Source organism: Achromobacter sp. Root83, from assembly GCF_001428845.1.
Taxonomy (GTDB): Bacteria; Pseudomonadota; Gammaproteobacteria; order Burkholderiales; family Burkholderiaceae_B; genus Achromobacter.
The window spans coordinates 459,178-515,090 of sequence record NZ_LMIU01000022.1; the positions used below are offsets into that span (position 1 = coordinate 459,178).

General features: G+C 66.4%; 56 protein-coding genes and 1 tRNA gene (1 of these 57 running past the window's edge). 21 read left to right on the top strand and 36 right to left on the bottom strand.

All coding sequences use genetic code 11. From position 1 onward, the window contains the following. Positions 1–157: 157 nt before the first annotated feature. The 10 genes from ASE30_RS17855 to ASE30_RS17900 all read right to left on the bottom strand — a co-directional run bounded on the left by ASE30_RS17855 (position 158) and on the right by ASE30_RS17900 (position 8,760). Positions 158–1,294, bottom strand: coding sequence for a hypothetical protein (locus ASE30_RS17855; RefSeq protein ID WP_057285608.1), 1,137 nt, complete (start codon positions 1,292–1,294; stop codon positions 158–160). Further along, positions 1,291–2,430, bottom strand: coding sequence for a hypothetical protein (locus ASE30_RS17860; protein WP_057285609.1), 1,140 nt, complete (start codon positions 2,428–2,430; stop codon positions 1,291–1,293). Before ASE30_RS17860 ends, ASE30_RS17855 begins: the two co-directional genes overlap by 4 nt. A gap of 16 nt (positions 2,431–2,446) precedes the next feature. After that, positions 2,447–2,785, bottom strand: coding sequence for an SMR family transporter (locus tag ASE30_RS17865; RefSeq protein WP_057285610.1), 339 nt, complete (start codon positions 2,783–2,785; stop codon positions 2,447–2,449). Positions 2,786–2,787: 2 nt separating this feature from the next. Continuing rightward, positions 2,788–3,669, bottom strand: coding sequence for a decaprenyl-phosphate phosphoribosyltransferase (locus ASE30_RS17870; RefSeq protein ID WP_057285611.1), 882 nt, complete (start codon positions 3,667–3,669; stop codon positions 2,788–2,790). Beyond that, complete coding sequence (locus tag ASE30_RS17875) at positions 3,666–4,289, bottom strand: HAD-IB family hydrolase (RefSeq protein ID WP_057285612.1); 624 nt, start codon at positions 4,287–4,289, stop codon at positions 3,666–3,668. Before ASE30_RS17875 ends, ASE30_RS17870 begins: the two co-directional genes overlap by 4 nt. Before the next feature lie 258 nt (positions 4,290–4,547). Further along, positions 4,548–4,961, bottom strand: a complete 414-nt coding sequence (locus ASE30_RS17880) for a carboxymuconolactone decarboxylase family protein (protein WP_057285613.1) — start codon at positions 4,959–4,961, stop codon at positions 4,548–4,550. Positions 4,962–5,138: 177 nt separating this feature from the next. Beyond that, positions 5,139–5,594 carry a hypothetical protein gene (locus tag ASE30_RS17885; RefSeq protein WP_057285614.1) on the bottom strand — a complete coding sequence of 152 codons (456 nt, stop codon included), beginning with the start codon at positions 5,592–5,594 and terminating at the stop codon, positions 5,139–5,141. 11 nt (positions 5,595–5,605) lie between these two features. Next, a complete protein-coding gene (locus tag ASE30_RS17890) occupies positions 5,606–7,207 on the bottom strand; it encodes a hypothetical protein (RefSeq protein WP_057285615.1) in 1,602 nt (533 codons plus the stop codon). 1 nt (position 7,208) lies between these two features. Continuing rightward, complete coding sequence (locus tag ASE30_RS17895) at positions 7,209–8,138, bottom strand: hypothetical protein (RefSeq protein ID WP_235515292.1); 930 nt, start codon at positions 8,136–8,138, stop codon at positions 7,209–7,211. Between the two features lie 151 nt (positions 8,139–8,289). After that, on the bottom strand, positions 8,290–8,760 hold the full coding sequence (locus tag ASE30_RS17900; protein ID WP_057285616.1) for a hypothetical protein: 471 nt from the start codon (positions 8,758–8,760) through the stop codon (positions 8,290–8,292). Positions 8,761–8,937: 177 nt separating this feature from the next. Between ASE30_RS17900 and ASE30_RS17905 the strand changes: the two genes are divergently transcribed. From ASE30_RS17905 to ASE30_RS17925, 5 genes are all read left to right on the top strand, one after another. Beyond that, entirely contained in the window at positions 8,938–9,525 is a 588-nt protein-coding gene (locus ASE30_RS17905) for a hypothetical protein (protein ID WP_057285617.1), read from the top strand. A gap of 110 nt (positions 9,526–9,635) precedes the next feature. Continuing rightward, entirely contained in the window at positions 9,636–10,301 is a 666-nt protein-coding gene (locus tag ASE30_RS17910; protein ID WP_057285618.1) for an RNA polymerase sigma factor, read from the top strand. Positions 10,302–10,303: 2 nt separating this feature from the next. Further along, positions 10,304–10,912 (top strand): anti-sigma factor, encoded by a 609-nt coding sequence (locus ASE30_RS17915; protein WP_057285619.1) that lies wholly within the window; start codon positions 10,304–10,306, stop codon positions 10,910–10,912. Then, positions 10,909–12,348, top strand: a complete 1,440-nt coding sequence (locus tag ASE30_RS17920) for a caspase family protein (protein ID WP_057285927.1) — start codon at positions 10,909–10,911, stop codon at positions 12,346–12,348. Before ASE30_RS17915 ends, ASE30_RS17920 begins: the two co-directional genes overlap by 4 nt. Positions 12,349–12,433: 85 nt before the next feature. After that, a complete protein-coding gene (locus ASE30_RS17925; RefSeq protein ID WP_057285620.1) occupies positions 12,434–12,823 on the top strand; it encodes a hypothetical protein in 390 nt (129 codons plus the stop codon). 13 nt (positions 12,824–12,836) lie between these two features. Here the strand turns inward: ASE30_RS17925 and ASE30_RS17930 are convergent, their stop codons facing one another. The 6 genes from ASE30_RS17930 to ASE30_RS17955 all read right to left on the bottom strand — a co-directional run bounded on the left by ASE30_RS17930 (position 12,837) and on the right by ASE30_RS17955 (position 18,666). Next, positions 12,837–14,042, bottom strand: coding sequence for an acetyl-CoA C-acyltransferase (locus ASE30_RS17930; protein WP_057285621.1), 1,206 nt, complete (start codon positions 14,040–14,042; stop codon positions 12,837–12,839). A gap of 16 nt (positions 14,043–14,058) precedes the next feature. Continuing rightward, complete coding sequence (locus tag ASE30_RS17935; RefSeq protein ID WP_057285622.1) at positions 14,059–15,636, bottom strand: aldehyde dehydrogenase family protein; 1,578 nt, start codon at positions 15,634–15,636, stop codon at positions 14,059–14,061. A gap of 22 nt (positions 15,637–15,658) precedes the next feature. Next, on the bottom strand, positions 15,659–16,783 hold the full coding sequence (locus ASE30_RS17940; protein WP_057285623.1) for a zinc-dependent alcohol dehydrogenase family protein: 1,125 nt from the start codon (positions 16,781–16,783) through the stop codon (positions 15,659–15,661). A 70-nt stretch (positions 16,784–16,853) separates the two neighbouring features. Then, a complete protein-coding gene (locus tag ASE30_RS17945) occupies positions 16,854–17,309 on the bottom strand; it encodes a thioesterase family protein (protein ID WP_082601625.1) in 456 nt (151 codons plus the stop codon). Further along, on the bottom strand, positions 17,306–18,181 hold the full coding sequence (locus ASE30_RS17950; RefSeq protein WP_057285929.1) for an SDR family NAD(P)-dependent oxidoreductase: 876 nt from the start codon (positions 18,179–18,181) through the stop codon (positions 17,306–17,308). The genes ASE30_RS17945 and ASE30_RS17950 overlap by 4 nt, the downstream gene beginning before the upstream one ends. Before the next feature lie 5 nt (positions 18,182–18,186). After that, a complete protein-coding gene (locus ASE30_RS17955) occupies positions 18,187–18,666 on the bottom strand; it encodes a MaoC family dehydratase (protein ID WP_057285624.1) in 480 nt (159 codons plus the stop codon). A gap of 212 nt (positions 18,667–18,878) precedes the next feature. Here ASE30_RS17955 and ASE30_RS17960 point away from each other — a divergent pair, with 212 nt between their 5' ends. Continuing rightward, complete coding sequence (locus ASE30_RS17960) at positions 18,879–19,520, top strand: TetR/AcrR family transcriptional regulator (RefSeq protein ID WP_057285625.1); 642 nt, start codon at positions 18,879–18,881, stop codon at positions 19,518–19,520. Positions 19,521–19,595: 75 nt separating this feature from the next. On the opposite strand, the gene ASE30_RS17965 is transcribed toward ASE30_RS17960, so the two are convergent. Beyond that, on the bottom strand, positions 19,596–21,221 hold the full coding sequence (locus ASE30_RS17965) for an AMP-binding protein (RefSeq protein ID WP_057285626.1): 1,626 nt from the start codon (positions 21,219–21,221) through the stop codon (positions 19,596–19,598). Between the two features lie 229 nt (positions 21,222–21,450). Here ASE30_RS17965 and ASE30_RS17970 point away from each other — a divergent pair, with 229 nt between their 5' ends. Further along, on the top strand, positions 21,451–22,197 hold the full coding sequence (locus tag ASE30_RS17970) for an enoyl-CoA hydratase/isomerase family protein (protein ID WP_057285627.1): 747 nt from the start codon (positions 21,451–21,453) through the stop codon (positions 22,195–22,197). 143 nt (positions 22,198–22,340) lie between these two features. Continuing rightward, positions 22,341–23,549, top strand: a complete 1,209-nt coding sequence (locus tag ASE30_RS17975) for an ABC transporter substrate-binding protein (protein ID WP_057285628.1) — start codon at positions 22,341–22,343, stop codon at positions 23,547–23,549. Positions 23,550–23,774: 225 nt separating this feature from the next. On the opposite strand, the gene ASE30_RS17980 is transcribed toward ASE30_RS17975, so the two are convergent. The 3 genes from ASE30_RS17980 to ASE30_RS17990 all read right to left on the bottom strand — a co-directional run bounded on the left by ASE30_RS17980 (position 23,775) and on the right by ASE30_RS17990 (position 26,374). Next, positions 23,775–23,851 (bottom strand) — tRNA-Pro (locus tag ASE30_RS17980). 211 nt (positions 23,852–24,062) lie between these two features. Next, the gene (gene ispB, locus ASE30_RS17985; RefSeq protein WP_057285629.1) at positions 24,063–25,028 is read right to left on the bottom strand and encodes an octaprenyl diphosphate synthase; all 966 of its coding nucleotides are present in this window, start codon (positions 25,026–25,028) and stop codon (positions 24,063–24,065) included. A gap of 176 nt (positions 25,029–25,204) precedes the next feature. Beyond that, on the bottom strand, positions 25,205–26,374 hold the full coding sequence (locus ASE30_RS17990; RefSeq protein WP_057285630.1) for a fumarylacetoacetate hydrolase family protein: 1,170 nt from the start codon (positions 26,372–26,374) through the stop codon (positions 25,205–25,207). Between the two features lie 122 nt (positions 26,375–26,496). On the opposite strand from ASE30_RS17990, the gene ASE30_RS17995 reads away from it, so the two are divergent. The 5 genes from ASE30_RS17995 to proB all read left to right on the top strand — a co-directional run bounded on the left by ASE30_RS17995 (position 26,497) and on the right by proB (position 30,679). Then, a complete protein-coding gene (locus tag ASE30_RS17995; protein WP_057285631.1) occupies positions 26,497–27,255 on the top strand; it encodes an IclR family transcriptional regulator in 759 nt (252 codons plus the stop codon). Between the two features lie 266 nt (positions 27,256–27,521). Further along, entirely contained in the window at positions 27,522–27,833 is a 312-nt protein-coding gene (gene rplU / locus ASE30_RS18000; RefSeq protein ID WP_057285632.1) for a 50S ribosomal protein L21, read from the top strand. Positions 27,834–27,867: 34 nt separating this feature from the next. Next, positions 27,868–28,128, top strand: a complete 261-nt coding sequence (gene rpmA, locus ASE30_RS18005) for a 50S ribosomal protein L27 (protein WP_057285633.1) — start codon at positions 27,868–27,870, stop codon at positions 28,126–28,128. A gap of 222 nt (positions 28,129–28,350) precedes the next feature. After that, a complete protein-coding gene (obgE, locus tag ASE30_RS18010) occupies positions 28,351–29,487 on the top strand; it encodes a GTPase ObgE (protein ID WP_057285634.1) in 1,137 nt (378 codons plus the stop codon). 55 nt (positions 29,488–29,542) lie between these two features. Then, entirely contained in the window at positions 29,543–30,679 is a 1,137-nt protein-coding gene (gene proB / locus ASE30_RS18015) for a glutamate 5-kinase (RefSeq protein ID WP_057285635.1), read from the top strand. Here the strand turns inward: proB and ASE30_RS18020 are convergent. Then, entirely contained in the window at positions 30,676–31,371 is a 696-nt protein-coding gene (locus ASE30_RS18020) for a response regulator transcription factor (protein WP_057285636.1), read from the bottom strand. The genes proB and ASE30_RS18020 overlap by 4 nt on opposite strands. A 78-nt stretch (positions 31,372–31,449) precedes the next feature. Here ASE30_RS18020 and ASE30_RS18025 point away from each other — a divergent pair, with 78 nt between their 5' ends. Further along, positions 31,450–31,899: a helix-turn-helix transcriptional regulator gene (locus tag ASE30_RS18025; protein WP_200964445.1), complete on the top strand. Its 450-nt coding sequence runs from the start codon at positions 31,450–31,452 to the stop codon at positions 31,897–31,899. 120 nt (positions 31,900–32,019) lie between these two features. On the opposite strand, the gene ASE30_RS18030 is transcribed toward ASE30_RS18025, so the two are convergent. Then, the gene (locus ASE30_RS18030) at positions 32,020–32,583 is read right to left on the bottom strand and encodes a hypothetical protein (RefSeq protein ID WP_057285637.1); all 564 of its coding nucleotides are present in this window, start codon (positions 32,581–32,583) and stop codon (positions 32,020–32,022) included. Positions 32,584–33,022: 439 nt separating this feature from the next. On the opposite strand from ASE30_RS18030, the gene thiC reads away from it, so the two are divergent. Further along, positions 33,023–34,936 carry a phosphomethylpyrimidine synthase ThiC gene (thiC, locus tag ASE30_RS18035; RefSeq protein ID WP_057285638.1) on the top strand — a complete coding sequence of 638 codons (1,914 nt, stop codon included), beginning with the start codon at positions 33,023–33,025 and terminating at the stop codon, positions 34,934–34,936. A gap of 1,279 nt (positions 34,937–36,215) precedes the next feature. Here the strand turns inward: thiC and ASE30_RS18040 are convergent. The 7 genes from ASE30_RS18040 to gpmA all read right to left on the bottom strand — a co-directional run bounded on the left by ASE30_RS18040 (position 36,216) and on the right by gpmA (position 44,349). Next, entirely contained in the window at positions 36,216–37,628 is a 1,413-nt protein-coding gene (locus ASE30_RS18040) for an FAD-binding oxidoreductase (protein WP_057285639.1), read from the bottom strand. Further along, the gene (locus ASE30_RS18045) at positions 37,625–38,344 is read right to left on the bottom strand and encodes a FadR/GntR family transcriptional regulator (RefSeq protein WP_057285640.1); all 720 of its coding nucleotides are present in this window, start codon (positions 38,342–38,344) and stop codon (positions 37,625–37,627) included. The genes ASE30_RS18040 and ASE30_RS18045 overlap by 4 nt, the downstream gene beginning before the upstream one ends. 94 nt (positions 38,345–38,438) lie before the next feature. Beyond that, on the bottom strand, positions 38,439–39,629 hold the full coding sequence (locus tag ASE30_RS18050) for a diguanylate cyclase (RefSeq protein WP_057285641.1): 1,191 nt from the start codon (positions 39,627–39,629) through the stop codon (positions 38,439–38,441). Between the two features lie 104 nt (positions 39,630–39,733). Next, entirely contained in the window at positions 39,734–40,492 is a 759-nt protein-coding gene (locus tag ASE30_RS18055) for a molybdopterin-synthase adenylyltransferase MoeB (RefSeq protein WP_057285642.1), read from the bottom strand. Next, positions 40,489–41,934, bottom strand: coding sequence for a S41 family peptidase (locus ASE30_RS18060; RefSeq protein ID WP_057285643.1), 1,446 nt, complete (start codon positions 41,932–41,934; stop codon positions 40,489–40,491). Before ASE30_RS18060 ends, ASE30_RS18055 begins: the two co-directional genes overlap by 4 nt. Before the next feature lie 65 nt (positions 41,935–41,999). Next, on the bottom strand, positions 42,000–43,589 hold the full coding sequence (locus tag ASE30_RS18065) for a murein hydrolase activator EnvC (RefSeq protein ID WP_057285644.1): 1,590 nt from the start codon (positions 43,587–43,589) through the stop codon (positions 42,000–42,002). Between the two features lie 7 nt (positions 43,590–43,596). Next, positions 43,597–44,349, bottom strand: a complete 753-nt coding sequence (gene gpmA / locus ASE30_RS18070; RefSeq protein WP_057285645.1) for a 2,3-diphosphoglycerate-dependent phosphoglycerate mutase — start codon at positions 44,347–44,349, stop codon at positions 43,597–43,599. Positions 44,350–44,534: 185 nt separating this feature from the next. Between gpmA and ASE30_RS18075 the strand changes: the two genes are divergently transcribed. From ASE30_RS18075 to ASE30_RS18095, 5 genes are all read left to right on the top strand, one after another. Next, entirely contained in the window at positions 44,535–44,957 is a 423-nt protein-coding gene (locus tag ASE30_RS18075; RefSeq protein ID WP_057285646.1) for a rhodanese-like domain-containing protein, read from the top strand. A 51-nt stretch (positions 44,958–45,008) separates the two neighbouring features. Next, a complete protein-coding gene (gene grxC, locus ASE30_RS18080) occupies positions 45,009–45,266 on the top strand; it encodes a glutaredoxin 3 (protein ID WP_057285647.1) in 258 nt (85 codons plus the stop codon). Between the two features lie 37 nt (positions 45,267–45,303). Beyond that, entirely contained in the window at positions 45,304–45,831 is a 528-nt protein-coding gene (secB, locus tag ASE30_RS18085; protein ID WP_057285648.1) for a protein-export chaperone SecB, read from the top strand. Between the two features lie 17 nt (positions 45,832–45,848). Beyond that, positions 45,849–46,928 (top strand): NAD(P)H-dependent glycerol-3-phosphate dehydrogenase, encoded by a 1,080-nt coding sequence (locus tag ASE30_RS18090; RefSeq protein ID WP_057285649.1) that lies wholly within the window; start codon positions 45,849–45,851, stop codon positions 46,926–46,928. A 64-nt stretch (positions 46,929–46,992) separates the two neighbouring features. Beyond that, positions 46,993–47,985 carry a tripartite tricarboxylate transporter substrate binding protein gene (locus ASE30_RS18095; protein ID WP_057285650.1) on the top strand — a complete coding sequence of 331 codons (993 nt, stop codon included), beginning with the start codon at positions 46,993–46,995 and terminating at the stop codon, positions 47,983–47,985. Between the two features lie 55 nt (positions 47,986–48,040). Here ASE30_RS18095 and ASE30_RS18100 read toward each other — a convergent pair whose 3' ends face one another. Together ASE30_RS18100 and ASE30_RS18105 are read right to left on the bottom strand one after the other, a co-directional pair. Then, a complete protein-coding gene (locus ASE30_RS18100; protein WP_057285651.1) occupies positions 48,041–48,511 on the bottom strand; it encodes a tRNA (cytidine(34)-2'-O)-methyltransferase in 471 nt (156 codons plus the stop codon). A gap of 117 nt (positions 48,512–48,628) precedes the next feature. After that, positions 48,629–49,339 (bottom strand): ComF family protein, encoded by a 711-nt coding sequence (locus ASE30_RS18105; RefSeq protein ID WP_369819338.1) that lies wholly within the window; start codon positions 49,337–49,339, stop codon positions 48,629–48,631. Positions 49,340–49,429: 90 nt separating this feature from the next. On the opposite strand from ASE30_RS18105, the gene ASE30_RS18110 reads away from it, so the two are divergent. Further along, a complete protein-coding gene (locus ASE30_RS18110) occupies positions 49,430–50,365 on the top strand; it encodes a methyltransferase domain-containing protein (protein ID WP_057285653.1) in 936 nt (311 codons plus the stop codon). A gap of 24 nt (positions 50,366–50,389) precedes the next feature. On the opposite strand, the gene ASE30_RS18115 is transcribed toward ASE30_RS18110, so the two are convergent. From ASE30_RS18115 to ASE30_RS18135, 5 genes are all read right to left on the bottom strand, one after another. After that, positions 50,390–51,628, bottom strand: a complete 1,239-nt coding sequence (locus ASE30_RS18115) for a YbdK family carboxylate-amine ligase (RefSeq protein WP_057285654.1) — start codon at positions 51,626–51,628, stop codon at positions 50,390–50,392. Positions 51,629–51,956: 328 nt separating this feature from the next. After that, entirely contained in the window at positions 51,957–53,426 is a 1,470-nt protein-coding gene (locus ASE30_RS18120) for a TrkH family potassium uptake protein (RefSeq protein ID WP_057285655.1), read from the bottom strand. Between the two features lie 52 nt (positions 53,427–53,478). Continuing rightward, positions 53,479–54,858, bottom strand: coding sequence for a Trk system potassium transporter TrkA (trkA, locus tag ASE30_RS18125; RefSeq protein ID WP_057285656.1), 1,380 nt, complete (start codon positions 54,856–54,858; stop codon positions 53,479–53,481). Next, positions 54,855–55,547: a response regulator gene (locus tag ASE30_RS18130; RefSeq protein ID WP_057285657.1), complete on the bottom strand. Its 693-nt coding sequence runs from the start codon at positions 55,545–55,547 to the stop codon at positions 54,855–54,857. The genes trkA and ASE30_RS18130 overlap by 4 nt, the downstream gene beginning before the upstream one ends. 11 nt (positions 55,548–55,558) lie before the next feature. Then, a protein-coding gene (locus ASE30_RS18135; protein ID WP_057285658.1) for an ATP-binding protein crosses the window boundary here: on the bottom strand, positions 55,559–55,913 show its final stretch. The gene runs 1,961 nt beyond the window's last position; only the last 355 of its 2,316 coding nucleotides appear in the window; its start codon lies beyond the right edge, outside the window; the stop codon is at positions 55,559–55,561.

The window sequence follows — 55,913 nt, forward strand, 5'->3', positions numbered from 1 at the left end:
GGGAACGGGGGCGGACAGCACAAAGCAATGACGGCCAAGCCTGCATGATGACGTGTCTCTTGAATAGAAGTTATCGGGTCATCATACAAATTTTGCAAACGTGAGGATATGGGGTAAACCCGAGCCACACGCAAAAGAGGAGAGGCGCGCGGGTGCGCTACCCCCCCGCCCGGGCAGAGGGGGCAACGGTCATCCAGCCTGTCAGGGCCGTCGCCATCAAGAGCAGCAGCGAGGGGTACAGCATGCTCAGGTTGCGCGCCTCTCCCGCCGCCGCGAACAACAGGAACAAGGGCACATTGACGGCGAGAGCCGCCAGGACATGCAGTCGGAACGCGGCCGGCAAGCGGCCCCAACCGGCGGCGGCCAGGCCCGCGATCGCCAGCATCATCACCGCGCTCAGGCCTTTGGGCAGCGTTACGCCATACGTGTTTTCCGTGCGGAACCAGTTGCCCGGATCCAGGAAGTAAAAGAGGTTGGCGCCCGGCTGGAAGCTCACCGTGCCGCCCGGATTGCCGGCATAGCGCACGCGCATCGCCAGATACACGCAGCCGCAGATGAATGCCAGCAGGCCCACCACGGCCGCGGCCTGCAGCCGCGGCAGGCGGAGCCGCAGCAGCGGATACAGCGTCAACACGAAGAAAAGGAACGCCTCTTTGTTCCACGCACCGACCGCCGCGACGGCCGCCAGCAATCCCAGCCGAACCGCGGTCCGGACGGGCGATTCGATCGGAATGCGCCATGCCAGCAGCATCGCGCAGGCCATGAACAGCACTTCGAAGAAATCGTAGAAGTAGCCGCCCTCGGTCAGGAAGAACGGCAGCATCAGGGCCATGGCCAGCGGCGCGACGGTCGCGGCGGGCGCACTGGCCCCGGCCCGCAGGCACAGGGCGCGCATCGCGAACAGCGAGCCCAGCAGCGCCAGGAAGGCCAGGTAGTAGACGATGTGATAGCGCAGCGTGACGGACGGCTGCAATGCCTCGGAGGCCGGAAAGCGCATCGCCAGCCCCGAGCGGCTGTTCACGCGGCGCGGCTCCGCAAGGCGCTCGGATATCCGCTCCACGGTTGCCGCCGGCAGCAGGGACTGGACGCCGTTGGCGATGGCGGGCGCGAACTGCCGGTACACGTAGGGCCGATACGCCGTGCCGTCCACCATCGACGCCAGCGAACTCGGCCCATGGCCATCGTTCAAGCGCCATTTCGTGTAGAAGCCATTGAACGCCGCCGCGGCGACCGTCACGTACAGCAGCACCATCAGAAACCGGCGGTAGGCCGCGCTGGTGAAGAAACGCGTCATGAGGCTTGCACCGCGTTGGCGGGACTTGCGCTGGCCGGCAGCGCCAGCCATTTCGACAGCGACAGCGCCGTCAGGCACAGCAGCGACGGATACAGCATGCTCAGGTTGCGCAATTCGCCCGGCGAGCAGAACAGCACGAACAGCGGCATGTTGATGGCCAGCGCCACCCACGCGTGTTGCCGCAAGGCCTGCGGCAGACGCCCCCAGCCGTTGATGGCGAGGCCGACGAACGCCAATATGGTCACGATGCCGAAGCCGCGCGGCAACAGCACCCCATACGTGCTTTCCGTGCGCACCCAATTGCCGGGATCAACGTAAAAGCGCAGGTTGTCCAGCAACTGGTAGTCCACGGTCGAACCCGGATTTCCGGCGAATCGAATGCGCAGCGCCAGATACACGCAGCCGCAGACCACCAGCAGCCCCGCCACCAGGGCGGCCGCGGGCACGCGCGGCAGATTGCGCCGCAGCAGGGGATACAGGGCCGGTGTGAAAAAGAAGAAGGCTTCCTTGTTCCAGGTCGCCAGCCCGGCCACCACCAGCAGGGCCAGCAGGCGCAGCGGCGTTCGATGCGACGCGTTCATCGCCAATAGGACCGCGATCATCATGAACATCAGTTCGACGAAGTCGTAGAAATAGCCGCCCTCGGTCAGGAAAAAGGGCACCAGCAGCGCAAGCACGGCCGGCGCCGCCGTCGCGGCCACGGCGTCCGCGCCCGCTTGCAGGCACACGCGCCGCATGACGAACAGGGATGCCAACAGCGCGAAGAACGTAAGGTAGTAGACCAGGTGGTAGCGCAGCGTGACCGCGGGCATCATCGCTTCGGACCCCGGAAAGCGCATCGCCAGTCCCGACCGGCTGTTCACCCGCCGGGGCTCCGTCAGCCGTTCCGACACGCGCGCCACGGTCGCCTGCGGCAGCATCGCCTGGATGCCATTGGCCAGCGCGGGCACGAACTGCCGGTACACGTACGGGCGATGGCCCGTGCCTTCGACCAAATACGAAAGCCCCAGCGAGGGATGGCCGTCGTTCAGACGCCACTTCGTGTAGAAGCCGTTCATCACGGCGGCCGCAATCACGATATAGGCGCAGCACAGCAGAAACCAGCGATAGCCCGCGCTACTGAAAAAACGTGTCATGGAATGCCCGTAAGCCCTATTTCGAGATCAGGAAAACGCCGAGTGCGATAAGGGCCGCACCCGCCAGGCGCATGGCGGAGACGGATTCGGCGCCGACCAGCAGGCCGTAAAGAAACACCCCCGCGACCGCGAACGCGACCATCAGCGGATAGGCCAGCGTCAGATCCAGTTGGCGCAGCGCCAGCGCGTAGAAGCCAAAACCCAGCCCGTAGGCCCCAATCGCGGCCAGATAGGGCAGCGCTTGCGCCGTGAAGGGCAGCGCGACCGCCGCCGACGAATTGGCCCCCGCGGCCTTGAGCGCCACGCTGGCGGCCACGCTGCACGCCGCGCTGAGGACCAGCCATAGATATGCCATCGTCACGCTCCCACCAGCAGAACCACCACAATCACCCAGGCCAGCACCGCCATGCGTATCTGGTTGTCGGCCAGCAGATCGCGGCCCGGCTCTTCGCCCGACCCGCCCTTGTACAGCAGATACATGTAGCGGAAAACGCCAAAGGTCACGATGGGCAGGGTGATGACCAGATGCTGGGTGCCGTGCAACGCCGCGGTCTCGGCATCCACCGTGTACAGGCCGTACGCCAGCAGGGTTGCGCTGGCGGTGATGGCGACCAGGTTGTCCAGCAATTGCGGGGAATAGTGCCGCAGCACAATGCGCGTGCTGCCTTCCATGGCAAGCGTTCCGCCCGGCATCGCGACCATTTCGGCACGGCGCTTGGCGAACCCCAGGAACAGGGTCAGCATGAAACTGCACAGCAGCATCCAGCGCGAAGGAACAATGCCCACCGCGTAGGTGCCGCAGGCCAGCCGGATCATGAAGCCGGTGGCGATGCAGAACACATCGACCAGCACTTTGTGCTTCAGGCGCAACGTATAGGCGATGTTCAGAATCAGATAGCAGGCCACGGCCAGCGCCACCGCCCATAGCCCGGTGGCCAGCGGCAGGCCCAGCGCCCCGCAGAACAACACCGCGATCAGCGCGCGGGCCGCCGGCAGCCCGACCCGGCCGCTGGCGATCGCGCGATGGCGCTTCTTGGGATGGGCGGCGTCGGCGGCCCGGTCGTGATAGTCGTTCAGCACGTAGGCCGCGCTGGACGCCAGGCAAAACGCCACGAAGCCCACGCCCACGCTGAATACCAGGCGCGGATCCGACCAGCCATGGCTGAAGATCAGGCCGATCAGGACAAACCCGTTTTTCAGCCATTGCTGCGGACGCAGCAGCGAAAGGATGCCGTTCATGGCTTCACCGCCTGGCCGCGATACCACGCGTGCTGCGCGGCATCGATCATCCATTGATCGCCGCGGCTGTCGCCGTACGCGTGGAGTTCGTACTGGTCCTGGGAACCGAAGCGCTCGATCAGGCGGCGCATTTTTTCGGGGCCCCAGCAATTGGCGCCGTCGAAGCCGCCGGTGAGCCGTCCCTGGCCGTCCACCGCCATCCGCGTACAGATCAGGTCGTCGAAACCCAGGTAGCGCGAAACCTCTTCCAGATAGATGTCGGGCGACGCGCTCACCAGCACGCAATGGTCGCCGCGCTGCTGATGCCAGCGCAGCCGTTCCACCAGCGTGGGGCGCAAGGGAATGGTGTGTACCCACGCGCGCGCGACATGCGCCAGTTCGGCCCGCGACCGGCCCTTGAGCGCGGCGCGGCATAGCGCCATCTTGGCGTATTCATTGCTGCGCAGGCGCACGGCGAACCCGGTCAAGGCGGGCGCGGCCTGCAGCAACGCCCCAAGCAGCCTGGTCCATGAAAGATGGGCCAGGAACGGGACAAAGGTGTCGCGCTGCGTCAGCGTGCCGTCGAAGTCGAAGGCCGCGATCACACGCGCAGGGACAGGAAACTGGGATTGTGTAGCCATGCTGCTTTCGCGGCGAAATCGGGCAAGCCGGCCCGCCGCAAACGATGCTGGAAAAAAGCCGGCGCTAAAAACGCGAAAGCGTTTACTCGCACGCCGGCTCATCTGGACGTGGAGCTGAAGGCTCAACCCTACGTTTTATATCAAATATTGTTTATTTGTAACACAATTACAGCGGATTGATCAAACCTCTGGCGTTTGCTCCGGCACGGCGCAGCGTGGCCGCGAAGCGCCGCGCCCCCACCGGCGCGCTCGGTGTGATCATGGTTGCTGCGCCTTGAAGGCGCCCTCTTCTTCCAGCACCTGATTGGCCGCCTTGAAGGCGTCCAGGCCGGCGGGAATGCCGCAATATACGGTGGCCTGCAGCAGGATTTCCTTGATCTCTTCCACGGTCACGCCATTGTTCAGCGCACCCTTGACGTGCAGCTTGAGTTCGGCCGGACGGTTCAGTGCCGTCAGCATGGCCAGGTTCAGCATGCTGCGTGTCTTCTTTTCCAGGCCGGGACGGCCCCAGGTATAACCCCAGCACCACTCCGTGGTGATGTGCTGGAACGCCATCATGAAGTCATTGGCGCGGGCCAGCGAACCGTCTACGTACTCGCTGCCCAGCACCTCGCGGCGCAGGTCCAGGCCCTGGTCGAACAGGGCTTGGGATTCGGATTTGATGTCTGCCATGGGGTCCTCGTGGGATGTGGACGGGCCTTGAACAGCGGCCGCCGCCTGTCGGTCGTCCGATTGTCGGCTGGGGCTCTTCGGGCGGTCAACCGGTTGATTGTCAGACAATATGGCTGGCGCCGGCACGCAGTGCGTATCCGTCACCCGCGCACGCGGTACGTCCACCGCAGGAATTGCTTACAGCGAATACCGATAATCGCAATTCAGGGTGGCCTTGAGCGGGTTCGCGGTCTGTACGCCGGCGGCCGCGCGCGGCCGGGGCGCCGTCAGCTTGGCCTGGAAGGTTCCGACGACATCGCCGTCGGCGTTCTTCTTCACCGCCACGCTGGCGGGCAGCGCATAGAGCGTCAGCGCGACACCCTCTGCGGGCACCCGCAGCACGAACACCGACTGCGCAAAATCCGACACCACAAGGCTGCCCTCGTGGGCGTCGGCATTGAATGCCAGATCCGCGCCCGCATAGCTCAGCGTCACGTCCAGATCCTCCGAGGACGGCGACGGGATGACACCCTTCAAGCCCACCTTGCCGCTATCCGACACGCAGGACAGCTCGGCAGGGGCGGACCCGGCGTGGGCGGTGCCCAGAATCAGGCCGGCCAACAGCAGGCAGGAAAGGGATGCTTGTGCGGTCATAGTGGGTGTCCTTAGGCGTCGCCGTGATAACCATACCGGATGCCGTTCAACACCCGCGTGCGCACCATCTCATTGAAGGGGTAAGTGTAGGCCTGTCCCACCACCACCACGTGCGCGACGTTGGCCAGCACGCGGCGGCGCAACGCCTGGCCGATGGATTCGTCGTCCTGGCCTGGCCCGACGCGGGACATCTGCAGAAAGAGCTCGCTTTTCGTGATGCCGTTCTGCATGAAGGAAAACGCCGTCCACACGCAGACCAGGGTCATGATCAATGCCAGTCCGGCGGCGCGCGTCGCGGTGCGTCCCGGTGCCTGTCCGGCGGGCGTGCGCAACCAGACCAGCAGTTTGGCGATCAGGTACAGCAGCTTGGCGAAGTGGCCCACCGCGCCCAGCAGCGAACACAGCAGCGCCACGGGCGGCACGATCGCCGCGCGCGCGGCGTCCTCGCCCAGTTTGTGATGCTGGCCGCCGCGGGTAAAGTCCACGCTCCGCGCGGAAAAGCGGGGCAGCGCCTCGTCAACGGCGCGGTCCAGCATGCTGTCGTAAAGCCGCTTGAAGCCGGCCGCGTCGGTATAGTCGACAGCCACCGGCATGTTGGCCGGCACCATGAGCGTCTGGCGCAGCAGCTTCTGCACGCCGGGACGCGCCACGAAATCCTCGTACGACAGCCCCGGCGGGATAGCGTCGCCTTCGACATGCACGGTGCGGCTGCGCATGGTTTTCCAGTACTGCCGCGCAACCGCGTCGTTGAAGGCGGCCCGGTCATGAGGCTGCCAGTCGCCGGGCACGGGAATACGCTTGCGCACGTCCTGCACCACCCGGCCCTGATAGCGCGCGGGCACGTTCTCCGGCGTCCAGCCGCGCCGGGAAAGGTTTCTGCGATAGTCGCCCCAGGCGCGGTCCTGCTCGCGCGCCAGACCGATGTCGGACGCCACCGGCACGCCCGCATACTTCCTCCAGCGTTCCGCCACCGACTGCATCACGCTGGTGTAGACCTGGTGGTAGCCGCGGATGCCCGGCGCCGTCATGCGGACCTGCCGGTCATCGAAGGTGAACGTCTTCATCTGCCGCTGCAGGTCGGTGCGGATCACCTGGCGCTTCTTGGGCTCGACCTTCTCGTCCAGGTTGTCGATGTTGGACAAGAGCACCTGGAAGACCGCCAGAAACGCCTTCCCTTCCGGTCGCGCGTAGACCTCGTCGTCCACCAGGCCGTCCAGGTGCAAATCGCCCTGCACGAGCGCGCGCTGCAGCAGGCCGGAATTCGTGGCGATGCGGCGGAAATCTCCATCGCGCGTGTCCACCAGCACATTCACCATGAACTTGATCGCGCTGAACACGACGAACGCGGTGAGCCCGCAGGCCAAGGCGATCTTCCAGTACGACGGCCGGCCGCCGGCGCGCAGCCGCCGGGCCAGCAGGAGCTGCAGCACCACCAGCGCGGCGGCGATTCCCGACAGCGTGCGGCCGAAGAACTCCAGCTCTTCAATGTCGTGCGGCGTGGCGCGGCTGCCGACCACGTCCAGCAGGCGCGCGTTGAATCCCAGTTCGAAGCCGAGGTAGATCACCGTCAGCACGATCAGGAAAAGAATCTGGCGTATCTGGGCTTGCTTCACATCAATCTCTCAGGTCCAGCCGGGTCGACGTGATCTCTTCCTCGGGCAGGTCCAGCTTGGCTGGCGTGCGCGAGGCGCCGCCGGATTGGGGCGCGGCGTCCGCCGCTGCAGGGGTGCGCTGCGGCGGCGGCGCGATGCGCCCGTTCGCCTGACTGCCGGCGGCCGGCGGCCTGCTGGCCGTCCCCGGTACGCCCGACCCGGCCGGGCGAGCGGGCGTTCCGGGCTTGGCGGGCTTGCCCGCCTTGCCGCCCGCGGCTGGCGCCGGCGGCGGATAGACGCCGTGCACCCGCAGCGATTCCAGATAGCCCGGCGGATACAGCGCTTCGTCGGCGAACGGCTTGGCGCGCGGGTTCATGCCGGCCACCGTCTTCACGTCGCCACGGCGCATGCGGCCATCCTGCGTGTAGACAAAGCGCTCGACCCGGGCGCCCTTCGGAAAATCGAAAGTCATGGCGCTGCCGCCGTCCTGCACCAGCACAGCGGGCCGGTCGCGGCAGTTGCCGAGCTCCCAGGACAGCACATCGGCCCCTTCGATCGCCAGCACGGTGTAGCGATAGTCGCAATTGCGCCGCTGCGTCTCGATGACCACCACCGTGCGCGCGCCGATATTCTCGGTGCGGGCGATGCGGGCCGCGTCCACATTGTTCAAGGGGATCACGCGCTGGCTGCCCGACAGCTTGACCGAGAACCGGGTTCCTTCGCGGCGCAAGGTGCCTTCGCCGCCGCTCTGCAGCGCAAACTGCCCGATCTCGGTGCCGAACAGGGCGGCGGTGTCCACGCCATAGGTGTACCCGCCCCGGGAATTGGTCTTGACGGCGCAAGCGCTCAACCCTCCCAGGAGCAGCAGCGCGGCCAGCAGCCGCAGTGCCAGCGGGCGCAGGGAGGGCGGTCGGACGAAAAGCGGAGACAACAAAAGCAGGCGCATCGACATCGTGGTCACGGGAAATGCAGCCGCCACCGGCGCGAAAGCCCTTGGGCATTCCCCCGCCGGCAGGGGCTGGTTTCGTCAAAGCCCTGCAATGTATCTCAAAGTTACAACGCAGGAACAGGCTTGTTTCAATTCCGCCATGCCGCAAGCGGCCTTATTTAGCGGGTTTCGCTGCGCCCTGGCTCAGTTCCAACGCGTCTTTCAGCACCTGGCCGGCGCTGTGACGGATGGCCGACACGCAACGCGCGACGATGGCGCGCAGCAGTTCCGGGGCGGGAAGCTTGTCCGGCGCGGCCACGAAACTCTCGATCGACGCCGACACGCGTCCGGCCGTGGGGCCGCTGGCCGCCTGCACGCTCAGCTTGACGGCCTTGCAACCGTGGTTGACCGCGTTGACCACCTCCAACAGTTGCAGACGGGTCACGCCCAGCTCGTTCGCGTCGACAAAGCTGGGATAGACCAGGCGCATGAACTCCGGATCGGATTCCGACAGGCTGAAGAACATGGTGCCCAGATCGGGATGGCGGAACAGCACATCGCCATCATCGTCGACGCGGGCGACGAGGCCCAGTTCTTCCTGGACGACGCTTTGATAAAGGGCGGCAAGCGGGGTGAGGTTGGACATGCTGGAACGCTCCGTGTGGATGATGGCGGCGGGACAATCCGCGCCCTTGCCGACTGCTACGCCCCGGCCCGGAAAAGGTTCGGAAAATCTTCCGCGAAAAAAAATCGAACCTTTTCCGCCGCCAGGCGTAGCCATCCATGCAGGCACCCCGCCTACCCCATCCGAAAAGGAAAGACCATGCAAGGAAAAGAGCTGCGCGACGTGCTGACGCTGGCCAAAACCCACGGCAGCCGCTGGGCCTCCGTTGCCGTCACCCGGGTCAATCGCGGCGACGCGGTGGCCGCACTGCTGTTTCTGCTGGCCACCACCGTGTTCTCGGTGATCACCGTGCGCATGATGGGTTCGCAGGTCGGTATCAGCTTCTACGACCTGCTGCGCCTGCTCAACGGCGGCGACGTGCAGGGCGCGATGGCTGGCCAGGGCTCGGGCGCTGGCATCTACGCGCTGCTGTGGCTGCTGGCCGTGGCCGGTCCCCTGCTGCCCTCTCTGCTGCCGCAACGCGCCGCCAGGCTGGGCTACTTCGTGCCGCTGGCGCTATGGGGCATCACCCTGGCCGGCGTCATCTCCGAAGTGCGCGAATTCATGAACGCCAGCCGCCAACTGGCCGGCTTCATGGGCAATTCGCGCGGCAGCCGCAACATGGCGCAGGACGTGGCCTCGACCATCTGGAACAGCCTGAGCTTCGGGTTCGGCCTTTATCTGTCGCTTGCAATCGCGCTGGGCTTCGCCGTCCGCGGCGTCATGATCCTGCGCCGGCGCGCTTGATTTTCTGGCGATGCACGGCTAAGGTGCCGTCGCCCCCGTTCCGAGGGCGCCGGCACCTTTTCGCCGATGGGCAGACCTTCCACGTCCAGCCCGGCACCAGAATCTGAATCATGAATACGCTCGACCCCAAGCGCTACGTCATCAACAACGTCGACGCGCTCCTGCGCATCATGCATGCCGATCCGCGTTATGCGCTGGACTTCCGCAACAAGGCCGAGCAGCACATCACGCTCAAGCTGCGCAAGAAGTTCTTCAACACTTCGCCCGACGGCGTCATCGATGCCTTCAACAGCGCGTTGTTGAAATTCCTGCAGACGCGCACGTTCCGCGACGAGGGCTTCCTGCACGGCCAGCCCGCCGAAGGCTGGGCCGCGCACGAACTGGCGCTGAGCAAGCTTGGGGGCTATCTGTACCGCGGTTCTCTGCACGAGCTCATCCAGGCGCATCGCCGCACCCGTCACGAAGTGCAATGGAAGGCGCCGCCCGACGATGGCGCCGACGCCGCCAGCGCCTTCGACGAGGCCGAGGACCTGGGCGACCCCTCGCCCTTCGCCGACCCCGCCCGCGCCTACGAACACCTGTCGGTCGTCAAGCGCATGCGCGATTGCCTCAACAAACTCAGCGACACCCTGCGCGCCACGATGTTCCTGTATCTGGACGAGATGCCGATGGAACAGATCGCGAAACTGCAGGACCTGCACGTGCCCACCGTCAAGAGCCGATTGCACGCCGCGCGCAAGCTCGTGGCCGAATGCACGCGCAAAGGAATGGACTGACCATGCCTGAAGACAAAGTACTGTCCTACCTGTCCGGAGAACTGGACCCCGCCGCGCGCCGCGCCTTTGAAGCCGAACTGGCGCGCGACCCCGCGCTTCGGGCCGAGGTCGACGATTGGCGCTGGCTGGCCCAGGCGCGCCAACTGGCGCACAACGAGATCGGCCAGGCCGACCGCGATAGCGCGTTTCTGCGCGCGCTGGCCGCGAGCGCGCCCGCCACATCCGCGCCACGATCCGCCGGACGCCGCCTGTGGCAGTGGATCTGGCCCACGCCCTCCGGCCTGCTGATGCCGCTGGGCTGGGCGCTGGCCATCATGTTGTCCGTTGTGGTGGTGCTGCAAGCGCCGCGCGAGGACGTATTTTCCGATGGCGTGGCAACGCGCGGCGGCGGCGCCTGCCCCCGCCTCGCGGTGGATCTTCCCGACGGCGTCACGGCCCGGCAATTACGCAACACCCTGTCCCAGTACGCCGTGTCCATCGTCTCGGGACCGGACGAGGACGGCCGCTTCGTACTGGCGTCCACCCGCGAATCCTCGTTGCGCGACGCCGCCTCGGCGCTGGGCGCGCTATCCGCAACGCCCGCGCCGGCCGGCGCGTGCCCGCGGCCGTGAAGACGATCGTGACGGCGCCGGGCAGCCAGAAACGCTCGACACGCCGGCGCCTGCTGACCGCGGCGCTTGGCGCCGGCCTGCTGGCCCTGCACGCAAGCGGCGGCACCAACCCCGCGCCGGCGCCGGTCCCCGCCAAGCGGCGGTACGCGCTGGTCATCGGCAACGCACGCTATGCCGTTGCCGCCAACACCCTGGCCAATCCGGTGAACGACGCGCGTCTCGTGGGCGATTCGCTGCGCAAGCGCGACTTCGATGTCACCGTGCTGACCGACCTCACCACCGCGCAGATGGAAGCCGCGGTCGACGAGTTCGCGGCGCGCGCCACGGGCGCGGACCTGGCCATGCTCTACTTCGCCGGCCACGCCGTGGCGCTGGACGACGTGAACTATCTATTCGGCGTCGAACTGCCCTTGCCGCTGGGCGAGGTGCGCATCAGCACGGCGCAGCAAAGTTCGCTAAGCATGCGGCGCGTGTCGCAAACGCTGCGCCGCGCCCAGATCCGGGCGCGGCTGCTGGTACTGGACGCCTGCCGCACCAACCTGACGCGCGGCGCGTCCAGCGCCGGTCTGATCCACACCGTGCCCGCGGGCGGCGAGTTGATTGCGTTTTCGACACAACCCGGCGCCACGGCCGAAGACGGCTTCGGCCGCGACGGACCGCGCCACAGCCCCTACGCCTTCTACTTCGCGCAAGGACTGGACGCGATGCCCGCGTCCGCGCCCGTCGAGAACTTCTTCAAGCAGCTCACCGGCGACGTGCAGGTGGCCACCGCCCACAGGCAGATCCCCCACTACGCCAGCAGCCTCGTCGGCACGGTCACCTTCACCAGCCTGGCCGATGGCCAGACGCCCGCGGTGCCCGGCGGCCATGCCGCGCAGCCAGGGCGCGGCCCCTCTCCCACGCTGGGGCGCGACCTGATCAAGGACCGCATGAGCGCGTGGGAGTATGAGATCGAACGCGGCGCGCAGTACCTGGATGAACCCCGGCTGGAATCGCTCACCGCGCGCGCCCGGGCGGGCGACGTGGTGGCCATGACCACCTTGGGCCTGATTGCCGAAAACGGCGATCACGTCGAACAGAATTACAAGACCGCCGCGCTCTGGTATCAGCGCGCGGCCGACCAGGGCTTCGCGCCCGCGCAGACCTATCTGGGCGAACTCGCCGGCATGGGCCGGGGCGTGGCCAAGAACTACAACGTGGCCGAGCGGCTGTTTCGCGAGGCCGCCGAGGCCGGGCACCGCCGCGCCGCCCTGAATCTGCTGGACTTGAAGGTGCGCATGGGCCAGCCGCTAGACCCGCGCGAATGGGCGACGGTGCTGCAGGATGCGGCGCGCAACCCGCCGGGGTTTCCGCTGCCCGGCATGCCGCCCATCCAGGGCATGCCGGACATGCCCTGGATGCGGGCGCTGGGCGGGCGCTTGCCGGGCCAGCCCTGATTCCGGAGACGGCGCGGCGGCGGCCGCCCGGCGCGGCCCGGCGATCGGCTAGGATGGAGGCGTTGTCCATCGGAAGGAGCGCTCCATGCCATCACTGAGACACTACGCCTGCGCGGCAGCCTTGGCCGCTGCCCTGCCCTTCGCGGCGCACGCCGAAAGCATCACCCTGCAAGTCGCACAGGCCACCGCCGGCGCCGATCCGCACACCAACGCCCGGGTCGTGGACATCCAGCTCAAGCCGGAAAGCGGCAAGGCCCTGGCCGATTTCACCCGTGACCGCGTCGGCAAGCGCATTCAGCTACGGTCGGGCGGCGTCATGCTCTCCTCGGCCACCCTCATGAGCCCGCTGGAAGGTGACAGCCTGCGCATCACCGCCGGCCAGCACGGGTTCGCCGGAAAAACCGCCGAAGAGATCGCCCAAGGCATCATGAAGGATGGCGGGCTGACGGTGGACGACGAAAACACCGCCAAGTAGCGCCGCGCCCCGGTCAGTTCGCGATCTCGAACAGGCCGGCCGCGCCCATGCCGCCGCCGACGCACATCGTGACCACGGCATAGCGCACGCCGCGCCGGCGGCCCTCGATCAGTGCGTGGCCCGCCATCCGGGCGCCCGACATGCCGTACGGGTGCCCGATGGAGATCGCCCCGCCGTTGACGTTGAGCCGTTCGTCCGGAATGCCAAGCTGGTCGCGGCAGTAAAGCACCTGGCATGCGAAGGCTTCATTCAGTTCCCAAAGCCCGATGTCGTCTACCGTCAGCCCATGGTGCGCCAGCAGGCGCGGGACGGCAAGGACGGGCCCGATGCCCATCTCTTCCGGCCCGCAGCCGGCCACGGCCATGCCCCGATACGTGCCCAGCGGCGCAAGCCCGCGCCGACGCGCCGCGCTGGCCTCCATGATCACGCACGCCGACGCGCCGTCCGACAGTTGCGACGAGTTCCCCGCCGTGATGTGCTGCCCCGATTCCAGGCGCTGGCCGCCCTTGAACACGGGTTGCAGGCGCTCGAGGTTTTCCAACGTGGTTTCAGGCCGGTTGCCTTCGTCGCGGCTCAGCGTGATGGTCTTGATGGATTCCTCTCCGGTCGCGCGATCCGTCAGGCGCATCGCGACGGTCAGCGGCACGATTTCATCATCAAAGCGGCCGGCGGCCTGCGCGGCGGCGGTGCGCTGCTGCGACCGCAGCGCATAAGCGTCTTGCGCGGCCCGCTCGATGCCATAGCGGCTGGCGACGATCTCCGCTGTCTCCAGCATGCTCATGAAGATCTCGGGCTGTTCACGCATGAGATCGGCGTCGAACCAGCGGCTGCGGTTCATCGTGTCGTTCTGGACCAGCGAGATCGACTCCAGCCCGCCTGCCACCACGATATCCATGCCTTCCTGCGTGACCTGGCGGGCGCCTGCCGCGATGGCCATCAGTCCGGACGCGCATTGGCGGTCCAGCGTCATGGCAGCCACGTGCGCGGGCAGGCCCGCGCGCAACGCCGCCTGGCGCGCCACATTCATGTGCGTCGTGCCTTGCTGCAAGGCGGCGCCAAGAATCACATCCTCCACCTCGCCTGGCGCGATGCCGGCGCGCGCCACCGCGTGCGAGATCGCATGCCCGCCCAGCGTGGGCGCGGTCGTGTCGTTGAACGCGCCGCGGTACGCCCGGCCTATCGGCGTGCGGGCGGTCGAGACAATGACGGCTTCTCTCATGGTGATTCCTTGTTTGTCAGGGATGCCAGACGGTGTGGCTTTGTTCGCGCGCGAATTGCATGACGTAGTACGGGCCCAGTCCGCCCTTGCCGGTCATGCCCGACCCCTTCCATCCGCAGAACGTCTGGATGCCCGGCCAGGCGCCGGTGGTCGCGCCGCTCGCGCGGTTCACGTACAAGGCGCCCGCCTGGGCGCGGTTCAGAAACAGGTCGATCTCGTCCTCGTCGGCGGCGTAGCAGCCCGCCGTCAATCCGTAGTCCACCGCGTTGCCGTCATCGATCGCCGTCCGCAGGTCCGCGTACGGCTGCACCGCGACAAACGGCAGGAACAGTTCCTGCCGATGCAGCCGGTGCGACGCCGGCAAGCCGGCGGCAACGGCGGGTTGCGCGTAGTGGCCATAAGCCAGCTCACCCGCGCTCAAACGGCTGCCGCCCAGCGCCAGCCTGCCCGCCGCGCCCGCCTCTTCGCAGGCCGTGCGATAGCGCCGCCAGGCTCCCTCGTCGATCAGTGGGCCCATGAACACGCCGCGTTCGCGCGGATCGCCCACGGTGATCGCCCGCGCGGCCGCGCACAGCCGGTCAACAAAGGCATCGTGGACGCTGGCATGCGCATAGACCTTGGAGCCCGCCGAGCACTTCTGCCCTTGCAAGCCGAAGGCCGAACGCAGCACGCCCTGGACCGCGATGTCCAGATCCGCGCTTGCCGCGACGTAGGTCGGGTTCTTGCCGCCCATCTCGGCGATGACCGGTTTCGCGTGACGGCCCGCCCCCACCGCCTGCAGCAGGTCCATGCCCACTTCCAGGCTGCCGGTGAAGGCGTACCCATCGATGCCCGGATGATGCGCCAGCGCCGCGCCGGTCTGCGCGCCCCCGAACACCCCGTTCACGCAGCCGCCCGGCACGCCTGCGGCATCGCAGGCGCTGAGCAGCAAGGCGCCGGTCAGCGCGGCGCGCGGCGACGGCTTGTACACAACCGTGTTGCCCGCCAGCAGGGACGCGCAGATCATGTTGACGGAAAGCGCCAACGGAAAATTGAAGGGCGCGATGACGGCGAACACGCCGTAAGGCCGCAACACGTCATGCGTGCTTTCATTGGGAAATGCGCGGGCCAGCGGCTGGCGGTAGCCGTCGCTGCGTTCCGCCTGATCGCAGTAGTAGCGGATCAGGTCCACCGCCTCTTCGGCCTCGCCCAGCGCTTCCAGGCGCGATTTCCCGATTTCGATGATGGTGCCCATCGCAAAGTCGTACTTGCGTTCGGACAGCACCGTCGCCAGCCGGCGAAGCACCTCGATGCGGGCGGCCCAGCCTTGCGCGGCCCATGACGGCTGCGCGCGCCGGGCGCTGTTGATGGCCAGCTCGACGACGTCGCCCCCCGCAGCGGGAAAGCGCCCGATCAGCAAGCGGTGGTCGATAGGCGATAGCGCGTCCTGCAGGACATCGCCCCGCGCCGTGTGGCCGTCGAAGCGATGGAGCACATCCTGGCCCAGCATGCGCGACTGAAAATCGGGCAGCCGCCGGTCCAGCAGATCGTGCACCCCGGAGAAGTCGGTATGGATGTTCGAATAGGTAACGCGGGGCAGTTCGCGGTCGTTCACGGTCTATCCTCCCGGGCGGCGTTCAGAACAGCACGACCTGGCGGATGGCGGAGCCGTCGCGCGGGCGGTCAAAACCGGCATTGATGTCGTCGAGCGCCAGGCGGTGCGTCAGCAGCTTGTCCACCGGCAGGCGTCCGGACTGGAACAGCGAGACGAAATTGGGAATGTCCCGCTTGGGCACGCAGGTACCGATGTACGAGCCCTTCAGCGTGCGCTCTTCGGCCACCAGGCCCACGGCCTGCAGCGACAGATACCGGTCGGGCGGCGGCAACCCGCCCGTGACCGTCATGCCGCCGCGCGCCGTGGCGCGGTACGCCAGCTCCAGCGCCGGTATCGAACCCGCGAGTTCAAATACATACTCCGCCCCGCCGCCGGTCAGCTCGCGGACGTGGTCCGCGGCGTCCGGGTCGGAAGCATTGACGCAATGCGTCGCCCCCAGTTCGCGCGCCGTCCGCAGCTTGTCCTCGGACAGGTCCACCGCGACGATCTGGCGCGCCCCGGACACCTGGGCGCCCATCACCGAGCACAGTCCTACCCCGCCCAACCCCACGACCGCGACGGAGCTGCCGGGCGGAACGCGGGCGGTGTTGACCACGGCGCCCATGCCCGTCAGCACCGCGCACCCGAACAAGGCGGCGTGTTCGAACGGCAAGGAAGGATCGATCTTGACGCAGGATTCGCGCGACACCGTGGCGCACTCCGCGAACGCGGACACGCCCAGGTGGTGATTGACGGCGTGCGCGCCCAGATACAGCCTGCGGTCGCCGCGCAACAGGGTGCCCGCGCCGTTGGCCGCCGCGCCCGGCTCGCACAGGGCCGGACGGCCGCCCGCGCAAGGCAGGCAGCAGCCGCAGCTTGGCACAAAGACCATCACCACATGGTCGCCCACCGCCAGATCGCGCACGCCCTCTCCCAGGGCCTCGACCACGCCGGCGGCTTCGTGGCCCAGCACCATCGGCAGCGGCCGCGCGCGGTCGCCGTTGATTACGGACAGGTCGGAATGGCAAAGCCCCGCGGCCTTGATCCGCACGGTGACTTCGCCATGGCCCGGCGGCCGCAGGTCGATCTCGGCGATCTCCAGCGGGCGGGATTGCGCATACGGAACGGACGCGCCGGACTGGCGCAGAACAGCGGCTTTGATGCGCATGATGTCTCCTCTAGGGATGCGCGTGGATGCGGCAACGCCCGGGGTCTTCGGCCCGGGACGGCACAATCGCTCAGGGGGTGGCGCGCAGCAGCGGTTCGAGCGCGGCGCGCAAGGGCTGGGGCAGTTCGACCGGCCTGTTGCTTTCCCGGCCGACGTAGGCATGCGTGAAGCTGCCTTGCGCGGCGGCCTCGTCGTCCTGGCCGCGGAACAGGGCGTATTCGTAGGTCACGCTGGTGCGTCCCAGCCGCCCCACCCGCACCCCGATCACCACCGTGTCCGGAAACGCGACGGGCCGAAAATACGAGGTCTGGCTGTGCACCACCAGGCCGATCACATCGCTTGCGCGCAGATCCAGCACGCCCAGCTCGATCAGGGTCTGGTTGACCGCCGTATCGAAGTACTCGTTGTAGACCACGTTGTTCATATGGCCGTAGACATCGGTATCGCGCAGGCGCGTCGTCATGGGCAGCAGGCGGGGATAGTCGCGGCGGACAGTGGGCGCCGTGCGGGCGTTGGCTGCCGTCATGCGCCCTCCTGCGCCCGCTTGAGAATCCGGGCCACGTGCGCAAGCCCTTCCGCAGGCTCGACCAGCCTGGACAGGCTGGCGATGTCGTCGAAGTGCGCGGCGATGTTCTCCGGCGTGCGTTCGGCTTCAGGAAAATACAACCCCTCGCTTTCGACGATGGCCAGCCGCGCGTAGGTGCCCGCCCCCGCCAGCAGCGCCGTGCGGCTGGGCGCGGCGTCGCTGACCAGGAACAACGCGGCGGGCGTGACGTAAGCCGGGTCCAGCGCCTGCAAGGTTTCGGCATCGAACATCTCCGCCGTCATCCGCGTGGCGGCCGTCGGCACCAGCGCATTGACGTGGATACCATGGCGGGCGCCCTCCAGGTGCAGCACGTTCATCAGGCCGACCACGCCGGCCTTCGCCGCGCCATAGTTGGCCTGGCCGAAATTTCCGTACACGCCGGAGGTGGACGTGGTCATGAGGATGCGCCCGTAGCCCTGCTCGCGCATGACGGGCCACACGGCGCGCGCGCAATTCGCGGAGCCCAGCAGGTGCACGTCCACGACGGCGTTGAAGTCTTCGGCGCTCATCTTGGCGAAAGTCTTGTCGCGCAGGATGCCGGCGTTGTTGATCAGGATGTCGATGCGGCCCCATGCGTCCATCGCCCGGCCGGCCATGGCCGCGACATCGGCACTGTTGCACACGCTGCCGCCATCGGCGATTGCCTGGCCGCCGGCCGCGGCGATCTCGTCGGCCACGGCCTGGGCCGCGCCGCCAAAATCGTTCACGACCACCCGGCAGCCCCGGGCGGCCAGTTGCAGCGCGTGGCTGCGGCCCAGGCCCTGCCCGGCCCCCGTCACGACAGCGACGCGATCATCGAAGCGAATGCTCATGGTGCTCATCCTTGGAGAATGGTCATGGTGATCCAGTCGGCCACCAGAGCGGGGCGCGCCGCGCCCTCGATCTCCACGGTGACCGCATACCGGGTGGTGAATTCGCGCGCATTGCGGCGCGTGAACTCGCTGAGCGTGAATCGTCCGCGCACCCGCGCGCCGACCGGAACCGGCGTCAGGAAGCGGACTTTGTCGAAGCCGTAGTTGACGCCAATGGCGCCGTCGAAGGCGGGCAGCACGTCCTGGCTCAGGGCGGTCAACATCGACAGCGACAAAAACCCGTGCGCGATAGGGCCACCAAAGGCGCTTTCACGTGCTGCGCGTTCGGGATCCACATGAATGAACTGGTGATCGCCGGTGGCGTCGGCAAACAGGTTCACCTGCGCCTGCGCGATGGTGACCCAGGGCGAAACGCCGATTTCCTGGCCGACACGGTCGGCAAGCGCTTGCGGGGGACTGGCAATGCAGGAAACGTCGGAAGTCATGATGGCCGGGGAAGTGTGAGGTGGGCGGACCGAGCGGCAAAAAGAGGCGCTTGAAGTCGAAAACATACCGAGTAGTATAAACTTCGATTTTCGGATTTGTACAGGCCGCCGCGTGATCGAGTGGCGCCGCCGCAAACCGCCACCCATGCAGGCCAGGCTTACCGATTGGCTAAACTGGCGCTTTGCCGCCAGACAAGAATGGAGAATGCAGGATGAAGGGGGAACCTACGTTGACGGCTGCGCGCGATGACGGCATGGGCAATATCGAGATACTGACCGCGGCGGCCGAGTGCTTCATGGAACAAGGATTCCACGCATCCAGCATCGACGACGTCGCGCGGCGCCTCGGCGCCACCAAGGGCCGGGTCTATCACTACTACCGCTCCAAGACGGATCTGTTCTTCGACGTGCACCGCGAAGGCATGCGGCGCAACTTCGAGGCCGTGCGTCCGGTCATGAAAGAAAAAGGCCCGGCGGCCCAGCGCCTGGCGCTGATGCTCAAGCATCATGCGCTATCGATGATGGAGAACCTGGCCTTCGAAACCGTCGTGGTGCAAGGCGTGCACATGCACCGTCTGGGCGCGACGACCCCCGCCCAGCGGCAGACGCTGGCCGACCTCATGACCATCCGCGACGATTTCGAAGCTCTATTCAAGCGCGTCGCCTACGAAGGAGTGGAAGACGGCTCGCTCGCCATCGATGACGTGTCCGTCGCGGTCAAGGCAGCGCTGGGCGCGATCAACTGGCTTGCCGTGTGGTACCGGCCGCGCCTGGGCGAAACCCGCGACGACCGCGAGATTCTCGCCTCCAAGGTCGTGCACACCATCATCGCCGGACTGGGCAGCCGCGGCTGATACGCCGAAGGCGCACGTATCAACCGCAAGATGCGCGCCAGCCGCAGCGCCCGCATCACGCGGGCGCCCGGCGTCTCAGGCCAGCTTTTCGCGCCGCAGGCGTATTCCCGCGCGCTCACGGTCCCACGTGCCCTCGGCCAGGCCCTCGCTGCGCAGCACATGCTTCTGCAGCTTGCCGCTGGCGGTCTTGGGCAATTCATCAACCACCCGGACATAGCGCGGCACCATGTAATGGGGCACGCGCTCGGCCAGCCAGGCGATCAGCGTTTCCGGCTCGACGGCCGCGCCATCCACGGCCGTGACGACGGCCAGCACCTCGTCCTCGCCATGCTCGCTGGGCACCGCCACGGCCACCGCCTCGCGCACCGCGGGGTGCGCGCAGATCTCGCCCTCGAGCTCGAACGACGAGATGTTCTCCCCACGCCGGCGGATGACGTCCTTCAGGCGGTCGACAAAGTAGAAGACGCCCTCGGCGTCCCGCCGGAACGCGTCGCCCGTGTGGAACCAGCCATTGCGCATGGAGGCAGCGGTCGCCTCGGGATTGCGGTAGTAGCCGGAAAACAGCGCCCACGGGCGATGCGAGCGGATCAGCAGTTCGCCCACGTCGCCGTCCGGCACCGAACGGTCCTGCGCATCGCCCACGCGCAGCTCGAACCACGGCCGCGGCTTGCCGCAGCGGCCCGCCTCGGTCAGGCCCGGACCGGCGCTCAGGGGGCTGGCGATCTCGGTCATGTTGTAGACGGTGTACAGATCCACGCCGAACCGGGTCTTGAACGCCGGCGCGTCCTCGCCAAAGGGCACGATGAACACTTTGCGCAAGGGATGTTCCAGGTCGCGGGGCGACGCCGGCTGCTTGAGCAGGAAGTTGGCCATGACGCCCAGCAGCAGCACGACCGTGCTCTCGGTCTCGCGAATCGCGTCCCAGAATTCGGCGGTGCGGAACTCCGGCACCATCGCGATCGACCCGCCGTAGGCGAGCATCGCATAGACGTACAGGGTGCTGCCGCAATGGAAAATCGGTCCCGCGATCATGCAGCGGTCTTCCGCCGTGATGCAATCAAAGGCATCGGGGCCCATGGTGAATAGCTGCACATAGGACGTCACCACGCCCTTGGACAACCCGGTCGTGCCCGACGTGTACATGATCGACTGCGTGTCCCAGGGCTCGATCGGCGACTCCGTGGCCAGCAGATCGCCGGCGGCCGGCTCGCCGGGCGCGTCCTCCAGCTCGGCAAGCGCCACGCCGGCGGGAACGGAGGGCTCGGCGTCCGCCTCGCCGGTCAACAGCACCCGCGACAACGCGCCCGGCGCCAGCTCCCGCAGACGACCCGCCAATGCCCGGTGCGCCAGCATCAGGGACGCCTGCGCGTTTTCCAGCACATGCTCCAACGGCCTGCCCCGCAACGCGGTATTCAGCGGCACATAGACCGCGCCCAGATAGTTGATGGCGAACCAGCTCGTCAGCAATTCCGGCCCATTGCCCATCCAGCACAGCACCCGGTCGCCCTGACGCACGCCCTCGCGGCGCAGGGTGGCCGCGCGGCGGCGAACCTGGGCCAGCGTCTGCGCATAAGTCCAGGCGGGACCGTTATGAAACCGGACAAAGATTCTATCGGGTATCTTTTTGGCCTGGTTCTCAAGCAAATAGCGTAGTACGCATGCCTGACGGTCCGGCACTCCCGCCTGTGCTTCCTGATTCATCCAACGTCTCCTCGTTTGCTGTTTCGCGTTATTTTTAATGACTTTTCGACTGCCATCCAGGGTCGCCGGATGCGGATTTACCCGCACAAGCCGTCCTGTCCCGGGCTCAGGGCAAGCAATCGTCTTGCGATTTTTTCAACATACTTGGTAGTATATCCACGAATCGCCGCAGCAAGTGGAAGATTCCGGGACGGTTTCCCGGGCTCCGGCCGGCGGAAAAGGACGGCAGATGGACATGATTTCAATCGAGCGCCTCGATGCGGTCGCGATCGTGCGGTATGACCGTGGCGGCAAGGCGAATGCCCTGAACCTCGCGGCGATCGACGCCTTGACCGACGCCGCGCACCAGCTCGCCCGCGACGACCGCATCCATGCCGTGGTGTTGACCGGCACTCCGGACGTGTTCAGCGCCGGCATCGACTTGAAGGACCCGGGACTGTGGGGCCACGACGATCCCATGGCCACGCAGCGCGCCCTCGCTCGCGGCGAAACCCTGTGCCGCGCCTGGAGCGAGATGCCGCAACTCACGATCGCGGCCATCGACGGCCCGGCGGTAGGCGGCGGCGCCGTGCTGGCGCTGGCCTGCGACTGGCGTGTGCTGGGCGCCAACGCCTCTGTCCGACTGCCTGAGGTTCGCCTTGGCATGCCGCTGGCCTGGGGCGGCCTGCCAAGGCTGGCCAGCCTGGCGGGACCGGCGCGCGCCAAGCTGGCGCTATTCACCGACATGCGCCTGGACCCCGCGACGGCCCTGCAATGGGGACTGGCCGATGCCCTTGCCCCGGCTGGCGAGGCGCTGCGCGCGGCGCTTGAACTCGCCCGCGAGGCCGCTGCATGCCCCGCCCTGGCGCTGCGCCTGACCAAGCGCGCCATCGACGCACAGTTCGACGCCAGCCATCAGGCGCATGCCCAAACCGACCAATTTCTGCTGTGCCATATGTTGTCCATCGACCGCAGCCGGTCAGGCGTTCCCGCCTAACCGGCCGCACCAGCTGGCCGCGACTGGCTGCCGCGCTTGGCCGGCCGCGACTGGCTTGCCATACCCGACCCCCGTCCGGCCGAAACGCCGCCGCTGCACTTCCGATCCGCCTGAGAGCGGACGTAATCCTGGAGGAATGACAAATGAACCGCTTGCTTACCGCCCTGCTCCTTGCCGGGACGTTCACCTTGCCGGCCGCCCACGCGCAGACCGACAAACCCATCCGTATCGGCGTGCTGACCGACCTGTCGGGCATGAACGCCGACCTGTCGGGCCAGGGTTCGGTGGAAGCCGCCCGCATGGCGGTCGAGGACTTCGGCTCCACCGTGCTGGGCCGCAAGATCGAAGTCATCTCCGGTGATCACCAGAACAAGGCCGACGTCGGCTCCGCGACCGCGCGGCGCTGGATCGACCAGGACAACGTCAAAGCCATCGTCGACGTCCCCACCTCGTCCGTCGCGTTGGCCGTGCAGGAGATCACGCGCACCGCGAACATCGCCTTCCTGGCCTCGACGGCGGGCACCTCCGACCTGACCGGCAAGGCCTGCTCGGCGTCCACCGCCCAGTGGACCTACGACACCTATGCGCTGGCCAACGGCACCGGACGCGCGCTCACGGAATCCGGCATCAAGAAGTGGTACTTCCTGACCGCCGACTACGCCTTTGGCCACGCCCTCCAGGCCGATACCGAGAACGCCGTGAAAAACGCAGGCGGACAGACCCTGGGCGCGGTCAAGCATCCCCGTGCCTCGAATGACTTCTCTTCCTTCCTGCTGCAGGCGCAGTCATCGAAGGCCGAGATCGTGGCGCTGGCCAACTCCTCGGGCGACACCACCATGGCCATCAAACAGGCCAACGAGTTCGGCCTGATCAAAAGCGGCCAGAAACTCGCCGGCCTGCTGATGTTCATTACCGACGTCGATGGCGTCGGCCTGGACCAGGCGCAAGGCCTGGTGCTGACCACGGGCTTCTATTGGGACATGGACGACCGCACCCGGGACTGGACCAAGCGCTACGCCGAGCGCATGAAGGGCCGCGTGCCCACGATGGCGCAAGCCGGCGTCTATTCCGCCGTGCTGACGTTCCTGAAGGGCGTGCAGGAAAGCGGAAAGCTGGAAGGCGACGCCGTCATGAAGCAGATCCGCGGCATGAAGATCGACGACATGTTCGCGCGCAACGCCTATCTGCGCGAAGACGGTCGCCTGGTGCACGACATGTACCTGGTGGAAGTCAAAAAGCCGTCCGAATCCAAGGCGCGCTGGGACTACTTCAAGATCCTGCGCACGATCCCCGGCGACAACGCATTCCGGCCGCTGAACGCCGGCGGCTGCCCGCTGGTGGCGGCCAAGTAGCCCCCGCCGTCACACGAAGAACCCCGCGCAATCCCAGCCGGCCCCGCGAAAGCGGCGTCGGCTGTTTTGTTTGCATCAGGGAACCGGCCACCACTCGTGTGTGTCGCCCCTGGCCGGCCCTTCAACTCGCGGCAACGACCAGACGCAAAAAAGCCGGCGTCGCTTTCGCTATTCCGGCTATTGCCATGGTGTCGGGAACACCACCAAAATTTCGACCACATGGAGTGGTCGGGGCGAGAGGATTCGAACCTCCGACTCCTGCGTCCCGAACGCAGTACTCTACCAGGCTGAGCTACGCCCCGAGTCTTAGTTACTACCTTAGTTGCTACAACTACTACTTCGACTCTTACTACTACCAACCTGACGGCGCTCAGTGCTGCCAGATTCTGCTGCTGATTCTCTTCGCGGCTTTCTTCACTTTCACTATCGGCTCATCCGATCTCTCGGAACTGCCTTCAGTGATCATGTGTCAGTGATCAAGCTTTTTTCAGTGACTTTCCCGCCGCCTTTCGGCTAACGATCTCTATTCACCGCGAAAGCGCAGAATTCTAACAGAGAATTTTGAAAAGGGGAAATGGGGTAGATCGACAGGGCTTTGCGGGCGCGATCGGCCTCGGCCACGGCGGCCTGGCGGGCATGCTCCAGCGCGTCGGTGGCCTGAATGGCGGCGGCCACGGCGGCGAAGTCGGCGTCGCCCGTCTTGATGGCGTCGCGGATCAGTTGCTGCTGTGCCGGCGTGCCCACTTCCATGACGCGGATCAGCGGCAGGGTGGGCTTGCCTTCGCGCAGGTCGTCGCCCACGTTCTTGCCCAGGGCCGCGGCGTCGCCGCTGTAATCCAGCACGTCGTCGACCAGTTGGAACGCGGTGCCCACATGGCGGCCATAGGCGGCGGCGGCGGCTTCCTGTTCCGGGGTGGCGCCCGCCAGCACCGCGCCCACCTGGGCGGCGGCCTCGAACAGCTTGGCGGTCTTGTAGCGCACGACCTGCAGGTAGCGTTCTTGCGAGACGTCGGGGTCGTGCACGTTCAAGAGTTGCAGGACCTCGCCTTCGGCGATCACCGTGGTGGCTTCGGACAGGATGCTCATGATGCGCATCGAGTCGGCCTCGACCATCATCTCGAACGAGCGGGAATACAGGTAGTCGCCCACCAGCACGCTGGCGGCGTTGCCGAACACGGCATTGGCGGTTTCACGGCCGCGGCGCAGATCGGACTCGTCGACGACGTCGTCGTGCAGCAGCGTGGCCGTGTGGATGAATTCCACCACGGCGGCCAGCAACTGGTGATGCGTGCCCTCGTACCCGAGCGCGCGTGCCACCATCAGCACCATGGCCGGGCGCATGCGCTTGCCGCCCGCCCCAATGATGTAGTCGCCGATCGTGCGGATCAGGACGACATCGGAATTCAGCCGCTCGCGGATAACCGCATCGACGGCTTTCATATCGTCAGCAATGGGGGCAATGAGCGCGGGGAGATTCAAGACGTATCCGACAAGTGTGAAGCGAGCCGCGTGACGGCTCTTACCGCTGGGCCCGCCAGCGGAGGCGGGGGATTCGACCACGGATTATACGGGGAGTGCACGGGGAAATCCGGGCGCGGCCGGAATCGGCGGCGCCCGGTCTGGCGCGGCGTGCCCGCGCCGCCCTTCCGGCCGGATCAGCGCCCGCGCGGCAGCAGGCCGCGCGCGGCCAGATTGGCGTACAGCGCACGCACGCCGAATGTCCAGGGCGGGATTTCCGTGGCGAGCTGGACGTCGTTCACGAGCGCGCCCAGGCGCTCGGACGCGATCACGACGCGATCGCCCAGGCGGTGGGTGAAGCCGGTGCCGGGACCGTTGCGGTCCTGGCTGGGCGAAAACATGGTGCCCAGGAAGAGCATGAAGCCGTCGGGGTACTGATGATGCGCGCCGCAGGTCTGGCGCACCAGATCCAGCGGGTCCCGGCTGATTTCGCGCATGTGGCTCACGCCATCCAGTTCGAACCCGTCGGGGCCTTCGATGCGCAGCGACACGTCGGCCTGCCGCACGCTGTCCATATTGAAATCGCCGTCGAACAGCCGGATGAACGGGCCAATCGCGCAAGACCCGTTGTTGTCCTTGGCCTTGGTCAGCAGCAAGGCGCTGCGGCCCTCTATGTCGCGCAGGTTGACATCGTTGCCCAGGGTGGCGCCTACAACTTCGCCCCGGCTGTCGACCGCCAACACGATCTCGGGCTCCGGGTTGTTCCACTGGGATTCCGGGAGCACGCCGATCCGCTCGCCGAAGCCCACCGACGCCATGGGCGGCGTCTTGGAGAAGACCTCCGCGTCGGGGCCGATGCCCACTTCCAGGTATTGCGACCATTGGCCGCGTTCAAGCAGTTCCGCCTTCAGCTTGGCCGCTTCGGGCGAGCCCGGCCGCAGGCGCGACAGGTCGGAGCCGACCAGCGCCTGCATCCGCACGCGGATCTCGTCGGCGCGGGTAGCGTCGCCGCCGGCCTGCTCCTCGATCATGCGCTCCAGCAGGCTGATGGCGAAGGTGACGCCGGCCGCCTTGACGGGTTGCAGATCGCAGGGGGCTAACAGGCGCAGGCCGCCTTTGCCTTGCAAGGCCGCGGCCATCAAGCTCCGTGCATCGCCCAGCGATTCTCCTTCGGCGCGTGCCGCGAGCGCCACGCGGTCGGGACGGTCCAGCAGGTCCGATACCGTGGGGACGACGGCCGTGATGTCTATCACCTGACCTTCGCGCACCACGACGACGCTGGGCCCATCCGCCGGCGCCGGACGCCATACGCGCCCCACCAGCAGCGCCTTCGACAGATCGGAAGGCAATGTGTTGTCTTGGTTCATTGGTCTCCACCTTTAATGCCTTGTGTGCCGCATTCCAATACGGTGCAAAGCAGTCTAGGGGACTTCATTTATCATGTCCAACATAATGACTTGACGTCCAATATATTGGAATCTACGCCCACATGGCCAATGACTACGACGTTCCCGCCATCCGCCGCACTCACGACATCCTGCGGGTTCTGGCAAACCGCCGCGCCCCTGTCAAAGCCGCGGAACTGGCCCAAGCCTGCCAGCTCGCCAAGAGCACGCTGTATCTGTTGCTGGACTGCCTCGAGCAACGCCGCTGGATCGAACGCCGGGACGGCGGCTACATCGTCGGGCTGGAACTCATGGCCCTGGGCTTTGCCTATCTACGCCAAGATGGCCTGCAGGCCGCCTTCCAGCAAACGGCGAGCGCGTTCGTTGCGCGCAGCAACGAAGTCGTGCAATTGGCGGTGCTGGACGGGTTCGACGTGGTCTATCTTGCCCGCGAGGACGCGCGCCGTCCGGTCAGGCTGGTGTCGGACCTGGGCTTGCGCCTGCCCGCGCACGCCTGCGCGCTGGGCAAGGCGCTGCTCGCCAGCCTGTCGCCCGACGAGCTGCACGCCTGCCTGCCCGCCGCCCTGCCCCGCGTCACCGACCGCACGATCGCCGACATGGCCGCGCTCAACCGCGAGCTGGACGATGTGCGCCGTTCGGGCCTTGCCCAGGATCTGGAAGAAGTCGCCACCGGCCTGGTCTGCTACGCGGCCTACGTGGGCGTGACGGCGTTGGGCAAGCGGGTCGCGGTCAGCACTTCCATCCCCACCGACCGGCTGGACGACGCCCGCCGGCTCGAGTTGCAGGAGGGCATCCGCCGGGTGGCCCGCGACCTGGCGCTACGGGTCCTGCCGGCCGCCTGAAGCCTCCGCGCCACACCTAAGCCCTTAGCCTGCAACGGCTTTTTGACTTTCTGAAATCTCCGGGCTAATATCTCGGATTCGGTCAGCAATGCCCGAATTACGTCGGTTGTTTACGTTAACCCTCTGGGTTCAGAGTTTTCCACGTCTTGCCTTGCAGGCATCCACCTCCAGGCATCCAAAGACACCGGACTCTTCCAGTAGCGGCAATCCCGTCCAGCAGGGCGGGCAGCGTAAATGAACCCATTTACCTATTTAAGGAACACCCCATGTACGCGGTCGTAAAAACCGGTGGCAAGCAGTATCGCGTTGCCGCTGGCGAAAAACTCAAGATAGAACAGATACCGGCAGACATTGGGCAAGAAATCACCCTGGACCAAGTGCTGTCCGTGGGCGAAGGCGACCAACTGAAAGTTGGCACGCCCCTCGTCTCCGGCGCTGTGGTCAAGGCAACGGTTCTTGCGCAAGGCCGCCACGACAAGGTCAAGATCTTCAAGATGCGCCGTCGCAAGCACTATCAGAAGCATCAGGGCCACCGTCAGAACTACACCGAAATCCGCATCGAAGCCATCACGGCTTAAGAAGCGACTCGGTACCACTTAGCAGGAGCTAAACATGGCACAGAAAAAGGGCGGCGGCTCTACGCGGAACGGACGCGACTCAGAATCAAAGCGTCTGGGCGTCAAGACTTTTGGCGGTGAACTGATTCCCGCTGGTTCGATCATCGTGCGTCAGCGCGGTACTCGCTTCCACCCCGGCGTGAACGTCGGCATGGGCAAGGACCACACCCTGTTCGCGCTGGTCGACGGCAAGGTTCAATTCGGCTTCAAGGGCGCATTGAACAAGCAGACCGTTTCGATCATCGCTGCCGAGTAATCGGATAGCGAGCCTGCAGTTTGCGGGTCCGCGGACACCAAGTCCACGGACCAGCAAGCTCAGCAACGCGGTTCGCCGCGTTCTCGAACGGCAAAAGCCCTGTCGCATGCGGCAGGGCTTTTTTGTTTCAAGGCAGAATGGCCAGTAATCTGTAGCCACTGCCCTCCCGGCGGCGCCCGAAGCCTGCGGCGCGGCCCTCACTTATCTACACGCGCATACACCATGAAATTCGTAGACGAAGCCACCATTGAAGTGGTCGCCGGCAAAGGCGGCAATGGCGTGGCGAGCTTTCGCCGCGAAAAATTCATCCCCAAGGGCGGCCCGGACGGCGGCGACGGCGGACGCGGCGGCACCATCTATGCGGTGGCCGATCGCAACATCAATACGCTGATCGACTTCCGCTACGCGCGCCTGCACCGCGCCAAGGGCGGCGAGAACGGCCGCGGCTCCGACCAGTACGGCGCGGCCGCTCCGGACATCACCCTGCGCGTGCCGGTGGGCACGATCATCCATGACGCCGAAACCGGCGAAGTCCTGTTCGACCTGAACACGCACGAACAGAAAGTCGTGCTGGCGGCCGGCGGCCAGGGCGGCATGGGCAACATCCACTTCAAGTCCAGCTTGAACCGCGCGCCCCGCCAGTGGACGCCCGGCAAGGAAGGCGAACACCGCTACCTGCGCATGGAACTGAAGGTGCTGGCCGACGTGGGCCTGCTGGGCCTGCCCAACGCCGGCAAGTCCACGCTGATCACGCGCATCTCCAATGCGAAGCCGAAGATCGCGGACTACCCCTTCACCACGCTGCACCCCAACCTGGGCGTCGTGCGCACCTCGCCGTCGCGCAGCTTCGTGGTGGCCGATATTCCCGGTCTGATCGAAGGCGCCTCCGAAGGCGCCGGCCTGGGGCACCTGTTCCTGCGCCATCTGGCGCGCACCCGCGTGCTGCTGCATCTGGTGGACGTGTCCACGCCGGATCCGGATGCCGACCCTGTCGAGCAGGCCGTCATCGACGCGCGCGCCATCGTTGAAGAACTGCGCCGCTACGATCCCGAACTGGCCGCCAAGCCGCGCTGGCTGATCCTGAACAAGCTGGACATGGTGCCCGACCCCGAGGATACCCAGCGCCGCTTTCTGGAACTCTACGACTGGAAGGGGCCGGTCTTCGGCATTTCCGGCCTGTCGGGCGAGGGTACGCAAGACCTGCTCTACGCGCTGCAGGATTACCTGGACGCCGAACGCGAAAAGGAACACCTGTCGCAGGATCAGGCCGATGGCTCCTATGTGGCGCCAGACCCCCGCTTCGATGACACGCGCACGGATGCAGACAAGCCCGCCGCGCCGCGCGGCGGCGACGAATAAGCCATAATCGCAGTCCCTACGATTACGTCTTTTCCTGCCGCAGCCGGCCCCCATCATGTCTGCTGAATCACCTGCCGTTTCCGTCGTCACCAACGCCCAGCGCCTCGTTGCCAAAGTCGGCTCGTCGCTGGTCACCAACGAAGGCCGTGGCCTGGACCGCGCCGCCGTGGCGCACTGGGCCGCGCAGATCGCCGCGCTGCACAAGCAGGGCAAGCAGGTCGTGCTGGTTTCCAGCGGCGCCATCGCCGAGGGCATGGCCCGGCTGGGTTGGCGCAAGCGCCCGTCCGTCATGCACGAGCTGCAAGCCGCGGCGGCCGTGGGCCAGATGGGACTGTGCCAGGCCTATGAAGCGGCGTTCGCCGAGTACGGCCTGCGCACCGCGCAGATCCTGCTGACCCACGAAGACCTGGCCGACCGCCACCGCTACCTGAATGCGCGCAGCACGCTGTTCGCGCTGCTGCGCCTGGGCGTGGTTCCGATCGTGAATGAAAACGACACGGTGGTCACCGACGAAATCCGGCTGGGCGACAACGACACGCTGGGTGCGCTGGTCACCAACCTGATCGAAGCCGATACGCTGATCATCCTGACGGATCAGCGCGGCCTGTACGAATCCGATCCCCGCAAGAACCCCGACGCCAAGTTCATGTCGCACGCCCAGGCCGGCGATCCCGCCCTGGAAGCCATGGCGGGCGGCGCGGGCAGCGGCATCGGCACCGGCGGCATGCTCACGAAGGTACTGGCGGCCAAGCGCGCGGCGCACAGCGGCGCGCACACCGTCATCGCATCGGGCCACGAACGCAATGTGCTGACGCGGCTGGCTCAGGGCGAGTGCATCGGCAGCGAACTGCGCGCCGTCCTGCCGGTCTGGTCCGCACGCAAGCAATGGCTGGCCGACCATCTGCGGCTGCGCGGGCGCGTGGTGCTCGATGACGGCGCGGTGCAGGCGCTGCTGCGCGAAGGCAAGAGCCTGCTGCCCATCGGCGTCATGGAAGTGGAAGGCGAGTTCGGCCGCGGCGACGTGGTGGCCTGCGTGGATAGCGAAGGGCGTGAGTGCGCTCGCGGCCTGATCAATTATTCGTCGGTGGACACGCGCCGCATCCTGCGTCAGCCTTCGTCGCAGATCGCGCGCATCCTGGGCAGCATGACAGAACCCGAGCTCATGCACCGCGACAACCTGGTCGTGCTTTAGGACTTGTCCGGCCAGGGCTGCACCGTGGCGACGCCGTGCGGCATCAGGATGTACCCCCAGCCGCGCACCGCGAGCACCGGCAGTTCCATGTTGAAGCGCCGCGCCTTGCTGCGCAGCCGCGACACGACCACGTCCACGCGCCGCGCCCCGTCCAGGGGGTTACGCGCATCGCCAGGAAAGAAGCGCTCTCGGTGCAGGCATTGCCCCGGCGCATTGAGCAGCCGGACAAAAAACGCACGTTCGCGCGCGGTCAGGGGCAGGCGTTCACCGGCGGGGCCGGCCAGCACGCGTTCGGGCGTGTCGACGCGCCACAAGCCTGCGCCGCGTCGCGCGCGCCGGTACAGGCTGCGCAACAGGGCATCCCATTCCAATGATTCCATGCCGCCCGGCGCGCAGGCGTCGACACCGGCATCCAGGGCCGCGGCGCGTTCAACGGCGGTGACGCCGCACGCCTGCCAGACCAAGGCGGCGCCTGGTGCCGCGCGGCGCAGGGACGCGACCAGCTCGGGCATGCCCGCGCTTGCGCCGCGCAGCACCAGGGCGTCCGCGACCTGAGTCGACAATTGCTCCCGCAGTGCCATCGGGGAATCGAAGACACGAACCTGCCACCGCATCCGACGCAACGCAGCGGCGGGGTTGGTGCCCGTCATTTCGTCGAGTTGCACGACGAAGACGCTGCCACGTTCCTGCATTGCGCAGCCCTCCACACATATCACCTAGGTAATGTTTATAACTACCAAAGTGCCCGATCCGCAAGCTTCAATCGCCTTGTGAAAACATTCTCAGACCGACTGAAGCATGCACGTCTCTTGCGTGGTCACACGCAGAAGGCGCTTGCCCGTTTAGTGCGCATTTCGCAAAGTGCAATCGGCAGCTACGAAAGTGGTTTGCGGCATTCCAGCCGCTCCGCCCGAAAACTGGCGCAGGTTCTGAAAATCGAGGTCGAATGGCTCGAGACCGGCAAGGGTCCCATGGAGCTGCCCATGGACGGCTACGACCTGAGCAACACGCTGCCCGCCTCGGGCGTGGCCGAGTCCACGCCGCGTCCGGGAGGCCGGCAGCGCCCCATGGCGCCCTGGCCCTACCCGAACATCTCGCCCTCGCAGTTTGAATCGCTCACGCCCGACGATCGCATGATGCTCGAGGCGCTGACACAGACCTTCATCGAAACGGCGCTGCTTCGCCGTGGCATCAAGCCGCGCGGACGCAAGATCGGCTGATTCCGAAGGAAAAGCCCCTTTTCACGCGCTGCCCCCGGACGTTGCCGTTGCTGCCTTGCGGCGGCCGGACATAAGAAAGCCGCGGTCGATACGACCGCGGCTTTTTCATTGCCGGACGAATCAGGGCTTGGGAGCGGGCGCCGGAGCCGGAGCCGTGCCGCCTGCAGGCGCGGCCGCCGCGTCGCCGCGGATCTTGGCGGCGATCTCGGAAGCGGCCTGGGCCGACGGCACGCCAAAGGCCAGGACACCGCGATTCAGCGGCTCGCCGATAAGCGGCGCGGCGACGAGTTCCTGATCGATGACCAATGCCAGCACGCTGCCGACATTGTTAGTGCTGACGCTGGTGAGCTTGCGCGTGCCGGCTTCGGAGAAGCGCAGACCCACGAAGTTCTGGCCTTGGCGGTCGACGAGGGCGGCGGCGTCGGTAAGATCGGCGCGCGTCAGGACCGGCGTTTCCTGAAGATAGAGCTTGCCATCGGGCAGGCTGAGTTCACGCAGGCCAGGACCAGGCTCACGCTTGGCCAGATAGAAATCCACCCGCGATGCGGTGGCGGTGGCCGCGGATTGCTGGCCGGCTTCGGGGGTGGTCGTGGCGCCGGACTTAGTCGGGGCGGTCTTGCAACCCGCTAGCGCCAACGTCACGACAACCAAGGCGGGCGCCAATGTGCGTAGATTCAGTTGCATGCTCGTTTCCTTCTTGAATGGACTGATGCCGGACGGTAAGACACTAAGACTGTACACGCGGCGTGCAGCAAAAAGTGTACCGAACCTGCATGACGCCGTCTGTCCAGTCTGAATCCAAATGTAATGCAGTAATACGAGCCCTGCCCTGGGCTGTGTCCCATGAGGCGGCGCGGCCTTCGCACCGCGCCATGATCAGGACATGATCCGGCCAAGACCCAGCCCAGAACCCAGCCATTGGAATGCCGGTCAGTTGAGGCTCTATACTTCGCTTTCGCGCAGGGGTACTCGTCCCGCTTTCAGGGCGGCGACGTGTTGAGAGAGTCCCTTCGTACCAGTACGGATAATGCCGATGCTGGGAGCCGTATTCCCGCCACGCGTCCTCGCACGCCTGGCGGGAGTCCATTCCCGATCGGCTCCAACCACTCGCTTGGAGCTTTCAATGAACGCCAATCCCAAATTCCTGGCCGCTACCGCCGAAGTCGACGCGGCGGCCGTCGCACCGCTGCCCAAATCCCGCCGCGTGTATGAAATCGGCTCGCGCCCCGACATCCGCGTGCCGTTCCGGGAGATCGAGCAGGACGATACGCCAACGATGTTCGGCGGGGAAAAGAATCCGCCGCTGACCGTCTATGACTGCAGCGGCCCCTACACCGACCCCGAGGTACGAATCGATATCCGTCGCGGCCTGCCCGAATTGCGCCGCGCGTGGATCGAGGAGCGCGGCGATACGGAAGTGCTGTCGGGCCCGACCAGCGACTACGGCAAGGAACGCCTGACCGATCCCAAGCTGACGGCGATGCGCTTTGACCTGCAGCGGCCGCCGCGCCGCGCCACGTCCGGCGCCAATGTCTCGCAGATGCATTACGCGCGCCGGGGCATCATCACGCCGGAAATGGAGTACGTGGCGATCCGCGAGAGCCTGCGCCGCGAGCACTATCTGCAGACGCTGCGCGACAGCGGTCCCGACGGCGAGAAGATGGTCAAGCGCCTGTTGCGCCAGCACCCGGGCCAGTCGTTCGGCGCGGCCATTCCGGCCGCCATCACCCCCGAGTTCGTGCGAGACGAGATCGCGCTCGGCCGCGCCATCATTCCGGCCAACATCAACCACCCCGAAGTGGAGCCGATGGCCATCGGCCGCAATTTCCTGGTTAAGATCAACGCCAACATCGGCAATTCCGCGGTCAGTTCGGGCATTGGCGAGGAAGTGGAAAAGATGACCTGGGCGATCCGCTGGGGCGGCGACACGGTGATGGATCTGTCTACCGGCAAGCACATCCACGAAACCCGCGAATGGATCATCCGCAATTCGCCCGTGCCGATCGGCACGGTGCCGATCTATCAGGCGCTGGAGAAGGTGGACGGCAAGGCCGAGGACCTGACCTGGGAGATCTTCCGCGACACGCTCATCGAGCAGGCCGAGCAAGGCGTGGACTATTTCACGATCCATGCGGGCGTGCGCCTGCCGTTCATTCCGATGACGGCCGATCGCATGACGGGCATTGTGTCGCGCGGCGGTTCGATCATGGCCAAGTGGTGTCTGGCGCACCACAAGGAGAGCTTCCTGTACGAGCGCTTCGAAGAGATCTGCGAAATCATGAAGGCCTATGACGTCAGCTTTTCGCTGGGCGACGGCCTGCGTCCGGGTTCGGGCTATGACGCCAACGACGAGGCGCAATTCGCTGAACTGAAGACGCTGGGCGAACTGACCCAGGTGGCCTGGAAGCACGATGTACAGGTGATGATCGAAGGCCCCGGCCATGTGCCGATGCAGATGATCAAGGAGAACATGGAGCTGCAGCTTGAGCACTGCCACGAGGCGCCGTTCTATACGCTGGGGCCCCTGACGACCGACATCGCGCCGGGCTATGACCACATCACGTCGGGCATCGGCGCGGCGCTGATCGGCTGGTACGGCACCGCGATGCTCTGTTATGTGACGCCCAAGGAGCACCTTGGCCTGCCGAACAAGAAGGACGTGAAGGACGGGATCATTACGTACAAGATCGCGGCGCACGCAGCCGATCTGGCCAAGGGCCATCCGGGCGCGGCGATCCGCGACAACGCGCTGTCGAAGGCGCGTTTCGAATTCCGCTGGGACGATCAGTTCAACCTGGGCCTGGATCCGGATACCGCGAAGGAATTCCACGACGAGACGCTGCCGAAGGACTCGATGAAGGTGGCGCACTTCTGCTCGATGTGCGGTCCGCATTTCTGCAGCATGAAGATCACGCAGGATGTGCGGGATTATGCGGCGGCTCAGGGGGTTAGCGAGAAGGAGGCGTTGCAGAAGGGGATGCAGGAGAAGTCGGTGGAGTTCGTGAAGAAGGGGGCTGAGGTTTATCAGCGGCAGTGAGATTTGTTTGGTGTGTTTTTTGTGGCGGGTTAGGGAGTTCTTAAGACGCCGGGCGTGGCGGCTGCCTTCGGATTCCCTCGGGCTTATCTGACGCCCCGCACCCCCAGGCCCCCGCCACGCCAGGCTTTTTTGGTTTCAGCTTCACGGACGCTGGGGCGAGTTGGGTTCTTCAGGTTCTCACCCACGGTGGGGGGTAGAGGAATATCTTGCGGTGCCCGCCCCCGGCCGGCCGCGCCGGCGGCCTTGGGGGGCTTACGCTTTGTCTTGCGTCGCGACGGTGTCGCTTCGCGTGTGGCTGCTCTGTGGCTGGGTTCTTGCCACGATTTTTTCGCTTGCGAAAGATCTTGCGTTGCTTGCCCCTGGTCGGCCGCGCGGGCGGCCTCGGGGGCTTTGGCGGTGTTTTGCGTCGCGATGATGACGCTTCGCGTGTGGCTGCGGAAGATCCGGGTTCTTACCCAAATCTACGCAGCCTCACGCGTCTCGCCATCGGTGCCGCTACACATGGATCAGACCTCGTCACGAGGTGCCTGACACCTGAGCCGCCACTAATCATCACTTGAACCCCGGCGCCCGATGGGCGGCGCGCGCGAGAGAATTTGCAGGAGCAAGCGGCTCGCCATCGCGCGCCGCCCATCACCGCCCCTCCCCAACGGCGAGCACCCTTAGCAAACCGCCCACCGCATTCGCGAAAGCGAACACCCCCTCGACGCCCCAATGCCATATGCCGATTGCTGCCGCCCGCGCGGCTGCAATCGGCGTCCCCGCAGATTTCATTCCCTGACCACAGCTCTTGTAGCGCAACAAACCAAGAACCTCGTAGCCCGGCGGCGCGGGCGCCGTGGTTGCGAGCAACCTCGATGCGCCCGAGGGAATCCGAAGGGAAGGCCGAAGGCCTGGACGAGGATGACGACGGGGNCGTAGCCCGGCGGCGCGGGCGCCGTGGTTGCGAGCAACCTCGATGCGCCCGAGGGAATCCGAAGGGAAGGCCGAAGGCCTGGACGAGGATGACGACGGGGGGGCCCGCCTAGGGCAGTCCGGAGCGAACGCTCCGGACCGCAATCGTGGGCGCTCGCAGCCACGGCGACCGCGCCGCGGGGCGACCTACGAAGATCTTGTGCGACAAAGAAAGATCCGGTGCTACCTACAAAGACCGGGCGCACCTACGAAGACCGGGTGCAACTACAAAGACCTGCCGCTACCTACAAAGATCTTCGACAAGCCCCTCCAAAAATCCAAACCCCAAGAAAAGCCCACGAACACCGAACGAAACCCAGCCCCCTTAAAGCAGCTTCCCCGGATTCATAATCCCCGCAGGATCCATCACCTTCTTGATCTCCCGCATCAACCGCAACTCCACAGCATCCTTGCTATGCAAGAAATGCTCCCGCTTCAACTGCCCGATTCCATGTTCCGCGGAAATACTCCCGCCATAGCGATTCACCTCATCCAGCACGGCATCCGTGATCGCCGCCCCATGCTCCGACACCCAGGTGCGCTCGGCTCCCGCCGGCCGCGACAGGTTGTAGTGCAGGTTGCCGTCACCAAAGTGGCCGAAGATGAAGGGGCGGACGTCCGGGTACAGGGCGCGTACGCGGGCTTCGGCCGACACCATGAAATCGGGAATGCGTTCGATGGGCAGCGAAACATCGTGCTTCAGATGCGGACCATCGGCGCGTTGCGCCTCGGAGATTTCTTCGCGCAGCTTCCACAGCGTCTGCAATTGCGCGAGCGACGCCGATACCGCGGCGTCCAGGCACAGGCCACGTTCCAGTGCCGTGCCGATCACGTTTTCCAGCAGCGTGTTCAGCCCGGCTTCGTCCGCCGTATCGGCCAGTTCCACCAGCACGTAGGCGGGATAGCGCTGGTCGAACGGTTCCTGCACGCCTTCGGCATGCGTCAGCACCAGTTCCAGGCAGTCGCCGGAAAAATATTCGAACGCCTGCAGGCGCGCGCCGCATTGCTCGAACAGGATCTCGAAAAGCTGCAAGGCCTGGGCGGGGGATTCCACGGCGGCCAGGACCACCGAGCGCACGTCGGTACGCGGAAACAAGCGCAAGGCCACCGCGGTGATCACGCCCAGCGTGCCTTCGGAGCCGATGAGCAATTGCTTCAGGTCGTAGCCCGTGTTGTCTTTGCGCAGGGTGCGCAGGCCGTGGAAGATCTCGCCCGTCGGCAAGACCGCTTCAAGACCCAGCACCAGTTCGCGCGCCATGCCGTAGCGCACCACGTTCACGCCGCCGGCATTCGTCGCCACGTTGCCGCCGATCTGGCTGGAGTCTTCCGCGGCCAGGCTGAGGGGCAGCAGGCGTCCCGCGTCCTGTGCCGCGCGGCGCAGATTTCCCAGGATGGCGCCGGCTTCGGCCACCATGGTGTTGGCCACGGTATCGATCGAGCGGACCGCGTTCATGCGGTCCAGGCTGAGCACCACGTTGCCGGCGCCGCCGTCCGGGGTGGCGCCGCCACATAAGCCGGTGTTGCCGCCGCGCGGCACGACCGGCACGCCGGCCGCCTGGCAAAGCGCCAGGCAAGTAGCGACTTCGGCGGTCGTGCGTGGGCGCACCACCGCCTGAGCCTGGCCGTTGTACAGGCCGCGCCAGTCGGACAGCCACGGGGCGATATCCGCCTGGGCGGTGAAGACGGTGTCGGGGCCCAGGGCTTGGACCAGGCGTTGGGGAAAGTCGGATGCGCTCATGATGTTTGCTTTGCGGCGGGAAAGAGTGGATCGAGTTGCAGGCGGTGGGCCGCCTGCCGCAGGTGAAGGATGGCGGCAAGCCGTGCGCCTTCGGGATCGCGCGCGCGGATGGCCTCGAACACGGCCACGTGCTCGCGGTGGACGGCGGCGGTCAGCCCCTCTTGCAGGCGGCTGTTGGACCGGGCGGTGCTGACCGCCAGGCGCAGTTGCAGGTTCAGGTACTGCAGCAGATCCTGGTAATAGCGGTTGTGCGTGGCGGCCGCGATGGCGACGTGAAAAGCGATGTCGTGCTCGACGCCCTGCTCCGGATGCTCCAGGTGGGCTTCCAGGGCCGCCAGCGCCTGTTCCATTGCGTGCAGATCGGCGGCGTTGCCGCGGACCGCCGCAAGGGCGGCCGCGCCGCCTTCAAGTTCCATCCGCAATTCGTAGACACTGGCCAATTGTTCGCGGTTCACGGCGATGCCGGAAGACACCTGGAAGCCTTGCACCCCCGTGCGCGAGACGACCGTGCTGCCGGAGCCTTGGCGGCTCTGGATCAGTCCCTGCGCCCGCAGGCGTTCGGTGACTTCACGGATCACGGCGGCGCTGACGCCGTATTTTTCCGCCAGAATGCGCCCCGGGGGGAGTTTGGCGCCGACGGCGTGGACGCCATCGGCGATCTCCCCGGCGATCCGCCGGGCGACCTGCTCGGTAAGGGTTAGGCTCTTGGTCAACATGCGCCGATTATAAGCAGACTTTTCAGGTTATCTGATAACTTTCGGCGAATTGCCCCCCGGATTGGGTGCTGCGACAGGGAACGCTATGCGGCCCTCAGGCCGCGACGGAGGCGCCGCCGGGCAGCGGTTCGCCCTCGGGCTGGGCTACCACGTCGACAACGCAGCGCCGGCCGCCTTGCGCCTTGGCACGGTACAGGGCGGCGTCCGCCGAGTTCAACGCCGCCTGGGGCGTTCGATTGGCGCCCGACATGATCGAAATGCCGATGGACAGACCCACGCTGACACGCGTGCCGTCCGCCAGCGTAATGGGCTGCGAGGCGTCGCGAAGCAGGTGTTCGCCCAAGCGCAAGGCGGCGGTGGCATCGATGCCGGTCACCAGCACAATGAATTCGTCGCCGCCGATCCGGGCGGCCACATCATCCACCCGCAGCATGGCGCGCATGCGCTCGGCAATGGTCTTGAGCACATGGTCCCCTCCGGCGTGGCCGTGGGTGTCGTTGATCCGCTTGAAGTCGTCCATGTCCATGTACAGCAGCGCGGCGGCGCTGTCGTGGCCACGCTCGCTGCTGCACACCCGCTCCAGCGCCGCTTGCAGTCCCGTGCGGTTCGCCAGGCCGGTCAGCGCGTCCTCGCTGGCCCGCCGGTCGCTGTCCCGTTCGGCCAGCATGGTGGACACCAGGATGCGGTTGAGCCGGTGTGAAGCAATGCTCATGCTGATCAGGTAGAAAGGAATCTGGATGAACACGATGGCCGTCACGTATTCGCCGGTGAACAGCGCGCCCAGGCACATCGGCCCCATGCTCAGGAAGATCATGACCCCGACCAGCCGGGGCGCGCCGTAATTGCGAAAGCAGATGCCCCCGGCCATGGCGCCGCATGACACCCCCGCCAGCGTCGCCGCCAGCCAATCGCCGTTGATGAAGGTGATGAAGACGCCGTAGCCCACGCTGAACGCCCACAGCAGCGCCAGCAGGATATAGAAGTCGGTATGGGTGTTGCCGCCTGTGCGCGCGGCGCTCAGAGCCCTGCGCAGGACCGTCACCCGGACGATGGCCAGCACCAGTTCCAGGATCAGCCATGAGACATACAGCGGTTCCGGACGGCGCCAGGTCACCACGCCGGCGATCATCAAGGTGTTGATGACCCCGCCCGCAAAGATGGGGAGCGTACCGAACAGACTGGCGATCAGCGCCGCGCGGATATCCTCGGGCGTGTCTTGCCCGCAATGCGTCAGCCAACGCGTCAGCCGCCATTTGGGCAAGCTGAACTTAAGTCCTATATCCACGCCGTCACGTCCATGGCCCTCTACCCGATTTCAGTAGGCTGGCTGGCGTTATAGCAGGTATTTGAAACCTTTAGTATTGTCCTTGGGGGCAATACGGCCGGGGATCACCCGTGGCCGCGATGGCCGCACACCGCGCATTCGGGGTCGCGCTGCACATTCACGCTGCGCCATTGCATGGTGCGCACGTCCAGCCACAGCAAGCGGCCGGACAAGCTTTCGCCCACGCCCGAGAGCAGTTTCAGGGCTTCGGCGGCCTGCATGCTGCCGATGATGCCGACCACCGGCGCGAAGACGCCCATGGTGGCGCAATTGGCTTCCTCGACCTCGTCGGCCTCGGGAAACAGGCAGTGGTAGCAAGGCGCGTTGTCGTCGCGCAGGTCGTACACGCTGACCTGGCCGTCGAAGCGGATCGCCGCCCCGGACACGAGGGGCTTGCGATGCTGGACGCAAGCGCGGTTGATGGCGTGCCGCGTCGTGAAATTGTCGGTGCAGTCGAGCACCACGTCCGCCTGCGCAACGGCGTCGGACAGGGCCTGGCTCTTCAGCCGTTCGACGCGCGCATGGACCCGGGTCTGGGGATTGAACGCGGCCAGCATGTCGCGCCCGGATTCGGCCTTGGGGCGGCCGACGCTGGCGGTCGTGTGCAGGATCTGGCGTTGCAGGTTGCTGAGTTCCACGACGTCGTCGTCGGCCAGCGTGATGTCGCCCACGCCGGCGGTCGCCAGGTAAAGCGCGGCGGGCGACCCTAGGCCTCCCGCCCCTACGATGAGCACACGCGCCGCCAGCAGTTTTTCCTGCCCTTCGATCCCGATTTCGTCCAGCAGGATGTGGCGGGCGTAGCGCAGCAGTTGCTCGTCGTTCATTTGTCCTTGCTGGGCTCGACTCCGGTCGGCGTGATCTTGATGCGCTGCGGCGTTCCGCCGCCGGCCTTGGCGTCGGCCTTGGCCTGGGCGCGGGCGGAGCCCTTCTGCACCGGTTTGCCGGCCAGCAGGTTCAGGGCCTGCTGAAGCTGGAAGTCATCTTTGCCGCCGAATTCAAACACCTTGGCCGGCAGATCGGGGGCGTCCTGATCGGCGCTGGACTTCACTTCGTTGGCGGTCTGCTGGTTGGACAGGTGGCGTTGCAGGTCGGCTTCGCGGGGCAGGCGGAACAGATCGCCTTCCGCCGTATCCGCAACCACGTAATCGGGTTCGATGCCGGTAGCCTGGATGGAACGGCCGCTGGGCGTGAAATAGCGCGACGTGGTGAGTTTGACCGCGGTGGTTTCGGACAGCGGCAGGATGACCTGCACCGAGCCCTTGCCGAACGTGCGGTTGCCCAGCACCTTGGCGCGCTTGTGATCCTGCAGCGCGCCGGCCACGATCTCGGACGCCGAAGCCGAACCCACGTTGACCAGCACGACCATCGGGACGGTCTTGGTCCAGGCCGGCAGGCCCGACAGGTAGTTGCTTTCGCCGCGGGCGTATTCGGAAGGCGTGGCCATGTACTTGTGGCGGGCGTCCGGCGTGCGGCCGTCCGTGGACACCACCAGGGCGTCAGGCGGCAGGAACGCGCCGGACACGCCAATGGCGCTGGTCAGCAGGCCGCCCGGATCGTTGCGCAGGTCCAGCACCAGGCCCTTGGGCGGTTCTTTCGCGCCCAGTTCCTTCAGTTGACGGGCCAGGTCGGCGCCGGTCTTTTCCTGGAATTGGGCGACGCGCACGTAGGCGATGCCGTTGTCCAGCATCTTGCTGCGCACGCTGCGCACCTTGATGATGTCGCGAACGATCTTCAGCACGATCGGCTGCGGACGGTCGGCGCGCATGATGGTCAGCGTGATCGGCGACTTGGGCGCGCCGCGCATGAGCTTGACGGCGTCGTTCAGCGTCATGCCCTTGGTGGGCGTGTCGTCGATCTTGATGATGAGGTCGCCAGCCATCACGCCGGCGCGCGCGGCGGGCGTGTCTTCGATGGGCGAGATCACCTTTACGAAGCCGTCTTCCGCGCCGACCTCGATGCCCAGGCCGCCGAACTCGCCTTGGGTCGCGGTCTGCATTTCGCGGAACGCATCGGCATCCAGATAGGCGGAGTGGGGATCCAGGTTCGACACCATGCCGGAGATGGCATTGTCGATCAGGGTCTTGTCGTCGACGGCCTCGACGTAGTTGTTCTTGATGGCGGCAAATACATTGCTCAGTTGCCTGAGCTCGTCCAGAGGCAGGGGGCTGCCGCGCTGGGCGACCGCAGTCACGCCCACGCTTAACAACACACCAGCCACCGCACCGATGGCAATCAGACCGAAACCGCGAAACTTACGAGTGCCCATGCACACTTCCCGAATTATTTGCCAACGATGTATTTGCCAACGATGCTTTTGCCATCGATGTCAATCTACTGGGCCAGCCACTGGGCTGGGTCCACAGGAGCGCCACGATGGCGAATTTCAAAGTATAGGCCGGATTCCACTTGGCCGCCGGTTGCCCCTACCGTAGCGATAGTATCGCCACCCGTCACCGAATCTCCCACCCTTTTGAGCAGGCTTTGGTTGTAAGCATAGACGGTGAGGTATTGCTGCCCATGATCCACAATGATGAGATTGCCGAAACCGCGTAGCCAATCGGCGTAGACCACCGTGCCGGGGGCCACCACCTTGACGGGCGTTCCCTCGGCCGCGCGCAGCACCACGCCTCGCCATACGCCGCCGTCCGGGCGGTCCACCCCGAAGCGGCCCTGCACCTGGCCGCGCACCGGCATCGTCAGCCCATGGCGCAGGCCGTTGCCCCCGCCGACCGGCGCCGCGCGGGCGGTCTGCTGGGCCGGCGCGCCGCGGGTTGGAGTGGTGGACTCGTCCGTGGGTTCCGTCTTTTTGGGCGGATCCGCGGGTTTTACAGGAGGAGGCGTCTCGGCGGGACCGGTCACGCGGGTCTGCCGCTGGTCAGCCGGACGCAATCCGGCGGCGTCCGGGTCGGCCACGGCCACGGGGCCGCGCCCCTGGCGGGCGGCCGCCTCGACCTGTTCGCGCGCCTGGGCGGCTTCCTGGGCCTCGCGGGTGTCGCGGTCGCGGCGGGCGCTGTCCGCGGCGACCTTGCGGTCAGCCTCGGCCTTCCTGCGGGCCTCGTCGGCCCGGCGCTCGGCCTCGGCGCGCTTCTTGGCCTCTTCGGCCGCGCGCCGCGCTTCCTCGGCCCGGCGGGCTTCTTCGGCTTTCTTGCGCGCCTCTTCCGCCTTGCGGGCCTCTTCGATCTGCTTGGCGATGGCCGCATCCAGATCCGTGATCAGGCGCGACAGGCGCTGGTCGTCGCGCCCGAGCTTGTTGGCCTCGGCGCGCTGGGCTGCGATCTGCCCTTCAAGCTGGGCCAGCAGCGTGGCTCGCTCTTTCTGCTGCCCGACCAGCGCGGTCTTCTGTTCGGAGGTTTCGGCGACGACTTGTTCGATCTCGGCGCGCCGGGCGTCGGCACGGCCCTGCAGGGCAGCCAGGCGGTCGATATCCGTCCGCAGCGCCTGCACGGCGCTGGCCCGGGCTTGGGACACGTAATCCAGGTAGCCCAGGTTGCGGCCCAGCACCTGGGGATCGTCGCCCGACAGAAGCGCCGTCCAGGGCGACAGGCCGCTGGTGTATTGGGTGCGGAGCTGGTCGGCCAGTTCGACGCGGCGCTTGGCCAGCACGGCCTCTTGCGCGCCGATCTGTTTTTCCAGGCTGGCCAGGTCCGCCTGCGCCTGGCGGTTGGCATCGGCCAGTTCCTTCAGGCGCAGGTTGATCTTGGAGATGGACGATTCCGACTGCTTGAGCGCATCGGCCGCTTCCTTGCGGGCGGCCTCGCGGCCATCGATGTCCTTTTGCAGCGTCTCGATGCGGTCGCGCAAGGCGGCCTGCTGCTTTTCGGCGTCGGACTGGCGCCCGGCAAGGTCATTGGGCGCGGCGCGAGCCGACAACGCCCCACTGGCCAACATGACCGCCAACAACAACCCTGCCGTGCGACGCATAGAGATATCAGTCCTTCTTGGCCTTGCCCTGGGCTGCCACCGCAGCCATGGCCGCCTCGATCTCGGCGGCATCGCCCAGATAATAGTGGCGGATGGGGCGCAGGTCATCATCCAATTCGTAGACCAGGGGCTGGCCGGTCGGAATATTCAGGTTGACGATGTCGTCATCCGACACATTGTCCAGATGCTTGATCAGCGCGCGCAGGCTGTTGCCGTGAGCGGCGACCAGCACCTTGCGGCCCGAGCGGATGGCCGGGGCGATGGATTCGTTCCAGAACGGCAGCACGCGGGCCACGGTGTCCTTCAGGCACTCGGTGGCGGGCAACTGATCGGCGGGGATCTTGGCGTAGCGGCTGTCAAAGCGGGGGTGGCGCTCGTCGTCCAGCGACAGCGGCTCCGGGGCGATGGCGTAGGCACGGCGCCAGACCAGCACCTGCTCGTCGCCATACTTGGCGGCGGTTTCGGCCTTGTTCAGGCCCTGCAGGGCGCCGTAGTGGCGTTCGTTCAGGCGCCAGGTCACGCCCACGGGGGTGTACATGGCGTCCATGGCGTCCAGGGCGATCCACAGGGTGCGGATGGCGCGCTTGAGCACCGACGAGTAGGCCAGATCGAAGGTATAGCCTTCTTTCTTGAGCAATTCGCCGGCCTTGAAGGCCTGTTCGCGGCCGGTTTCGGTCAGGTCGACGTCGGTCCAGCCGGTGAAGCGGTTTTCCAGATTCCACTGGCTTTCGCCGTGGCGCATCAGAACGAGTTTATGCATGGTTTGGCACGCTTGCGGCGCGGGTTAAAGTTAGAGGATGGTTAAAGAATGCGCTCATTTTATAATTGACTGATTTTGCCCTTGATTTTGCCCCGGCGCACCCGTCCACTTCCCGGACGCGGCGCATCAGGGTTCGCCCATACCAGGCTAGTCGACGCACTAGTCGACGCACTACAGGATGCCCCGTGGATCTTCTGCAATTCTTGCTCGATAAAAACAACATCTTCATTGTCGCCGTTACGGTGGTTTCCGGCGTCATGCTGGCCATTCCCGCCTTGCGCAAGGGCCGGACCGGATCGGCCGTCAGCACGACCGAAGCCATCCAGATGGTCAACCAGCGCAATGCCGTCTGGGTCGACGTGCGCCCCGTCGAGCAATTCCAGGCCGGCCACATCGCCCAGGCGCGCAACGTGCCGGCGGCCGATCTGGAACAGAAGGCCAGTTCCTTGCCCAAGAACAAGCCGCTGGTCGTCGTTTGCGACAATGGCCGTGATTCGGCACGCGCCGCCGCCAAGCTGCGCGCCCAGGGCTTCGCGGACGTCGTGCCGCTGGACGGCGGCATGCGCGCCTGGTCGGCCGCCAGCCTGCCGGTAACCCAGAAGGGTTGAACCCGGGGGCCGCGCCCCCATCTACCTATTCTCGTACCCTCAGGAGCGCCTATGAACAAAGTAGTCATGTACAGCAAGGACTATTGTCCCTATTGCGCGCGCGCCAAGGCTTTGCTGGAGCAGCGCGGCGTGGCCGACCTGGAGATCATCCAGATCGACCGGGAACCGTCCCAGCGCGATGTCATGATCGAACGCACCGGTCGGCGCACCGTGCCTCAAATCTTCATCGGCGATACCCATGTCGGCGGTTGCGACGACCTGATGGCCCTGGACCGCTCGGGTGGCCTTGCCCCCCTGCTGAACGGCTAATCGCCCCTTTTTGCCTCTCCCTCCAACGGAAACACTCATGGCTGATCAAGACCAAAACACCCAGCAAGAAGGCGGCAACGACGCGCCCTCGTTCAATCTGCAACGCGTCTACCTGAAAGACCTTTCGCTGGAAATGCCGAACGCGCCGCACATTTTCCTGGAGCAGGAAGCGCCCCAGGTCGAAGTGAGCATCACCGTGGGCGGCCAGCGCCTGGCCGAAACCGTGTTCGAAACCACGGTCACCGTCACCGTCACCACGCGCATCAACGACAAGGTCGTGTACCTGGTCGAAGGCACGCAAGCCGGTATCTTCGAAGCCTCGAACATCCCCGAGGAACAGCTCGATCCGCTGCTGGGCATTGTCTGCCCCACGATGCTCTACCCGTACCTGCGCGCCAACATCGCCGATGCGATCACCCGCACCTCGATGCCGCCGCTGCACCTGACCGAAGTGAACTTCCAGGCCCTGTACGAGCAGCGCATTGCCGAACTGCAACAGCAGCAAAGCGGCGCCAACGGCAGCGACTCGGGCATCATCCTGCCGCCCGGCGCCACCCGCCAGTAAGCACGCCGCGGCGCCCCATGAACCAACCCGCTCAGCCGCGCTTGCGCGTCGCCGTCCTGGGTGCGGGCAGTTGGGGCACCGCGCTGGCGGCGGCCGCCAGCCGCCGCCACCCCACCCAGCTCTGGGCGCGCGACGCCACGCAGGCGGCCGACATGGCCGCCACACACCAGAACGCGCGCTACCTCCCCGGGGTTTCCTTGCCCCCGGCGCTGCACATCTCCTCCGATCTCGACGCCACGCTGCGCGGCCTGCAGGACGACGGCGCCCGCCGCCTGATCGTGCTGGGCGTGCCGGTCGCCGGGCTGACCGCCATTTGCAGCGACCTGTCGCGCCGGCTTCCCGCGCTCGGATTGCAGGACACTCCTATCGTCTGGACGTGCAAGGGCTTCGAAGCCGACACGGCCAGGCTGCCCCATGAAATCATGCGCGAGGCCCTGCCCGGCGCAACCGGCGGCGCCCTGTCGGGCCCGTCGTTCGCACGCGAAGTCGCTCAGGGCCTGCCCGTGGCGCTGACCGTCGCCAGCAGCAGCCCCGCCTTGCGCGAAGCCACCACCGCCGCTTTCCACGGCGCGGCGCTGCGCGTCTACGCCAGCACCGATCTGGTCGGCGTGGAGGTGGGCGGCGCGCTGAAGAACGTCATCGCCGTCGCCTGCGGCATCTGCGACGGACTCGCGCTGGGCACCAATGCCCGCGCCGCGCTGATCACGCGCGGACTGGCCGAAATGACCCGTTTTGGCGTGGCGCTGGGCGCGCAGCCCGAGACCTTCGCCGGCCTGACCGGCCTGGGCGACCTGGTGCTCACCGCCACCGGCGAACTGTCGCGCAACCGGCGCGTCGGCCTGGAAATTGGCGCCGGCCGCAAACTTGCGGACATCCTGGCCAGCGGCATCACCGCCGAGGGCGTGCGCTGCGCCCGCGCCGCGCTGGAACGCGCCCGCGCCATCAATGTCGAACTGCCGATCACCGAGGCCGTGTGCGCCGTGCTGTTCGAAGGCGTGGCGCCCATGACGGCGGTATCCGCCCTGCTGGCCCGCGACGCCCGCTACGAACGCTCCGATTCGGACGACCCGCCGGGCGACCCGTCCGGCGCCGCCTAGGCCGGACGTCCTGGCCCTTCAACGACAACAAGACACCACACACTACCCCGAGGAGACATCCTGCATGATGCAAACCCGCAAATTCCGGGTCGGCCCGCTGCTGCGCGGCCTGTGCCTGAGCCTGGCCGCCGTCCTGCCTGCCGCCGCCCAGGCGGATTGGCCCGACCGCCCGATCCATATGGTCGTGCCCTTCCCGCCCGGTTCGTCTCCCGACATCCTCGCGCGCACCATCTCCGAGCCGCTGTCCCAGGCGCTGGGCCAGCCCATCGTGATCGACAACAAGCCGGGCGCGGGCGGCAATATCGGCACGCGCATGGTGTCGCAGGCCAAGCCCGACGGCTATACGCTGCTCTATACGATCAATGGCCCGCTGGTCACCGCCCCCACGCTATATAAGAAGACACTGGGCTACAACCCGCTGACCGATCTGGATCCGGTCTCCCTGGTGGGCACCAGTCCCAACGTGCTGGTCGTGCCGGGCAGCCTGCAGACGGACAACCTCCAGGACTTCGTCAAACTGGTGAAAGGCCGCGGCAACGCGCTGAACTACGGTTCGGTCGGCCCCGGCAGCTCGGCCCACCTGGCAATGGAGATGTTCAAGGAAAGCGCCGGCATCGACCTGGCTCACATCCCCTATTCCGGATTTCCGCAGGTCATCACCGCCATCATCGGCGGCGACGTCCAGGCCGGCTTCATGGTGCCTGCCATCGCCGTGCCCCAGGCACGCGACGGCAAGGTGAAACTGCTGGCCGTGACCAGCCTGCAACCCAGCGACGCGCTGCCTGGCGTCCCCACCATGGCCTCGCAAGGCTACCCGGACTTCGAGGCCATTTCCTGGAACGCGGTGCTGGTGCCGGCCGGTACGCCCACGCCCATCGTCGAACGGCTCAATAGCGAACTGGCCCGCGTCATCGGCAGCGAGGCGGTCCGCAAGCAGCTTGCGCTGCAGTACTTCACGCCCGCCCCGTCCACGCCCGAAGCCCTGACCGCGCGTATCAAGAACGAAAAGGCGCGCTGGGATCAGGTGATCGAAAAGCTCAAGCTGTCATTGGATTGAGCGCCCGGGCGCCGGCTTGCCGGCGCCTGTAACGAGCCAGCTCCCCGCCCCGCGGCTATGAACCGCCTTCGTAGCCTTGCTGCCGCCAGGCTTCGAACACCGTGACCGCCACGGCATTCGACAGGTTCAGGCTGCGCTGACCGGCCCGCATCGGCAGCCGCAGCCGCTGCTGCGGCGCGAACATCGCCTGATGTTCCTCCGACAGGCCGGCCGTTTCGCGGCCGAACACAAAGACGTCGCCCGGCTTGAAGCTGATGTCGGCCACGCTGCGCTGCGCCTGGGTGGTCAGCGCGTAGATACTGGATGGCGCCGCGCCGGTATCCGCCAGCGCTTCTTCCAGGGTGTCATGCACACGCACCGGCTGCCATTCGTGATAGTCCAGCCCCGCCCGCCGCATGCGGGCGTCATCCAGCTCGAAGCCCAAGGGACGCACCAGGTGCAATTGCGCCCCCGTATTGGCGCACAACCGGATGGCGTTGCCGGTATTGGGAGGGATCTCCGGGCAGACGAGGATGACGTGGAACATGGCGGGTAGAAAGATGAAGTGGGCCGCGGCCGGAAAGCGGCCGCAAGGGTGTGATTGTCGCCGATTTGCCGTGCCCGGCCGCGTAGGCCGCCCCGTGGACCGCCCCACCCTGGCGGCTCAGGGCGTACGCGCGGCCACCAGCACTGTCACGCTGGACGCGCCGGCCTTCAGAAGCGCATGGGCCGCGGCGTTGACGGTACTGCCCGTGGTCATGACGTCATCCACCACGGCCACATGCCGGCCCCGCACCCGTCCCGTACACAGGAACAGGCCGGCCGCGCCCCGCTGCCGGGCGCCCCTGCCCAGCGTGGCCTGCCGGGGGGTCTCGCGCCGCCGGGCCAGCGCGTGGCTGGGCACGGGCAGGGCCAGCTCCGCCGCCAGGCCGCGGGCGATCTCGGCCGCCGGATTCATGCCTCGCTGGCGCAGGGACGCCCGACTGGCCGGAACGGGGACCAGCAGGATTCCAGCGGGCAGGGGCGCGTCGGCGCGGACCGCCGCGGCCATGAGCCGCGCCAGCACCGGCGCCATGCTGAGCCGAAGCTGTGTCTTGAGCATCAGGATCAGGGCGTCGGCCGGCGGTTCATAGTCGAACGCCGCCACCGTGCGGGAAAAGGCGCGGGGTTCGCCCAGGCAGGCGGCGCAGTGGCTTGCACCCGCCGGCGGCCGCAAGCCGCACCGGGGACATCGCGGCGGCGCGCCGGTTGGGGCGGCCGTGACGTCGGCCTGGCAGCCCGGGCAGAGGCGCGCGCCCGCCACCCTGGCGCCGCATAGCGGGCAATCGCAGCCTACGCGCGACAGCAGCCGTCGCCCCATGTCCAGTAGGGGCAATCGGCCCCTGGGACCCGGATGCGCAATAATGTGTGCCATCCCTCATCAAACCATGTTCCGCCCCGGCGCTACCCCGCGGGCGCGACCGAAATGTCCCTGCCAGAATCCGCAACGCTTCCCTCCCTGCCCATCGTCAGCGCCGACGTGCCCCGGCAGTTCGCCCGCCGCGGCGACCTGTCCGACGCCCAGTTCCTCTATGGCGAGGTGGCGCGCCGCATGCTGGGGCGCCTGCAGTACATCCGCGTGCAACCGCAGGCCATGCTGGATGCGGGCTGCGGCGCGGGCGACAACCTGCCCCTGCTGCGCGAACGCTATCCCGAGGCCGCCTACACGGGCCTGGACAATTGCGAGCCGCTTTTGGAACAGGCCCGCAGGCGCCATGCGCTCGCCGGCCTCTCGGCCTGGATCGGCAAGCTGGCCCGCCGTGGCCCGGCGGCCCCGGCCTTCATCAACGCCGACCTGGCCCAAACCGGCCTGGCGCCCGAATCGCTGGAGCTGGTCTGGTCGAACCTGGCCATGCACTGGCACCGCGCGCCGCACGCCGTGCTGGCGGAATGGCGCCGCATCCTGAAAGTGGGCGGGCTGGCGATGTTCTCCTGTCTGGGGCCGGCCACGCTGCGCGAACTGCGTCAGGCGCTGACCGACGCAGGCCTGCGCACCGCCACGCCATCCTTCGTGGACATGCATGACTTCGGCGATCTGCTGGTGGAGAACGGGTTCGCGGACCCGGTCATGGACCAGGAGCTCCTGACCTTGACCTACCGTAGCCCGGAAAAGCTGCTGGAAGACGTGCGCGCGCTGGGGGGCAACCCCGCCGAAGGCCGCCGCGGCGGCCTGGTTGGACGGGACTGGCGCGCACGGCTATGTGCCGCGCTGGAAGCGCAGCGCCGGCCCGACGGCCTTATTGGATTGAGTATCGAAGTGGCCTATGGCCACGCCTGGCGCGCCGCCGCGCATCGCACGGGGGCCGGAGAGACCCGCTTGTCCATCAGCGCGATCGGCGGCAGGCACCGCGGAGACTCCTGAGCAGGAGCTCCGCGCTGGGCAGGCTTAGTGCAGGCGTTCCGGCACGGTGACGCCGGGTTCGGACGCCGACAGGGCCTGCATGGGTTCGGACGTGGCGCGGCTCCGGCGGCGCAGCACGGCCGTGGGCTCGGCGGGGGCGGCGGCAGGCGCCGATTCGCCGCGCCAGGCATTCGACATGGCTTCCACCACCAGCGGCAGATCGCGCAGCCGATGGTACTGGCTGCGCAACCAGCGCGAATCGTTGCCGCTGCGCATGGCCTCGTCGCGCAGGGCGGCGATCATGTCACCCGTGCCCAGTTCTTCGGCCACCGGCATCAGGCGCTGGAACACGGCGCGCAGATGGTCGATCAAGCGCAGGCGCTGCCCGTCCGGCGTCACATAGCTGCCCTGCAGCCCGAAGCGGCAGGCCTGGAAGTGATTGCTGCGGTAAGACAGCCAGGCGTTGTCGTTGGGGTCGTCCTCGCGCATCAGCAGAACGGCCAGGGCCTGGGCAAACGCGGCGATCTGGCAGGCGCGTTCCACCGTGAGCGGCGTGTCGCAGACCCGGATTTCGACCGTGCCGAACTCCGGCTTGGGGCGGATATCCCAGTAGAGGTCCTTGATGCTCTCTGCCAGGCCATAGGCCCGAAGCTGGGCCAGGTGGGCTTCGAACTGGTACCAGTCCTTGACCTCGGGCGGCATGTGGCCGGCCAGCGGGAAACTGTTGACCGCGTTCAGGCGCGAGCACGAAAACAGCGTATCCACACCCTCGCAATACGGCGACGACGCCGACAGCGCGATGAAATGCGGCACATAGGGCGACAGGCGGCGCAGCAGCTTGATGGAGTCGTCGCCGCTTTTCACGCCCAGGTGGATGTGCTGGCCAAACACCGTAAATTGACGCGCCAGGTAACCGTACATTTCGGCCAGGTACTGGAAGCGCGGGGTATCCGAGATGGAGCGCTCTTGCCAGCGCATGAAGGGGTGGGCGCCACCGCCCGCGACAGACACGCCAACGGCATCGGCCGCCTCGACCAGAGCGTCGCGCATTTCGCGCATTTCGGCCAGCAGGCCCATGGGGTGCTCGTGCACCGAGGAGTTCAGTTCGATCATGGACCGCGTGATTTCGGGTTTGACGCGGTCGGCTATGGGGTGGTTGGCCATCTGGGCCAACAGTTCGTCGGAGGCTGCGGTAAGGTCAAAACTGCGCGGGTCGATCAGTTGCAGCTCGAGTTCGATGCCCAGGGTGTTGGGGGCCGACGAAATGAACGGGATCTGTTCCATCTCGGACTCCTTTTGAATGTTTGGATGAGGGTACGCGCCGTTCGACCTTGAAGCCCGGCAACCTCCCGGGGGGCACTAGACGGCGACTTGTGAACGCATGATAGCCGCAGCTTTGTGGCAAAAAGAATGAAAATCGTGACATTTGTGTGCAACATCGCGAAGCATCCGGTTTTTCCCTCTGAGAGAACGTGAGCGAGCGCTTACAACATAGAAACGACGCGGGCTGCCGGCCCGCGGCGTCCGCGAAGCCAGACAGAGAGGGGGTTTCAGATGGGGGCGGGAGAACCCTTATCAGGGTTTACCCCAGTAAAAAATCGGCCAGGGCGGCCTATTTGCGCCAGAAGATCGGCGTGAACAACACCAGCACGGTCAGCAGCTCCAGGCGGCCTATCAGCATCGCGAAGGTGCATACCCAGATCTGGAAATCGGACAGCACGGCGAAGTTGCCCATGGGGCCTACCGGCCCCAGCCCGGGACCGGTGTTGTTGATGCTGGCGAACACGGCGGAGAAGGCCGTGATGGGGTCCAGCCCCGACAGCAGCAGCAGGCTGGTGAACACCGCGATCGACAGCCCGTAGAACAGCATGAAGGCGAGCACGGACGACATCGTCCGGGTTTCCACCGCGCGGCCGTTGATCCGGACAGGGCTGACCGCGTGCGGGTGCAGCATGGTCACCAGCTCATTGCGGGCCTGCTTGACCAGCAGGATCGCGCGGATCATCTTGATCCCGCCCCCGGTCGACCCCGCCGACGTGGCGAAGCCGGACAACAGCAGCATCGTCAGCGGCGCGAACAGCGGCCACTGCGCGAAGTCGGTGTTGGCGTAGCCCGTGGTGGTGGCCATGGAAATGGTGTTGAACATGCCGTAGCGCAGCGCTTCGAGGGGCTCGGCATAGACGCCCTTCAGGTACAGGAACACCGAAATGACCAGCCCGACCCCCAACACCACGGCCAGGTAAGGGATGGCTTCCGGGCAGCGCAGATAGGCGCGCGGGCTGCGCTGCCGGAACGCGTTGAAGTGGGTGGCGAAGTTGATGCCCGCGATCAGCATGAACACCATGGCCACCATTTCCACCGCCACCGAGTCGAAATGCGCAAACCCGTCGTCCCAGGTGGAAAACCCGCCAAGGCCCATGGTGGTGGCCATGTGGCACCAGGCCTCGAACCAGGACAGCCCGGCTGCCCGGTAGGCCAGAAAGCACAGGATCGAAAACACGAAATACACCGCGTACAGGGCCTTGGCCGTGCTGGCGATGCGGGGCGTCAGCCGTTCGTCCTTCATGGGCCCGGGGGTCTCGGCCCGCACCACCTGGTGCCCGCCGACCCCGAGCAGGGGCAGAATCGCCACGGCCAGCACCAGGATGCCCATGCCGCCGATCCAGATCAGCGTCGCGCGCCACAGGTTGATCGACGCGGGCAAGGCGTCCAGGTTGGTCAGCACGGTGGCCCCGGTGGTCGTCAGCCCCGACATGGCCTCGAAGTACGCGCCCGTGAACGACAGCGGCAGCCCCGCGCCATGGAAATAGAGCAGCAGCGGGATCGCCGCCAGCAAAGGCAGGCCGGCCCACACCGCCGACACCAGCACGAAGCCGTCGCGCGCCCGCAGTTCGCTGCGGTTGCGGCGGGTCAGCGCGGCCAGGCCGCCGCCGATGCCCACCGAGATCAGAAAGCCGTTCAGGAAGGCCTCGCGCGCCGCATCGCCGCCCACATACGCGACCAGCAGCGGAATCAGCATGGTGAGGGCGAACATCACCATGGTGAGGCCCAGGATGTAAAGGGTGGCCAGGATGCGCTTCATGGGGCTTATCCGGCCGCGCGGGGCCCGCGAGACGGTGAGGGGCGGCCGCGCATCAGAAGAACGACGCCGAGACTTGGAACAGCTTTTCCACGCGCGGCATCTGCCGGCGCGAGGGCACGAAGACGATCACGTGGTCATCGGTCTCGATCACGGTGTCGGCGTCCGGCAGGATGATTTCTTCGCCGCGCACCAGCGCCCCGATGCTGGCGCCCTTGGGCAGGCTGATCTGCCCCACCGCGCGCCCCACCACCTTGGAGGTGGAGCGGTCGCCGTGGGCGATGGCTTCGAGCGCCTCGGCGACGCCCTGGCGCAGCCGGTGGACGGCGGCCACGTCGCCGCGGCGCACGTGGCGCAGCAGTTCGCTCATGGTGGCCTGCGACGGCGACACGGCGATATCGATATGGCTGCCCTGCATCAGTTCGCCATAGGCCTGGCGGTTGATCAGCGCGATCACCTTGCGGGCGCCCAGGCGCTTGGCCAGCAGCGAGGACATGATGTTGTCCTCGTCGTCGCTGGTCAGGGCCAGCCAGGTGTCCATGTCCTCGATGTTCTCGCGTTCCAGCAGGGCTTCGTCGGTGCCGCTGCCATGCAGGACCAGCACGCTGTCGGGAAGCTGGGTCGCCAGGTACTCGCAGCGCTTCAGGTCGTGTTCGATGATGCGGACGCTGTATTTTTCTTCGGCGAGCTGGCGCGCCAGGCGCAGGCCGATATTGCCGCCACCCGCGATCATCACGCGGCGCACGGCCCGTTCGGCGTCGCGCAACTGCCGCACCGCGCGGCGGGCGTGGTCCGAATCGACCACCAGCACGACCTCGTCGCCCGGGGCTATGACGGTGCCGCTGCCGGCTCGCAGGGGCCGGCCGCCGCGCAGCACGTCGATCACGCGCGCTTTCACGTCGGGCCAGACATCGCGCAGCTTGTCGACGGGCGAATGCGCCATCGGGCTGCCATGCCCCACCCTGACGGTCACGACGCAAACGCGCCCTTCGGCGAATTCCACCACCTGCAAGGCTTCGGGAAACTCGATCAGGCTGTGCAGGTAGGTCGTGACGCTGCGTTCGGGGCTGATCAGCGCGTCGATGCAGAAACCGTCTTCGCTCATGAGTTCCGGATGTTCGGGGAACTCGGCGGAGCGGATCCGGGCGATGCGCCGGGGAATGTTGAACAACTGGCGCGCGATCTTGCAGGCGACCATGTTGGCCGTGTCGGAGGCCGCACAGGCGATGAAGAGGTCGGTGTCGGCCGCGCCCGCGTTTTCGAGCACGGACACCTGCGAGCCGTCGCCAAGGACGACACGCAGGTCGAAGTGTTCTTGCAGATACTGAAGCTGGGCGGGGTCGGAATCGATGACCGTGATGTCGTTTTGCTCGGACACCAGGTTCTCCGCCACGCTGGTGCCTACGCGACCAGCGCCCATGATCAGGATCTTCATGTGCTGCGCTTGCGCGCCGACTCGATGCCCAATTGCTTGAGCTTGCGGTAGAGGTGGGTGCGTTCCAGCCCGGTCCGTTCGGACACGCGCGTCATGCTGTGGCTTTCCCTGACCAGGTGGTATTCGAAATAGATGCGCTCGAATTCGTCGCGCGCTTCCCGCAGCGGCTGGTCGAGCGAGATGCTGCCCAGCTGGCCGTTGGAGGCCACCGGGGCATCGCCGACGGGCGCCGCGGCTTGCACGGGAGGATCCAGCTCGTCTTCCAGGGCCACCACCGGGCTGATCGCGGCCGGGTGCGCGGCGGCCGGCGCCGGATGCGGAGCCCGCCCTCGTGCCAATCCCGCGGCGACGGTCTTCAGCAGACGTTGCAGCGTGATGGGTTTTTCCAGGAAATCCATGGCGCCGATGCGCGTGGCCTCGACCGCCGTATCGATGGTGGCGTGGCCGCTCATCATGATCACCGGCATGTCGAGCAGACCTTGCGATCCCCATTCCTTCAGCAGGCTGACGCCATCGGTGTCGGGCATCCAGATGTCCAGCAACACCAGATCGGGCCGCATGCGAAGGCGCGCGGCGCGCGCTTGCGCCGCATTTTCGGCCAGTTCGACCGTGTGTCCTTCGTCGTAAAGGATTTCCGACAAAAGCTCGCGTATACCGACTTCGTCGTCAACCACCAGAATTCTGGCCATAAAGCATCCACCTATTGCGTAGCCGCATTATCCTTTTCTTGCGCGGTCGCGTCCATAGTGTCGGACCCGGGAGCCAGCCGGGTCAACAAGATGGAAATCCGCGCGCCCCCTTCCTTGCGGTTTGCAAGGTCGATACGTCCGCCATGCTCTTCCACAATCTTGCGGACGATTGCCAATCCTAACCCAGTCCCGTGGGACTTGGTGGTTACGTAGGGCTCGAACGCGCGCTGCATGACCTGGGGCGGAAAGCCCGGCCCGGTGTCCGCAACCGTGAACCGCAGGGCCTGATGCTCCGCGCGATCGGGCTGCTCGCTGCGCATGAGCTGGGTCGTCACGCTGACGCGCCCCTGCCCGCCCAGCTCCGCG

Coding starts and splice junctions, on each gene's coding strand:
- ASE30_RS17855 (WP_057285608.1), bottom strand. CDS start 1,294: ATGACGCGTTTCTTCACCAGCGCGGCCTACCGCCGGTTTCTGATGGTG.
- ASE30_RS17860 (WP_057285609.1), bottom strand. CDS start 2,430: ATGACACGTTTTTTCAGTAGCGCGGGCTATCGCTGGTTTCTGCTGTGC.
- ASE30_RS17865 (WP_057285610.1), bottom strand. CDS start 2,785: ATGGCATATCTATGGCTGGTCCTCAGCGCGGCGTGCAGCGTGGCCGCC.
- ASE30_RS17870 (WP_057285611.1), bottom strand. CDS start 3,669: ATGAACGGCATCCTTTCGCTGCTGCGTCCGCAGCAATGGCTGAAAAAC.
- ASE30_RS17875 (WP_057285612.1), bottom strand. CDS start 4,289: ATGGCTACACAATCCCAGTTTCCTGTCCCTGCGCGTGTGATCGCGGCC.
- ASE30_RS17880 (WP_057285613.1), bottom strand. CDS start 4,961: ATGGCAGACATCAAATCCGAATCCCAAGCCCTGTTCGACCAGGGCCTG.
- ASE30_RS17885 (WP_057285614.1), bottom strand. CDS start 5,594: ATGACCGCACAAGCATCCCTTTCCTGCCTGCTGTTGGCCGGCCTGATT.
- ASE30_RS17895 (WP_235515292.1), bottom strand. CDS start 8,138: ATGTCGATGCGCCTGCTTTTGTTGTCTCCGCTTTTCGTCCGACCGCCC.
- ASE30_RS17900 (WP_057285616.1), bottom strand. CDS start 8,760: ATGTCCAACCTCACCCCGCTTGCCGCCCTTTATCAAAGCGTCGTCCAG.
- ASE30_RS17905 (WP_057285617.1), top strand. CDS start 8,938: ATGCAAGGAAAAGAGCTGCGCGACGTGCTGACGCTGGCCAAAACCCAC.
- ASE30_RS17910 (WP_057285618.1), top strand. CDS start 9,636: ATGAATACGCTCGACCCCAAGCGCTACGTCATCAACAACGTCGACGCG.
- ASE30_RS17915 (WP_057285619.1), top strand. CDS start 10,304: ATGCCTGAAGACAAAGTACTGTCCTACCTGTCCGGAGAACTGGACCCC.
- ASE30_RS17925 (WP_057285620.1), top strand. CDS start 12,434: ATGCCATCACTGAGACACTACGCCTGCGCGGCAGCCTTGGCCGCTGCC.
- ASE30_RS17930 (WP_057285621.1), bottom strand. CDS start 14,042: ATGAGAGAAGCCGTCATTGTCTCGACCGCCCGCACGCCGATAGGCCGG.
- ASE30_RS17940 (WP_057285623.1), bottom strand. CDS start 16,783: ATGCGCATCAAAGCCGCTGTTCTGCGCCAGTCCGGCGCGTCCGTTCCG.
- ASE30_RS17945 (WP_082601625.1), bottom strand. CDS start 17,309: ATGACGGCAGCCAACGCCCGCACGGCGCCCACTGTCCGCCGCGACTAT.
- ASE30_RS17950 (WP_057285929.1), bottom strand. CDS start 18,181: ATGAGCATTCGCTTCGATGATCGCGTCGCTGTCGTGACGGGGGCCGGG.
- ASE30_RS17955 (WP_057285624.1), bottom strand. CDS start 18,666: ATGACTTCCGACGTTTCCTGCATTGCCAGTCCCCCGCAAGCGCTTGCC.
- ASE30_RS17960 (WP_057285625.1), top strand. CDS start 18,879: ATGAAGGGGGAACCTACGTTGACGGCTGCGCGCGATGACGGCATGGGC.
- ASE30_RS17965 (WP_057285626.1), bottom strand. CDS start 21,221: ATGAATCAGGAAGCACAGGCGGGAGTGCCGGACCGTCAGGCATGCGTA.
- ASE30_RS17970 (WP_057285627.1), top strand. CDS start 21,451: ATGGACATGATTTCAATCGAGCGCCTCGATGCGGTCGCGATCGTGCGG.
- ASE30_RS17975 (WP_057285628.1), top strand. CDS start 22,341: ATGAACCGCTTGCTTACCGCCCTGCTCCTTGCCGGGACGTTCACCTTG.
- ASE30_RS17990 (WP_057285630.1), bottom strand. CDS start 26,374: ATGAACCAAGACAACACATTGCCTTCCGATCTGTCGAAGGCGCTGCTG.
- ASE30_RS17995 (WP_057285631.1), top strand. CDS start 26,497: ATGGCCAATGACTACGACGTTCCCGCCATCCGCCGCACTCACGACATC.
- rplU (WP_057285632.1), top strand. CDS start 27,522: ATGTACGCGGTCGTAAAAACCGGTGGCAAGCAGTATCGCGTTGCCGCT.
- rpmA (WP_057285633.1), top strand. CDS start 27,868: ATGGCACAGAAAAAGGGCGGCGGCTCTACGCGGAACGGACGCGACTCA.
- obgE (WP_057285634.1), top strand. CDS start 28,351: ATGAAATTCGTAGACGAAGCCACCATTGAAGTGGTCGCCGGCAAAGGC.
- proB (WP_057285635.1), top strand. CDS start 29,543: ATGTCTGCTGAATCACCTGCCGTTTCCGTCGTCACCAACGCCCAGCGC.
- ASE30_RS18020 (WP_057285636.1), bottom strand. CDS start 31,371: ATGCAGGAACGTGGCAGCGTCTTCGTCGTGCAACTCGACGAAATGACG.
- ASE30_RS18030 (WP_057285637.1), bottom strand. CDS start 32,583: ATGCAACTGAATCTACGCACATTGGCGCCCGCCTTGGTTGTCGTGACG.
- thiC (WP_057285638.1), top strand. CDS start 33,023: ATGAACGCCAATCCCAAATTCCTGGCCGCTACCGCCGAAGTCGACGCG.
- ASE30_RS18040 (WP_057285639.1), bottom strand. CDS start 37,628: ATGAGCGCATCCGACTTTCCCCAACGCCTGGTCCAAGCCCTGGGCCCC.
- ASE30_RS18045 (WP_057285640.1), bottom strand. CDS start 38,344: ATGTTGACCAAGAGCCTAACCCTTACCGAGCAGGTCGCCCGGCGGATC.
- ASE30_RS18055 (WP_057285642.1), bottom strand. CDS start 40,492: ATGAACGACGAGCAACTGCTGCGCTACGCCCGCCACATCCTGCTGGAC.
- ASE30_RS18060 (WP_057285643.1), bottom strand. CDS start 41,934: ATGGGCACTCGTAAGTTTCGCGGTTTCGGTCTGATTGCCATCGGTGCG.
- ASE30_RS18065 (WP_057285644.1), bottom strand. CDS start 43,589: ATGCGTCGCACGGCAGGGTTGTTGTTGGCGGTCATGTTGGCCAGTGGG.
- gpmA (WP_057285645.1), bottom strand. CDS start 44,349: ATGCATAAACTCGTTCTGATGCGCCACGGCGAAAGCCAGTGGAATCTG.
- grxC (WP_057285647.1), top strand. CDS start 45,009: ATGAACAAAGTAGTCATGTACAGCAAGGACTATTGTCCCTATTGCGCG.
- secB (WP_057285648.1), top strand. CDS start 45,304: ATGGCTGATCAAGACCAAAACACCCAGCAAGAAGGCGGCAACGACGCG.
- ASE30_RS18090 (WP_057285649.1), top strand. CDS start 45,849: ATGAACCAACCCGCTCAGCCGCGCTTGCGCGTCGCCGTCCTGGGTGCG.
- ASE30_RS18095 (WP_057285650.1), top strand. CDS start 46,993: ATGATGCAAACCCGCAAATTCCGGGTCGGCCCGCTGCTGCGCGGCCTG.
- ASE30_RS18100 (WP_057285651.1), bottom strand. CDS start 48,511: ATGTTCCACGTCATCCTCGTCTGCCCGGAGATCCCTCCCAATACCGGC.
- ASE30_RS18110 (WP_057285653.1), top strand. CDS start 49,430: ATGTCCCTGCCAGAATCCGCAACGCTTCCCTCCCTGCCCATCGTCAGC.
- ASE30_RS18115 (WP_057285654.1), bottom strand. CDS start 51,628: ATGGAACAGATCCCGTTCATTTCGTCGGCCCCCAACACCCTGGGCATC.
- ASE30_RS18120 (WP_057285655.1), bottom strand. CDS start 53,426: ATGAAGCGCATCCTGGCCACCCTTTACATCCTGGGCCTCACCATGGTG.
- trkA (WP_057285656.1), bottom strand. CDS start 54,858: ATGAAGATCCTGATCATGGGCGCTGGTCGCGTAGGCACCAGCGTGGCG.
- ASE30_RS18130 (WP_057285657.1), bottom strand. CDS start 55,547: ATGGCCAGAATTCTGGTGGTTGACGACGAAGTCGGTATACGCGAGCTT.